Origin of the sequence: Lactobacillus sp. B4026, from assembly GCF_026535825.1 — a bacterium.
GTDB classification, from domain to species: Bacteria; Bacillota; Bacilli; order Lactobacillales; family Lactobacillaceae; genus Lactobacillus; species Lactobacillus panisapium.
On sequence record NZ_JAFNPD010000002.1, the window covers coordinates 57,672 to 115,342 of the forward strand.

52 protein-coding genes (1 of these 52 only partly in view) are annotated in these 57,671 nt (G+C 36.7%); 39 read left to right on the forward strand and 13 right to left on the reverse strand.

Features of this window, described 5'->3' with window-relative positions:
* The first annotated feature begins 7 nt into the window (after nucleotides 1-7).
* The 3 genes from smc to J3U69_RS02195 are packed head-to-tail and all read left to right on the forward strand — an operon-like array spanning nucleotide 8 to nucleotide 6,329.
* A complete protein-coding gene (smc, locus tag J3U69_RS02185; RefSeq protein WP_267412892.1) occupies nucleotides 8-3,571 on the forward strand; it encodes a chromosome segregation protein SMC in 3,564 nt (1,187 codons plus the stop codon).
* A 2-nt stretch (nucleotides 3,572-3,573) separates the two neighbouring features.
* Nucleotides 3,574-4,875 carry a signal recognition particle-docking protein FtsY gene (gene ftsY / locus J3U69_RS02190; RefSeq protein ID WP_267412893.1) on the forward strand — a complete coding sequence of 434 codons (1,302 nt, stop codon included), beginning with the start codon at nucleotides 3,574-3,576 and terminating at the stop codon, nucleotides 4,873-4,875.
* Between the two features lie 29 nt (nucleotides 4,876-4,904).
* Entirely contained in the window at nucleotides 4,905-6,329 is a 1,425-nt protein-coding gene (locus J3U69_RS02195) for a C69 family dipeptidase (protein ID WP_267385453.1), read from the forward strand.
* Nucleotides 6,330-6,620: 291 nt separating this feature from the next.
* Here the strand turns inward: J3U69_RS02195 and J3U69_RS02200 are convergent, their stop codons facing one another.
* Nucleotides 6,621-8,048, reverse strand: coding sequence for an APC family permease (locus J3U69_RS02200; RefSeq protein WP_267412895.1), 1,428 nt, complete (start codon nucleotides 8,046-8,048; stop codon nucleotides 6,621-6,623).
* A 345-nt stretch (nucleotides 8,049-8,393) separates the two neighbouring features.
* Between J3U69_RS02200 and ylxM the strand changes: the two genes are divergently transcribed.
* The 7 genes from ylxM (at nucleotide 8,394) to J3U69_RS02235 (ending at nucleotide 13,154) form a co-directional block, all read left to right on the forward strand.
* Entirely contained in the window at nucleotides 8,394-8,735 is a 342-nt protein-coding gene (gene ylxM, locus J3U69_RS02205) for a YlxM family DNA-binding protein (RefSeq protein ID WP_220219808.1), read from the forward strand.
* Nucleotides 8,736-8,738: 3 nt separating this feature from the next.
* A complete protein-coding gene (ffh, locus tag J3U69_RS02210; protein ID WP_220219807.1) occupies nucleotides 8,739-10,166 on the forward strand; it encodes a signal recognition particle protein in 1,428 nt (475 codons plus the stop codon).
* An 84-nt stretch (nucleotides 10,167-10,250) separates the two neighbouring features.
* Complete coding sequence (rpsP, locus tag J3U69_RS02215) at nucleotides 10,251-10,523, forward strand: 30S ribosomal protein S16 (RefSeq protein WP_103751780.1); 273 nt, start codon at nucleotides 10,251-10,253, stop codon at nucleotides 10,521-10,523.
* A gap of 72 nt (nucleotides 10,524-10,595) precedes the next feature.
* A complete protein-coding gene (gene rimM / locus J3U69_RS02220) occupies nucleotides 10,596-11,111 on the forward strand; it encodes a ribosome maturation factor RimM (RefSeq protein WP_103751779.1) in 516 nt (171 codons plus the stop codon).
* Nucleotides 11,101-11,826: a tRNA (guanosine(37)-N1)-methyltransferase TrmD gene (gene trmD, locus J3U69_RS02225; protein ID WP_267412897.1), complete on the forward strand. Its 726-nt coding sequence runs from the start codon at nucleotides 11,101-11,103 to the stop codon at nucleotides 11,824-11,826. Before rimM ends, trmD begins: the two co-directional genes overlap by 11 nt.
* Before the next feature lie 114 nt (nucleotides 11,827-11,940).
* Nucleotides 11,941-12,288 (forward strand): 50S ribosomal protein L19, encoded by a 348-nt coding sequence (rplS, locus tag J3U69_RS02230; protein ID WP_103751777.1) that lies wholly within the window; start codon nucleotides 11,941-11,943, stop codon nucleotides 12,286-12,288.
* A 98-nt stretch (nucleotides 12,289-12,386) separates the two neighbouring features.
* Nucleotides 12,387-13,154, forward strand: coding sequence for a nucleoside phosphorylase (locus tag J3U69_RS02235; RefSeq protein WP_267412898.1), 768 nt, complete (start codon nucleotides 12,387-12,389; stop codon nucleotides 13,152-13,154).
* 274 nt (nucleotides 13,155-13,428) lie between these two features.
* Here the strand turns inward: J3U69_RS02235 and J3U69_RS02240 are convergent, their stop codons facing one another.
* Complete coding sequence (locus J3U69_RS02240; RefSeq protein WP_267412899.1) at nucleotides 13,429-13,725, reverse strand: hypothetical protein; 297 nt, start codon at nucleotides 13,723-13,725, stop codon at nucleotides 13,429-13,431.
* A 62-nt stretch (nucleotides 13,726-13,787) separates the two neighbouring features.
* Here J3U69_RS02240 and J3U69_RS02245 point away from each other — a divergent pair, with 62 nt between their 5' ends.
* Nucleotides 13,788-14,147: a MerR family transcriptional regulator gene (locus J3U69_RS02245; RefSeq protein ID WP_267412900.1), complete on the forward strand. Its 360-nt coding sequence runs from the start codon at nucleotides 13,788-13,790 to the stop codon at nucleotides 14,145-14,147.
* A gap of 48 nt (nucleotides 14,148-14,195) precedes the next feature.
* Here J3U69_RS02245 and lexA read toward each other — a convergent pair whose 3' ends face one another.
* Nucleotides 14,196-14,819, reverse strand: a complete 624-nt coding sequence (lexA, locus tag J3U69_RS02250) for a transcriptional repressor LexA (RefSeq protein WP_103751773.1) — start codon at nucleotides 14,817-14,819, stop codon at nucleotides 14,196-14,198.
* Nucleotides 14,820-14,971: 152 nt separating this feature from the next.
* On the opposite strand from lexA, the gene J3U69_RS02255 reads away from it, so the two are divergent.
* The 5 genes from J3U69_RS02255 (at nucleotide 14,972) to J3U69_RS02275 (ending at nucleotide 20,659) form a co-directional block, all read left to right on the forward strand.
* Entirely contained in the window at nucleotides 14,972-15,220 is a 249-nt protein-coding gene (locus tag J3U69_RS02255) for a DUF896 domain-containing protein (RefSeq protein WP_103751772.1), read from the forward strand.
* A gap of 69 nt (nucleotides 15,221-15,289) precedes the next feature.
* Entirely contained in the window at nucleotides 15,290-15,505 is a 216-nt protein-coding gene (locus J3U69_RS02260) for a YneF family protein (protein WP_220219802.1), read from the forward strand.
* 73 nt (nucleotides 15,506-15,578) lie between these two features.
* Nucleotides 15,579-17,333: an ABC transporter ATP-binding protein gene (locus J3U69_RS02265; protein WP_220219801.1), complete on the forward strand. Its 1,755-nt coding sequence runs from the start codon at nucleotides 15,579-15,581 to the stop codon at nucleotides 17,331-17,333.
* Nucleotides 17,326-19,125, forward strand: a complete 1,800-nt coding sequence (locus J3U69_RS02270; protein WP_103751769.1) for an ABC transporter ATP-binding protein — start codon at nucleotides 17,326-17,328, stop codon at nucleotides 19,123-19,125. Before J3U69_RS02265 ends, J3U69_RS02270 begins: the two co-directional genes overlap by 8 nt.
* A gap of 133 nt (nucleotides 19,126-19,258) precedes the next feature.
* Complete coding sequence (locus J3U69_RS02275) at nucleotides 19,259-20,659, forward strand: FAD-binding oxidoreductase (protein ID WP_267412901.1); 1,401 nt, start codon at nucleotides 19,259-19,261, stop codon at nucleotides 20,657-20,659.
* 53 nt (nucleotides 20,660-20,712) lie between these two features.
* Here J3U69_RS02275 and J3U69_RS02280 read toward each other — a convergent pair whose 3' ends face one another.
* Both J3U69_RS02280 and J3U69_RS02285 read right to left on the reverse strand, forming a co-directional pair.
* Nucleotides 20,713-21,891: an SAM-dependent methyltransferase gene (locus J3U69_RS02280; RefSeq protein ID WP_267412902.1), complete on the reverse strand. Its 1,179-nt coding sequence runs from the start codon at nucleotides 21,889-21,891 to the stop codon at nucleotides 20,713-20,715.
* A gap of 83 nt (nucleotides 21,892-21,974) precedes the next feature.
* A complete protein-coding gene (locus J3U69_RS02285) occupies nucleotides 21,975-22,589 on the reverse strand; it encodes a lysophospholipid acyltransferase family protein (RefSeq protein ID WP_220219797.1) in 615 nt (204 codons plus the stop codon).
* Between the two features lie 58 nt (nucleotides 22,590-22,647).
* Here J3U69_RS02285 and J3U69_RS02290 point away from each other — a divergent pair, with 58 nt between their 5' ends.
* The 4 genes from J3U69_RS02290 (at nucleotide 22,648) to J3U69_RS02305 (ending at nucleotide 26,440) form a co-directional block, all read left to right on the forward strand.
* Complete coding sequence (locus J3U69_RS02290; RefSeq protein WP_220219796.1) at nucleotides 22,648-23,679, forward strand: GIY-YIG nuclease family protein; 1,032 nt, start codon at nucleotides 22,648-22,650, stop codon at nucleotides 23,677-23,679.
* Nucleotides 23,680-23,836: 157 nt separating this feature from the next.
* Entirely contained in the window at nucleotides 23,837-24,622 is a 786-nt protein-coding gene (gene rpsB, locus J3U69_RS02295; RefSeq protein ID WP_164715351.1) for a 30S ribosomal protein S2, read from the forward strand.
* Nucleotides 24,623-24,657: 35 nt separating this feature from the next.
* A complete protein-coding gene (gene tsf, locus J3U69_RS02300; protein WP_220219795.1) occupies nucleotides 24,658-25,533 on the forward strand; it encodes a translation elongation factor Ts in 876 nt (291 codons plus the stop codon).
* Nucleotides 25,534-25,813: 280 nt separating this feature from the next.
* On the forward strand, nucleotides 25,814-26,440 hold the full coding sequence (locus J3U69_RS02305) for a hypothetical protein (RefSeq protein WP_267412903.1): 627 nt from the start codon (nucleotides 25,814-25,816) through the stop codon (nucleotides 26,438-26,440).
* Between the two features lie 98 nt (nucleotides 26,441-26,538).
* Here J3U69_RS02305 and J3U69_RS02310 read toward each other — a convergent pair whose 3' ends face one another.
* Entirely contained in the window at nucleotides 26,539-27,642 is a 1,104-nt protein-coding gene (locus tag J3U69_RS02310; protein ID WP_267412904.1) for an acyltransferase family protein, read from the reverse strand.
* 105 nt (nucleotides 27,643-27,747) lie between these two features.
* On the reverse strand, nucleotides 27,748-28,620 hold the full coding sequence (locus tag J3U69_RS02315) for a LysR family transcriptional regulator (protein ID WP_220268084.1): 873 nt from the start codon (nucleotides 28,618-28,620) through the stop codon (nucleotides 27,748-27,750).
* Between the two features lie 109 nt (nucleotides 28,621-28,729).
* Between J3U69_RS02315 and J3U69_RS02320 the strand changes: the two genes are divergently transcribed.
* The 9 genes from J3U69_RS02320 to J3U69_RS02360 all read left to right on the forward strand — a co-directional run bounded on the left by J3U69_RS02320 (nucleotide 28,730) and on the right by J3U69_RS02360 (nucleotide 37,912).
* Nucleotides 28,730-29,647, forward strand: a complete 918-nt coding sequence (locus J3U69_RS02320; protein ID WP_267412905.1) for an acyltransferase domain-containing protein — start codon at nucleotides 28,730-28,732, stop codon at nucleotides 29,645-29,647.
* Nucleotides 29,640-31,280, forward strand: coding sequence for a malonate decarboxylase subunit alpha (mdcA, locus tag J3U69_RS02325; RefSeq protein ID WP_267393128.1), 1,641 nt, complete (start codon nucleotides 29,640-29,642; stop codon nucleotides 31,278-31,280). The genes J3U69_RS02320 and mdcA overlap by 8 nt, the downstream gene beginning before the upstream one ends.
* 16 nt (nucleotides 31,281-31,296) lie before the next feature.
* Nucleotides 31,297-31,590 carry a malonate decarboxylase acyl carrier protein gene (gene mdcC / locus J3U69_RS02330; RefSeq protein ID WP_267412906.1) on the forward strand — a complete coding sequence of 98 codons (294 nt, stop codon included), beginning with the start codon at nucleotides 31,297-31,299 and terminating at the stop codon, nucleotides 31,588-31,590.
* A complete protein-coding gene (mdcD, locus tag J3U69_RS02335) occupies nucleotides 31,580-33,247 on the forward strand; it encodes a biotin-independent malonate decarboxylase subunit beta (protein ID WP_267412907.1) in 1,668 nt (555 codons plus the stop codon). Before mdcC ends, mdcD begins: the two co-directional genes overlap by 11 nt.
* Entirely contained in the window at nucleotides 33,235-33,900 is a 666-nt protein-coding gene (locus J3U69_RS02340; protein ID WP_267412908.1) for a malonate decarboxylase holo-ACP synthase, read from the forward strand. The genes mdcD and J3U69_RS02340 overlap by 13 nt, the downstream gene beginning before the upstream one ends.
* Complete coding sequence (locus J3U69_RS02345; RefSeq protein WP_267412909.1) at nucleotides 33,897-34,697, forward strand: alpha/beta fold hydrolase; 801 nt, start codon at nucleotides 33,897-33,899, stop codon at nucleotides 34,695-34,697. Before J3U69_RS02340 ends, J3U69_RS02345 begins: the two co-directional genes overlap by 4 nt.
* A gap of 12 nt (nucleotides 34,698-34,709) precedes the next feature.
* Entirely contained in the window at nucleotides 34,710-35,546 is an 837-nt protein-coding gene (locus J3U69_RS02350) for an AraC family transcriptional regulator (protein ID WP_267412910.1), read from the forward strand.
* 90 nt (nucleotides 35,547-35,636) lie between these two features.
* Nucleotides 35,637-36,848 (forward strand): MFS transporter, encoded by a 1,212-nt coding sequence (locus tag J3U69_RS02355; RefSeq protein ID WP_267385481.1) that lies wholly within the window; start codon nucleotides 35,637-35,639, stop codon nucleotides 36,846-36,848.
* Between the two features lie 11 nt (nucleotides 36,849-36,859).
* Nucleotides 36,860-37,912 carry a PHB depolymerase family esterase gene (locus J3U69_RS02360; RefSeq protein WP_267412911.1) on the forward strand — a complete coding sequence of 351 codons (1,053 nt, stop codon included), beginning with the start codon at nucleotides 36,860-36,862 and terminating at the stop codon, nucleotides 37,910-37,912.
* An 86-nt stretch (nucleotides 37,913-37,998) separates the two neighbouring features.
* Here J3U69_RS02360 and J3U69_RS02365 read toward each other — a convergent pair whose 3' ends face one another.
* From J3U69_RS02365 to J3U69_RS02385, 5 genes are all read right to left on the reverse strand, one after another.
* Nucleotides 37,999-38,988 (reverse strand): PTS sugar transporter subunit IIC, encoded by a 990-nt coding sequence (locus J3U69_RS02365; protein ID WP_267413023.1) that lies wholly within the window; start codon nucleotides 38,986-38,988, stop codon nucleotides 37,999-38,001.
* A complete protein-coding gene (locus tag J3U69_RS02370; protein ID WP_267412912.1) occupies nucleotides 38,952-39,299 on the reverse strand; it encodes a hypothetical protein in 348 nt (115 codons plus the stop codon). The genes J3U69_RS02365 and J3U69_RS02370 overlap by 37 nt, the downstream gene beginning before the upstream one ends.
* Nucleotides 39,280-40,662, reverse strand: coding sequence for a glycoside hydrolase family 1 protein (locus tag J3U69_RS02375; protein WP_267412913.1), 1,383 nt, complete (start codon nucleotides 40,660-40,662; stop codon nucleotides 39,280-39,282). The genes J3U69_RS02370 and J3U69_RS02375 overlap by 20 nt, the downstream gene beginning before the upstream one ends.
* A gap of 103 nt (nucleotides 40,663-40,765) precedes the next feature.
* Nucleotides 40,766-42,007 carry an HTH domain-containing protein gene (locus J3U69_RS02380; RefSeq protein ID WP_267412914.1) on the reverse strand — a complete coding sequence of 414 codons (1,242 nt, stop codon included), beginning with the start codon at nucleotides 42,005-42,007 and terminating at the stop codon, nucleotides 40,766-40,768.
* Between the two features lie 15 nt (nucleotides 42,008-42,022).
* Complete coding sequence (locus J3U69_RS02385) at nucleotides 42,023-42,901, reverse strand: LysR family transcriptional regulator (protein WP_220232059.1); 879 nt, start codon at nucleotides 42,899-42,901, stop codon at nucleotides 42,023-42,025.
* Between the two features lie 120 nt (nucleotides 42,902-43,021).
* Between J3U69_RS02385 and J3U69_RS02390 the strand changes: the two genes are divergently transcribed.
* On the forward strand, nucleotides 43,022-44,557 hold the full coding sequence (locus J3U69_RS02390) for an FAD-dependent oxidoreductase (RefSeq protein ID WP_267412915.1): 1,536 nt from the start codon (nucleotides 43,022-43,024) through the stop codon (nucleotides 44,555-44,557).
* A gap of 333 nt (nucleotides 44,558-44,890) precedes the next feature.
* Entirely contained in the window at nucleotides 44,891-45,796 is a 906-nt protein-coding gene (locus tag J3U69_RS02395; protein WP_267412916.1) for an ROK family protein, read from the forward strand.
* A gap of 428 nt (nucleotides 45,797-46,224) precedes the next feature.
* Here the strand turns inward: J3U69_RS02395 and J3U69_RS02400 are convergent, their stop codons facing one another.
* Nucleotides 46,225-47,112 (reverse strand): LysR family transcriptional regulator, encoded by an 888-nt coding sequence (locus tag J3U69_RS02400; protein ID WP_220219779.1) that lies wholly within the window; start codon nucleotides 47,110-47,112, stop codon nucleotides 46,225-46,227.
* 108 nt (nucleotides 47,113-47,220) lie between these two features.
* Here J3U69_RS02400 and J3U69_RS02405 point away from each other — a divergent pair, with 108 nt between their 5' ends.
* From J3U69_RS02405 to J3U69_RS02440, 8 genes are all read left to right on the forward strand, one after another.
* The gene (locus tag J3U69_RS02405; protein ID WP_267412917.1) at nucleotides 47,221-48,678 is read left to right on the forward strand and encodes an FAD-dependent oxidoreductase; all 1,458 of its coding nucleotides are present in this window, start codon (nucleotides 47,221-47,223) and stop codon (nucleotides 48,676-48,678) included.
* Nucleotides 48,679-48,931: 253 nt separating this feature from the next.
* Nucleotides 48,932-49,657: a UMP kinase gene (gene pyrH, locus J3U69_RS02410; protein WP_220219777.1), complete on the forward strand. Its 726-nt coding sequence runs from the start codon at nucleotides 48,932-48,934 to the stop codon at nucleotides 49,655-49,657.
* Nucleotides 49,658-50,215, forward strand: a complete 558-nt coding sequence (gene frr / locus J3U69_RS02415) for a ribosome recycling factor (protein WP_220219776.1) — start codon at nucleotides 49,658-49,660, stop codon at nucleotides 50,213-50,215.
* Nucleotides 50,216-50,218: 3 nt separating this feature from the next.
* Nucleotides 50,219-50,953 (forward strand): isoprenyl transferase, encoded by a 735-nt coding sequence (locus J3U69_RS02420; protein WP_220219775.1) that lies wholly within the window; start codon nucleotides 50,219-50,221, stop codon nucleotides 50,951-50,953.
* Nucleotides 50,954-50,964: 11 nt separating this feature from the next.
* On the forward strand, nucleotides 50,965-51,762 hold the full coding sequence (locus J3U69_RS02425) for a phosphatidate cytidylyltransferase (protein ID WP_103751757.1): 798 nt from the start codon (nucleotides 50,965-50,967) through the stop codon (nucleotides 51,760-51,762).
* A gap of 9 nt (nucleotides 51,763-51,771) precedes the next feature.
* On the forward strand, nucleotides 51,772-53,028 hold the full coding sequence (gene rseP, locus J3U69_RS02430; protein WP_267412918.1) for an RIP metalloprotease RseP: 1,257 nt from the start codon (nucleotides 51,772-51,774) through the stop codon (nucleotides 53,026-53,028).
* 35 nt (nucleotides 53,029-53,063) lie between these two features.
* Nucleotides 53,064-54,764 (forward strand): proline--tRNA ligase, encoded by a 1,701-nt coding sequence (locus J3U69_RS02435; RefSeq protein ID WP_267412919.1) that lies wholly within the window; start codon nucleotides 53,064-53,066, stop codon nucleotides 54,762-54,764.
* 5 nt (nucleotides 54,765-54,769) lie between these two features.
* Nucleotides 54,770-57,671, forward strand: partial view of a PolC-type DNA polymerase III gene (locus J3U69_RS02440; RefSeq protein WP_267412920.1) — the 5' portion only. It continues 1,409 nt past the right edge of the window; 2,902 of the gene's 4,311 nt are visible here — the first part of the coding sequence; its start codon is at nucleotides 54,770-54,772; its stop codon lies off the right edge, out of view.

Genomic DNA, 57,671 nt, shown 5'->3' on the forward strand with positions numbered 1-57,671 from the left:
TGAGTACTTGCCGTTAACAGAACTTATTATTGATGGTTTTAAATCTTTTGCAGAAAAAACCAGAATTAAATTTGATACAGGAATTACCGGCATTGTTGGACCAAATGGTAGTGGTAAAAGTAATATTACGGAAGCTATTCGCTGGGTAATGGGTGAATCTAGTGCAAAATCACTCCGGGGTTCGAATATGAAAGATGTGATTTTTGCTGGAAGTGAATTTCGTAAGCCTGCTAGCCATGCCGAAGTGTCGATGATCTTTGATAATCATCAACGTGAACTTAATTTTGATGAAGATCAAGTTATCATCTCTAGGCGTATCTTACGTTCAGGCGACAATGAATATCTGATTAATAAACGTAATGTTAGACAAAAAGATATTCGAGCGCTTTTCTTAGATTCAGGGATTTCGCAAGATAGTTTAGCCATCATTTCTCAAGGTCGGGTTGATCAAATCTTGAATTCGCACCCTGAAGACCGCCGGGGATTATTTGAAGAGGCCGCGGGAATTTTACATTTTAAAAAGCAAAAAGAAGAAGCGAGAGTTCAACTTGAGCAAACAACTGATAACTTGGTTCGGATTAATGATTTAGTAAAAGAACTTGAACAGCGAATTGAACCTTTACATGAGCAAAGTTCCCTTGCAAAGGAATACCAATTTCAAAAAGATGGCTTGGATCAAGAGCTGAAAACACTTTTAGCCTTTGAAATTGAGGATTTGGATATTCAAAAAAAGTCCGTTCAAACTAAAGCTGATCAAAATCAAGTTCTTTTGTCAAAGCTTGATCGCGAAGTCAAAGAATCGCAAGCTGCAGTGGCTGCTAAAAGGGATGAATACAAAGAAATTAGCGGGCAGCGTGAGCAAATTCAAGAGGAATTGCTGGCTTTGACAAAGAAACTTTCCGAAATAAATACCAGTTTACAAGTAGCTGAGCAAAGTAAACAGTATAGTGAAGCTACTAAAAAAGAATATGAATCTGAATTAGTTGATTTAAAAAAGCAAGTGGTAGCCTTACAAAATGAATGTTCTGAATTAAGTGAAAATAAGCAAAGTTTAGCTGCTGAACAAAAGCTTTTGCAAGACCAACGGACAGAATTAACTAACCAATTAGATGAAAATCCGACTAAGTTATCACAAAAATTAGATGATTTAAGAAGCGATTATATCCAACTTTTGCAAGATCAGACTTCTAATAATAATGAAATTGTTTATTTGAAATCTGAACTAAAACGGACGGCTGAAAATGACGAATATCAAAATGATGATGTTGCTGCTCAATTGCAAAAAGCAACTTTAGAATTAGATAGATTGCGTGAAACTGGCAAACAACTGAAGGAAAAGCATCAAGCAGAAAAAGACCAGGTTAATGCATTAACAAGTCAGCAAGCGGAAAAACAGGAAAAATTAGCTGATTTGCGGCAAGTTGTCAATACCAATAGTCAGCGCTATAGTCAGATAAATGCTCGTTATGAAGCTTTAGAAAACATTCGTAAGCGGCACGAAGGATATTATTATGGGGTTAAAAATGTTCTTAATAATTTAACGAACTATCCTGGCGTGATCGGTGCGATTGGTGAGTTAATCTCCTTTTCAGCTAAATTTGAAGCTGCAATGGCCACTGCACTTGGAGGCGGTGTGCAAGATTTAGTTACTACCACGAAGACAAGTGCCCGTGATGCCATCAATCAACTGAAAAGTAGCCATTCTGGTCGAGCAACGTTCTTACCGCTTGATGGCTTACGAGAAAATTCCATCCCGCCTTCAACAGTTAAAATTATCGAATCTTATGATGGCGTTCAGGGAATTGCTAATCAGTTAGTAGAAAATGCCACAGATTATGATATTACGCCTGCTATCAATTATTTATTAGGCAGTACGATTATTGTCGATACAATTGACAATGCCATGAAAATCCGTCAGAGAATTGCTCGCTACCGAATTGTTACGTTAGATGGTGACGTCATTTCGCCTGGAGGCTCAATGACTGGGGGAACGCGAAACCAAAAAAATAATTCGCCACTGCAAACCGTAACTGAACTTAATCAGTTACAAAAAAGCCGGGTTCAATTAAAAAAGCAGTTAACTGAAGATCAAACTGCTTTTACCGCCTTAGCTGCTGAAAGTGATGTTTTAAACCAAAAAATTACCGAAGCTCAAAAAAAACAGCAGGATTATAGCCGTGAACTTGGTGAGGCAGTTCTTTCCTATCAAAACCAAGAAAAAGAAGTCAACCGCTTAAAGGCAGCTAATCAGTTATTTGAAGTCCGTAAAAAAGAACGCGATGAACAAGTTGTCGAGCTTAAGGAAAAGATTGCAAAAGCCGAGCAGCAAAAGGCTAGCTTTGTTACGCAAATTGAGCAACAAAAAGCGGCAATTAAAAATATCCAGGATCGAATCGAAAACTTTACCGCTCTAAATCAAAAGGTTCAGGAAAAATTAGCTGAACTTGATCCACAGATTGCAGTTTATACTAATAAACTAGAAAATCTGACCAAGCAACAGTCAGATAAAAAACGTGATTTAAATCAGCATGAAAAACAAATTACTGCTTTAACTAAAAAGTTAGCGACGCTCAATGAGAGTGGCCAACTTGACCAGCAAAAAAAGCAGCAAATGGACGAAGAGCAAAAAAATGGAGCGGTAAAAAAAGAGCAGTTGCAAACGCAGTTAAGTCAATTAAGTTCCCAATTAGGTAAGGCTGACGCTAAAATTACGCAGCTAGACCAAGTTGCTAGCCGGAACTATGATTTACGTAAAGATGCTGCGGCAGAACAAGAAAGCTTTTCCGTCAAAATTGCACAGTTAACTAGTCAAATCGATCAGCGCTTAGATCAACTAAGTAAAGATTATTCGTTGACATTTGAGGCAGCTTTAGCCCAAGCCGACTGTGAAAATGATGAAGAAACCCGTCAGCGACTGCAAAAAAGTGTCAAATTGCATAAAATGTCAATTGAAGATATTGGTCCGGTAAATATTAAGTCAATTGAAGAATATGAAGACGTTAAGAAGAGATATGATTTTCTGAACAACCAGCAAAATGATTTAATCAAGGGGCGCGATAATTTGCGGGAATCAATGGCAGAACTTGATCAAGAAGTTTCTACTAGGTTTAATGCCACGTTTAGCGCTGTATCTGAGAGTTTCACGCAATTATTCCCTGTAGTCTTCGGCGGAGGGAATGCGAAACTTGTTTTAACTAATCCAGATGATATGTTAACGACGGGTGTCGAAATTATTGCGCAACCGCCTGGTAAGAAATTGCAGCGACTAAGCCTACTTTCGGGAGGAGAAAGGGCACTGACTGCCATTACATTATTATTTGCTATGCTGAAATACAAACCAGTACCATTTTGCGTATTAGATGAAGTCGAGGCAGCACTTGATGATGCTAATGTAACGCGTTTTGCTAAGTTTTTAGAAGATTACGATATGCATACGCAATTCATTGTAATTACGCACAGGCGGGGCACGATGGAGCGTGCTGACCAATTATATGGCGTTGTGATGCAGGAGTCTGGTGTATCGCAGGTACTTTCCGTTTCATTAAAAGAACTAAAAAATGAGGTAAATTAACATTGGGTTTATTTGATAAAATAAAAAAATCATTGTTTGGCGACAATGAAGAAGAGGAAAAGAATAAAAAATCTGAAGAGGAATCCCAAGACAAAGAGGCTCAAGATGACGATCAGGCAGATAGCGATTCTGAAAAGCCGTCTGAATCTGAGCAAGAAGAGAAAAATAGTCAGCTAAATGAAAGTGATGCTGACAGTCAGTCCGACATTTCAGCAAAAAGTTCAACTGCAAATAAGGCAGAAGAGGAAAATGGACAAAAGCTGGTTGCGGTTGAAACTGAAAACCAGTCTCAGGACAACGATACCGCTTCAAGTGACGTAACGGCAAAGTCTGAAGCAGATGAAGCTGAAGAAGAAACTGATCAATCTGATAGCCAAACTGAGCTTTATGAAAAAGGGCTAGAAAAGACCAACCAAGGCTTTGGAGCACGTTTAAATAAATTTTTTGCTCAATTTAGAACAGTTGATGAAGATTTCTTTGACGATTTGGAAGAACTGTTAATAGAGTCAGATGTTGGTTACGAGACGGCTGAACAATTAACGACTGCACTAAGAGACGAAGCCAAATTGCAAAAAGCGAAGTCACGTGATGATTTGAAAAAAGTGATCGTTGAAAAATTAGTTGAACTTTACGATCAAAATGGGGATGCAGCTAATGAAAAATTGAGCTCTCACGATGACGGTAAAACAAATATTTATTTATTTGTCGGTGTAAATGGTGCTGGTAAAACAACAACGATTGGCAAATTGGCTAAGCGATTCAAAGATGAAGGAAAATCTGTTTTGTTAGCGGCAGCTGATACCTTTAGGGCTGGAGCAGTTGAACAATTAGTTGAATGGGGCAAACGAGTTGGTGTCCCGGTAGTTACTGGAAAAGAGCAGGCCGATCCAGCCTCTGTTGTCTTTGATGCAACAACAAAAGCAATTGCGGAACATGCTGATTACTTGTTGGTTGATACAGCCGGCCGTCTTCAAAACAAAAAGAATCTGATGAGTGAACTCGAAAAAATTGAGCGAACAATCAAAAAGCAGGCGCCGGATGAACCAACCGAAACTTTATTAGTTTTAGATGGATCAACTGGACAAAATGCATTATTGCAGGCCAAGGACTTTGATAAAACGACAAAATTGACTGGTTTGGTTTTAACCAAGTTAGACGGCTCTTCAAAGGGTGGTGTTGTTTTAGCAATTAGAAATGAAATGAAATTACCGGTAAAATTGGTTGGCTTAGGCGAAAAAGCTAGCGATTTAGCCGATTTTGACGCGGCTGATTATGCAGTTGGTCTTTTCCATGATTTGGTTTAAGATAAAGAAAAAACAAAAGGAGTTTATTAATGAAAGAATATAGCGCATGTACAACTATTTTGGTTGGGAAAAAAGCATCCGTTGACGGTTCAACGATGATTGCTCGAAATGACGATACTTTTCGACCAATTACCCCGCAAAAATTTATTATTCACCCAGAGGCAAAAGGCGAAAAGGGGCGGAAGATAAAATCATGGCTTAATAAGTTTGAAATGGATCTTCCAGAAGATGCACAACGTGTGCCTGCAGTACCTAATGTTGATTACAAGCACCGGGGTTATTACGATGAAAGTGGTATTAACCAAGATAATGTTGCAATGTCTTGTACAGAATCAACCTATGGTAATGAACGTGCTTTGGCCTATGATCCCTTGGTGAAGGATGGTTTAGATGAAGATTGTATGCAGTCGGTTGTTTTGCCATACATTCATTCGGCCAAAGACGGTGTCCAATTTTTAGGCAAATTAATTGCCAAATACGGATCACCTGCGGGCAACTCTGTTTTATTCGGTGACAAAGATGAAATTTGGTACATGGAAATTGTAACTGGTCATCATTGGGTTGCACAGCGTATCCCAGATGATGCATACGCTGTTGCGGCTAATCGGGTTTCAATTGAGCAGGTTGACTTCACTGATTCAGATAACTTCATGTGGAGTGACGGTATACGAGAATTTGTTGCTGATCACCACCTAAATGTTGACCATGAAGGTTGGAATTTCCGTCATATTTTTGGTACTTACAGTCAACAAGATCGTTATTACAACACTAATCGTGTATGGTATGGGCAAAAGTATTTTAATCCTGAAATTGAACAAGAACCAACTGATGGTGATTTGCCATTTATTCGCCGGGCTGCTAAGAAAATTACCCGTGAAGATATCGAATTTGTCTTAGGAAGCCATTATCAAAATACTCCGTTTGATCCTTTTGGTAAGGGAACAGAAGAAGAAAAGCACCGTTTCCGTCCAATTGGTTTAAATCGGACTCAAAATGCGCATATTTTACAAATTAGAAATGATGTTGCTGCTGATAAGGCAGCTATCATGTGGCTATGTATTGGTGGACCTACTTTTACGCCATTTGTACCATTCTTTGCAAATATGAGTGATACTGATCCATCATATAACAATACATCAATGGACTATAACATGAATGATGCATGGTGGTATTACAAGTCACTTGCTGCACTAGTTGAAAGCCATTATCCACAATTTGTTCAGTTGGATACTGATTATTTAAATGAGTTGAATCAATATTTCAGGCGTCGTGTACACGAAATAATTGATGGTGCTGGCGATAAGTCCGGTGCTGCCTTAACTGAATACTTAACAAAGGCGAACCAAGAAACCGTTGCTTATACTCGTAAGCGTTCAGAAAAATTATGGGCACAAATGATGATTGATTCCATTAACATGTCAAAATTAACTTTTAACATGGATGCTAATTTATAATCTTTAGAAGAAACTTGTATGACACAGATTGTGAAATACAAGTTTTTTACTCGGCAAATCAATCCGATTGGATTACGCCTAACATTGATAAACTTGTATGATCGTTATCTATGATCGTTATCAAAAACCTTTTTTATTGGTATCAGAAATTGCTGCATTTTGTCAGAAGATTCCTAAAAGCTTCTTTCTGGAAGAATAGGTCAAAAATGTGTGGTAAGTAAAAAACCTCCCGCTAATATTTCGACCGTCTACTTGACACGGTACGGATCATTTAGTTAGCGAGAGGCTTTTTTATTTTCTATTATTAATGTTGGAATGTCTGATACCGTAAAAGCAATAAATTAGTATCCCGATGATTGACCAGAAGAGCATATACTTTTTGGCTTGTAAATCTAATCCCCAGAAAACTGCGAAAGAACCTAAAAAGGCTAGGAACGGTAGGATGGGATAAAGAGGCATCTTAAATGCAGGATCCACAATATCATGACCTTCTCTAGGCCGCAGACGATAAATTCCAATTGAAACAAACATGAAGGCAATCAGAGTACCTGCGGAAACTAGTTGTGTTAAAAATGAAAAAGGAATAAAGGCAGAAATGATAATAGCCACGATTGCAACTGTCCAGAGTGAATTGGCAGGACGATGATCACTATTTAATTTTCCTAATTTTTTAGGTAACATCCCATCTCGGCCAAAAGAATACACTAAGCGTGAGCTGGCCATGCATAAACCAATTAATGCTGTAAACATCCCTAAAACGGCGACAGATTGAACGATTACAGCAATTACGCCATGTCCAGTATGCCGCAAAGCGTAGCCAACGGGCTCGGCTGAATTAAGGTATTGGTGATATGGTACCATTCCAACCAATACGAGGCTAACTGCAACAAATAAAACGACAGCAATTAATAATGAACCAATAATACCGCGTGGCATTGTTTTTTGCGGATTAACGGCTTCAGCTGAATTTGAAGCAATTGTGTCAAAGCCTAAAAAAGAAATATAAATCATTGATACACCAGCGTAGATACCTTGCCAACCACCGAAAGGACCATGGCTTGTTGCCCGGTATTGCGGCACAAAAGGTAGAAAATTGGCTTTTTTAATTGCAGTTAAACCAACCACAACAAACAAAATAATTGCCAAGACTTTAATTATCACTAAAAAGTTTTCTACTTTGGAGGCTTTTGAAACACCGAAGCTAACTAAAATAGCACACAAAAAAATAGCGATTAGGGCAACTAAATCTAAGACTCCGCCGTTAACTCCAAGAGGATTGACTAAAGCATTCGGCAGACGCCAACCTAGGGGAGAAATTAAGGCACGAAAGTTAGCTGATAATCCAGAAGCAACAAAAGCCATACCGATTAGGTATTCCGCTAATAAAGCCCAACCTGAGAACCAACCCCAAAATTCGCCAAAAATAACATTGATCCAGGAATAAACTGAACCTGCAAATGGCATCGCTGCTGCCATTTCAGCGTAGGCAAAGGCAACAAGTCCAGCGACGATTGAGGCAATCACACAGGAAATTGCTACAGCTGGGCCCGTATGTAAAGCTGCCACTTCACCTGGTAAAGTGAAAATCGACGTAGAGACAATGGTCCCAACACCAAGTGCTAAGAAATCCCGTACTTTTAATGTTCGAACTAAATGTCCGTCTTTTTCTTGATAAATACTAGGATTTTCTTTTCGATTCATTTTTTTCCATAAATTCACGTTAAAATCTCCTTATTATTTTTTCCGAAATCAGAGGACTTAAAATGATCCAAGTTCAGCTAATTGTTCAAGTAAAACTGCTAGTTGATAATCAAACTACTTTGGATCGCTTTAAAATTGATTTTAATATTACTTATCTATTATGATAGTTGTTTTTAAAAAAGTTAAGTCCTATCAAATAATTTTGTAATTATTCTACTATATTTCTATGTGAAATAAACATTCGTAATAATACAGGCATTAATATCAAAAAGCAAGTTTTGCAGTAGGAGATTTTCAGACAATATTAGCTTTCTCGATCGTCAATTACCCGTATTTTTGCTATACTGGTTCAAGGTGAAAGTAATGGATGAACTCGTAAAAAATGAAATATTAGGTGATTTATACGCCTATTACGGAAAATTGCTAACCAAAAATCAGCAAGACTATTTCGAAGACTACTATTATAATGATCTATCCTTGGGAGAAATCGCCCTTAATCATCAGGTATCAAGACAGGCAGTTTATGATAACCTTCGGCGCTGTCGCAAGCTTTTGACGAATTATGAAGAAAAATTGCATATGCAAAGAGATTATAATGACATTGAACAAAAACTAACTAAAATTTCTGTAACGATTAAAGAAAATCAACCAGCATGTGCGCTTAGTCAAATAGAACAATTATTAAGTAAAATGAGGGGAGAATGATTCATGGCTTTTGAAAATTTAAGTGAACGAATTCAAAAAGCGTTACGCAACCTAACTGGCAAAGGTAAAATTTCCGAAGAAGATATCAATACTGCTAGCCGAGAAATTAGATTGGCATTGTTAGAGGCCGATGTTAATTTTAAAGTTGTCAAAGACTTCATTAAAAAGATTAAGAAAGAGGCTCTGGGCAAAGAAGTTCAGGAAAGCCTGAATCCTGGTCAGCAAGTAATTAAGATCGTCAACGATGAACTGACCAAGATGATGGGTGAGAGTGCAGCCACTCTTAACAAGTCCAAGCATATTCCGACGATCATTATGATGGTTGGTCTTCAGGGTACTGGTAAGACGACTACGGTGGGTAAATTAGCTAAGCGGTTAATTGACAAGGATAAAGCTCGCCCATTGTTAATTGCCGGTGATATTTATCGTCCCGCCGCAATTGATCAACTTGAACAAATTGGTGAGCAGTTAAATGTTCCTGTTTATAGTGAACACGATGAAAAAAATGTTGCCAAAATAGTTGAAAACGGCTTAAAGCAGGCTGATGACAATAAAAATGATTATGTAATTATCGATACTGCTGGTCGACTAGAAATCGATGAACCATTAATGGAAGAGCTTGAGCAAGTTAAAAAGGTTGCGCAACCAGACAACATTTTGCTTGTCGTCGATGCCATGACTGGTCAAGCCGCTACGGATGTGGCTAAAGGTTTTGATAGTCGGCTAGATATTACTGGGGTAATTTTAACTAAACTTGATGGTGATACCCGTGGTGGTGCAGCTTTATCAATTCGAGCTGTCACTGGTAAGCCAATTATTTATACTGGTCAAGGTGAAAAGTTAAGTGATCTGGAACAATTCCACCCTGACCGGATGGCTTCAAGAATTTTAGGCATGGGAGACATGCTGACCTTAATTGAAAAGGCGCAGCAAGATTACGATGCCAAAAAGGCTGAAGAAGTTGCAGAGAAAATGAAGGAGAATACCTTCGATTTTAATGACTTCGTAGACCAGCTTGAACAAGTTGAAAAGATGGGTCCGCTTGATCAGTTAATTAAAATGATTCCAGGCATGGCCAATAACCCACAATTGAAGAACATGAACTTTGATAAGAAACAGATTGTTTACGTCAAAGCAATCATTTCTTCAATGACAGAAGCAGAACGGGAAAATCCCGAATTGCTTAACCCAAGTCGGCGCCGGCGAATTGCTGCAGGTTCTGGACGACCAATCGTTGAAGTTAACCGAATGATTAAGCAATTCAAACAAGCCCGTGATATGATGAGCAAGATTACAAAGGGTAATCTAAAGGGCATGGGCAATCTTCCTGGAATGGATTCACCAATGGGCAAGATTGCAATGCGCCGCATGGGTAAAAAGTTTAAGAAGAACAAGAAGAAGAGAATGAAAGTCAAGCGTTATCATTCTTAAAAAATATCTGTTAAGGAAAAACACTTTACACCTATTTTGAAAAGTGCTATATTATTATTCGTAAGTTTTTAGGAGGAATTTAATATGTCAGTTAAAATTCGTATGCGCCGCATGGGTGCCAAGAGAAAGCCTTTCTACAGAATAGTTGTAGCAGACTCAAGAATGCCTCGTGATGGTCGTTTTATCGAAGAAGTTGGTTACTACAACCCAGTTTCAGAACCAAAAGAATTGAAGCTTGATGAAGATAAAATCTTTGAATGGTTAAAGAAGGGTGCACAACCTTCAGACACTGTTCGGTCACTTCTTTCTGGTGCCGGCTTAATGAAGAAGCTGCATGAATCAAAATTTAACAAATAATTGATTTGTTTACTTTAAAAGTTTGAAGCAGTTTGCTTCAAACTTTTTTCTTTGTTGAATTTAGGAGAAGAAATGCAATATTACGATGTCGCACGCATACTGAACACACATGGTCTAAATGGGGAAGTTAAGGTAACAGTAATTACTGATTTTCCTGAAGAACGTTTTTCACCGGGGAGTGAACTTTCTTTAAAAGACAATCCTAATTTTGTCCTAACCGTTAAAAGCAGTCGACCATTTAAACAATTCTGGCTATTGCAGTTTGAAGAAGTTAGTACGATTGATGATGCCGAAAAATTAAAGGGAGAAACAATCGTAATTAGTCAGGAAAACCAACACGAATTACCTGCTGGCGCCTACTATTACCGCGATATTTTGGGTTGCCAAGTCTTGGATAACGAAACCAACCAAGACCTAGGCAAAATTACGGGTATTGAAACTCCTGGTGCAAACGATGTCTGGGAAATAACCGAAGACTCGGGCAATGAATATTTAATTCCATATATTGATGAGGTCGTTAAGCAAGTCGATATTGCCAATAAAAAAGTTTATGTTGAGTTATTGGAGGGCTTACGCGATGAAGATTAATGTTTTAACTCTTTTTCCTGATATGTTTACCCCATTAACAACTTCAATGTTAGGACGTGGACTGGAAGATGGAAAATGGGATCTTAACTTAGTAAATTTTCGAGATTTCACAAGCGATGTCCATCATCACGTTGATGACACGCCATACGGTGGTGGTGCAGGCATGGTTTTACAAATTATGCCAATTAAAAAGGCATTGGCTTCTCTAGCAAATAAGGGCAAAGTCATTATAACAGCTCCACAGGGTAAAACTTTTAACCAAAAGATGGCACAAAATTGGTCCCAAGAAGAAAATTTGACCTTTATTTGTGGTCACTATGAAGGTTTTGATCAGCGGATTTATGACTTAGCAGACGAGACTGTTTCGATTGGGGACTATGTTTTAACTGGTGGTGAGTTGCCAACAATGAGCATGATCGATGCTACTGTTCGTTTACTTCCAGGAATTTTAGGGAATGCTGCCTCACCAATTGAAGAAAGTTTTGCACATGGTTTGCTTGAATATCCGCAATATACCAGGCCAGAAGATTTTGAGGGGATGAAAGTTCCTGCAGTATTAACTTCTGGCAATCACCAAAAAATTGCTGAATGGCGAAAGAAAGAATCTTTGCGTGCTACTGCATTATATCGCCCGGATTTATTAGCAGATTACCACTTAAGTGATGAAGAAAAGAAATTGCTCGCAGAAATTAAGCATGAAGATGATGAAGCTTGATTTAATAACTTTATTTTGCTAAGATGATTGAGGTGCAAATTTTTTGCATTAATAGTTATGGGTGTTCCGCTGGCGCATAGGACGTTGATGAATGCCGCAGAAGGAGAAAAAATTATGGATCCATTAATTCAAGAATTGACTAAAGAACAATTACGTGATGATATTCCTGACTTCCGTGCTGGTGACACAGTTCGTGTTCACGTACGTGTTGTTGAAGGTAGTCATGAACGTATTCAGATGTTTGAAGGTGTCGTAATCAAGCGTAAGGGTGCAGGCATTGCTGCTACATACACTGTTCGTAAGATTGCTTCTGGTGTTGGTGTTGAACGTACCTTCCCAGTTAACGATCCTCGTGTAGCTAAAGTTGAAGTATTACGTCACGGTCGTGTTCGTCGTGCTAAGCTTTACTACTTACGTGAACGTCACGGTAAATCTGCAAGAATTGCGGAAAAACGTCGTTAATTCACTATTAAAAAAGAACCATCTCGCATTTAAGAGATGGTTCTTTTTTTGTGCTTTTTATGATAGCATTTTAATCAATATCTTAATTTGGAGGTAATTTGATGAGCAAGCCATTTTTATTAGATTTTGATTCAACTCCGCGTGCGGTTTTAGAACCAGATCATGAAAGAAATGAAACGCATTATCACTTTCATGCAAAATTGCTCTTTGCCTTTTTAACGCAAGAAGCAATTGATGACTTCTTAGCTCAGCATCCGCACCGAGTTCTGGGTCACTTCGATTGCTTTGGTAAAGTGACCTTAATTTATGAGGTGGAGATGCCAAAAGAAAAAATCACTTTGTGTCAGGCAATGCTTGGCGCTCCTGCTGCGGTTCAAATGTTAGACTGGCTCATTAGCTATGGTGTCAAGCAGATTTTGGCAATCGGTTCAGCAGGGACACTTGTTGATCTGCCAGAAAATTATTTTTTAGTTCCGACCAAAGCAATTCGTGATGAAGGAACATCTTTTCATTACATGGAGCCAGGCAACTTCGTTGATTTGCGTTCAGCTTTTTTAACTAAAACTGAAAATTTGATGGTGCAAAATGGTTTTAAAGTCAAAGAGGTAACGACTTGGACTACTGATGGTTTTTTCAGGGAAACTGCTAGAAAGGTCAAGCAATTTAAGAAACTTGGTGCTGCATGCGTTGAAATGGAATGTGCCGCAATGGCTGCTTGTGCACAATTTCGGCAAGCTGATTTTGCGCAAATTCTGTTTACTGCCGATTCACTTAATGATATTGAGGATCATCAAGAACGTGGCTGGGGTATAGATGCGCATGGTAAAGGACTGGAACTAGCAACAAGCATACTCGACCAACTCTAGTTTTGACTTTGTGAAAAGATATGCTGTGAAACCAAAGTGAAACATCTAAATAATTCACAATGTAAAATTAAAATGTTGTAATATCGGTATTTATTGCTAAAAATCGCCGTAAACTTTGTGAAGCTAAGAAGCATAGCTGATGTGGAAAGTCATCAGATTCTTTTTATGAAAGCGATTATACTTGACTTAACGTTAAAAATGGTAACAAATATATTGAAGTGGAATTAAATAGCAAACAGAAGATCTCTTTTGTAAATTAAATAATGCCATTATTTTAAAAACACCAGTTTAACCAACTTAAAGCAATAGTTATGGTCAGTCTGATAAACCAGTGAAGCCAATTGATTTTTCTGTTTAGGCAATAGCCATTAATTAACGCAATGAGTAAGATTGCAAATAAACAAATTGGCGCATATTTATGGTAACCAGTTAAGCAGGTCAGTATTAAGAAAACGCTTGCGATAACGTTTAAGCAGATTAACCAAACAGGAATTTTGTGAATGCTAGCTACGGCCGCAATTATCATTATTGTTCCGTAAATAATAGTCAATAAATTAGTTGAAATTTTCAATTTTCTTTCCTCCTAGCGCTAGTTAACTATAGGGGGTTGACCCAACGTCAAGGAGAATATACATGTATTTAAAAGAATTTATCACTAAAATGAATACTACTAAGGATACAGTTAGGTTTTATCTTGAATTAAGTTTATTAACGCCAATACGAAAGGGGAAAAATTATTGGTTTACTGATAATGAAGTAGAATCATTTCAGGAAATAAAAAACTTACAAGAATTGGGCTTTTCACTAAAAGAAATTTGCGCAATCAAAGAATTGAATGACCAGTCATGTGGTACAAAAAAGCAGCATGAGCAAAATCTTCGGCTAATCGAAGAAAAAATAGCAGAAAATGATGCTGCAATCAGAGAACTGCGTCACAGAAAAAAAGCTTTAGTGGCATTGAAAAAAGCACTAAAAAAACTGCTCATTAAGTAAATGAACAGTTATTAATTAAACGATCTAACAGACTAAAAACTTTTTAAGCTAATTAATATTATTACGGTAAAGACCAACAACTTTACCTAAGATATGAACACTATTAAGAATAATCGGTGCCATGTTATCATTTTCAGGTTGAAGACGATAATGATCTTTTTCCTTATAAAAACGTTTAACAGTTGCTTCGTTTTCATCTGTCATGGCAACAACAATTTCACCATTTGTTGCTGAGCTTTGTTTACGAACAATAACATTGTCACCATTTAAAATACCAGCATTAATCATACTTTCCCCGTGAACACGTAGCATGAACAGGTCACCAGCATCATTTTCTAAATCTGGTGGAAGAGGGAAGTAATCTTCGATATCTTCAACCGCCAAAATTGGCTGACCGGCAGTAACAACACCGACAACAGGTATTTCAGTTGGCTTAACGCCAATGGCTTTCTTACCTTCGTCTGTTATTTCCAATGCTCGCGGCTTGGTGGCATCCTTAACAATAAGGCCTTTGCGTTCCAACCGTGACAAATGACCGTGAACAGTCGAAGTCGAAGAAAGTTGAACTCCTTGGCAGATTTCTCGCACAGTTGGCGGAAATCCGCGCTTTTCAACTGTGTCATAGATATAACGTAAAATTTGTAATTGTTTTGAACTTTGTTTGTTAGTCATCTTTAGCTCCCATGATAGTCTATTTGCTGATAAACATATTCTAACAGAAATTAAGTCATAATACAAACAAGCGTTCTAAGAAATTAAACTTTTTTTCTTAGCTGAAATAGGGTAGACTCTTTTTATTAAGAAGTGCGAAAGAGGTGCAAAAAATGACAGAAGACAATGAAAAAAAGATGATTAATCGGATAAACGAACTATATCATAAGAAAGAAAAAGAAGGTTTGTCTGATGAAGAAGAAAAAGAACGTGAAAAACTTCATCAAGAATTTATCAAGAACTTTCGTGCCGGTTTTAAGCAAGATGTTGAAAACCTTGTCATAATTGATAAGAATGGCAAGGAAATTACTTCTGAAAAAGCAAAGAAAGCTCAGCGGAAGAAAGGTTTACGAAAAGACTAATTTACGTCTTTAAATTTACTTAAATTTTCGGTAAGATATATCTATTGGACAAATTGAGGTGATTATTTTATGAAATTAGGATTAGCGATTGTTTTAATTATTGTTGCATTATTAATTGGCCTTGTTGGCGGTTTTTATGGTGCAAGAGCATACATGAAGAAATACTTTAAAGATAATCCACCAATCAGTGAGGATATGATCGTTGCCATGATGTCACAAATGGGGCAAAAGCCTTCCGCTAAGAAGGTTAACCAGGTGATGAACATGATGAAGCATCAAAAATAGTCAATCTTACTGAATTGAAAATAAAGACGGAGGATTATTTCTCCGCCTTTTTATTTGGAAAGAAAGGTGAAAAATGGGTATATTTTTTAAGCTTGGATGGTTTTTTAAAAAGGAGAAAAAACGGTACCTAATTGGTGTGACCTTCTTGGCTTTAACGTCTGTAATTAATTTGGTTCCACCGCGAATATTAGGACTAATGGCTGATCAGCTCGATAAAGGACATATTTCTTGGCAAGAATATGGCTTGTTAATTTTGACAATCATTTTCGCGGCACTACTTTTATATGGCTTTCGTTACTTGTGGCGCAGGCAAATATGGGGTGGAGCGGCAGAACTAGAACTGCAGTTGCGCTCGAAATTATTTCGGCATTTTATGGAAATGGATCGCACTTTTTATCAACGCCACCGAACAGGTGATTTAATGGCGCACGCAACCAATGATGTTTCAGCTATTCAAGAAGTTGCTGGTGAAGGTGTTTTGACTTTGGTCGATTCTTTATTAATGAGTGTTTCAACCATGATCGCAATGATCATCTTTGTTGACTGGCGGTTGACGATAGTTGCTTTAATTCCCTTACCTTTCTTAGCTTGGGGAGCTTGGAAGTTGGGCGATCAATTATATGATGCCTTTGATGAATCACAGGCTGCTTTTTCCCGCCTCAATAATAAAACACAAGAATCTGTTTCAGGAATTAAGGTCCTAAAAACTTTTGGTCAGGGTAAAGAAGATACGCAAGCATTCAATGATATGATTGCTAATACGATCAAAATCAATAAACGTGTTTTCAAGTGGGACTCCTTGTTTGATCCACTAGGTACTTTACTAATCGGTTTAACTTACACAATTACAATTATCTATGGTGGGTTATTGGTTAGTAACCGGGCTCTTACAATTGGCCAATTAGTTTCTTTCATTGCGTATATTGGGAATATGGTTTGGCCGATGTTTGCAATTGGCTATCTATTTAATATTCTAGAACGTGGTAGCGCCAGTTACGACCGTGTAGAAAAGTTACTGGATGAAAAGCCTGCAATTACTGATCAAAATGCTGATCAAAGCATTCATGCTCAAGATATTGATGGCGACTTAAAATATGAAGTAAAATCCTTTGCTTATCCAGATGAACCACAAATTCCAGTTTTGCACAATATTGATTTCACTTTGAAAACAGGTCAGACTCTTGGCTTGGTCGGTAAAGTTGGTGCTGGTAAAACGACCATCATTCAACTTTTGCTACGCGAATTTGATCAATACGATGGCAAAATCACTTTAAACGGTCATGATATTCGGGAAATTCCTCTGAATGTTCTATTAAGACAAATTTCATACGTGCCGCAAAACAATTACCTCTTTTCTACTAGTATTCAAAAAAATATTGCTTTCTCTGATGCAAATTCCGATGAAAGTGCGGTCATTTCTGCTGCGAAAAAGAGTGATTTGCACAATGATATTCTACAGATGCCTGGCGGATATAATACGCTAATTGGCGAAAATGGCGTTTCCTTATCTGGTGGTCAAAAACAAAGAATGTCTATTGCTAGGGCGCTTTTAAAGCAAAGTAAAATTTTGGTGTTGGACGATGCGCTATCAGCAGTCGATGCCAGAACAGAAATGGCAATTTTGAAATCACTTCGGCAGGAGAGAAAAGGGAAAACGACCTTAATTGCAACTCACCGATTAACTTCCGTAATGGGAGCAGATTTGATTTTGGTATTAAAAGACGGACGAATTGTTGAACGAGGCACACATGATCAGTTATTAGCAGAAAATGGCTGGTACGCTGATATGTGGCAACGGCAAGAATTAGAAGAAAAGGTAGGTGAATAGCTTGGAAGAACAAAATAATTATGAATCGGTCTGGTCCAAAGAAATACCTGTCAAGGAACAAATTGGCATCTTCAAGCGACTACTTCGCTTTGTAATGCACTTTAAAAATGAAATGATTATTGCTGGTGTGGGTGCATTTCTTGTCAGCGTCATTAATATGCTGTTACCTTATGGTCTGCAGTATTTCTTGGATAATTATTTAGTCAAAGCCAATGTTACGACGCAAGTGATTTTATTTGCCGGTTTTTTATATGCTTTTGGCTCAGTAATTAAGGGTATTCTTCAATTTACCTACGAATACTTTTTTGCTCTTGGATCCGAAAAGTCATTGGAAGGCCTACGGTCGGCTTTGTACCAAAAACTCCATCAATTGGGAATGCGTTATTTTGACCAAACGCCAGCAGGCTCAATTGTGTCAAGAGTAACAAACGATACGATGACTTTGAGTAATTTTTTAACGGTCCTATCTAGTGTCGTTATCTCTTTCTTTTCGATTATTTCAGCGCTAGTAGCAATGTTTACAACTAATTTTTTAGCTGGACTAATCGTATTGGCTTTCTTGCCAATATTATTACTTATTATTTGGCAATATTCTAAAAGAAGTTCCAAACTCTATCGAAGTTACCGTGAGCGGTTAAGCCGGATAAACACTAATTTAAATGAATCAATTGAAGGTGTTTCTCTGATTCAGCAATTCAAGCAAGAAAAACGAATGACTGGCCATTTTGAAAGTGAAAACACGGCACTAATGAAAACCCGTTTTAACATGATCAATCTTAATTCGCTTTTACTTTCGCCGTTAACTAGTTTGCTTTATTCTCTGGCACTTGCTTTAACTTTAATGTACTTTGGCTTTCCACTACGCCAGACTTTTGTGCCTGCGGGTGTTGTGTACGCTTTTTCACAATATATCTCACAGTTTTTTAATCCGATTGCAAACATGATGGACCAGATGACCTTTTTCCAAGACGGAATAGTTGCTGGTAAGAGAATTTTTCGAATTTTAGATAATACTGATTATGAACCTAAGCAGCAAGAACAACCGGGATTAACAATCACACAAGGGAAAATCGAATTTAAGCACGTAAGCTTTTCCTACGATGGAAAAAACGAAATTTTACACGATATTTCCTTTACCGTTAATCCAGGAGAAACTCTTGGAATCGTAGGTCATACAGGTTCCGGTAAAAGTTCAATCATAAATGTTATGATGCGCTTTTATGAATTCTACCAAGGTGAAGTTTTAATTGACGGCGTCGATATTAAGAAGTACCCGAAAAAGGAATTACGGCAAAAATTAGGTCTAGTTTTACAAGAACCGTTCATGTTTTATGGTGATATTAATTCTAATATTAGGCTGTATAACCAAAACATTACCGATGACGAAATTAAGGCTGCCGCAAAAACTGTCCAGGCTGACAGTTTTATTGAAAAATTGCCTGGCAAATATCATGCTAAGGTTGGCGAGAATGGCAGCGAATTTAGTCAAGGGCAACGACAATTGATTTCTTTCGCACGAACTTTAGTAACTGATCCAAAAATTTTGGTTTTAGATGAAGCTACTGCAAATGTTGATACCGAGACAGAAACCTTGATTCAACAGGGATTGAAGAGCTTACGAAAAGGAAGAACGACTTTAGCGATTGCTCACCGTTTATCAACTATCGTCGATGCTGACCAGATTATTGTTCTAAATGATGGTAAGATTATTGAACGTGGTAACCACGAGGAACTGCTTTCCCAAAAGGGTTATTATTATAACTTATATACCCTTCAAAATAACCAAAATTAACTTTATGCACGAGTTCACAAAGAGCTCGTGTTTTTGTTTCCAATATAGTATTGACAGCGTTTACATAAAAGAGTAGATTATTTATGTCAGATATTAATTAAGTTTATGATTTAGGAATGGGAAGAAAAATATCATGGAATATCATAAAATAGACCAAACTGATCGGACAAACTTAAGTAAATTTATTTCCGATCCAGAACGTTTTATTAATCAACCTACAAAGCACTGGGATCACGATCAATTTCGAACAGTAACCGCTCTGCCGGACCTGGTTATTCAACCGGTTAATAATGAAGAAGTTATCCAAGTAGTTAAGTATGCGAATGAAAAGCACATTCCTTTGGTACCACGGGGTAATTCAACCGGCTTGATGGGAGCCAATTTATCTGTTGACGGCGGTATTTCTCTTGATATGGTTAAAATGAATAAGATCTTGGAATATGATCCAGATAGCTTAACAATGACCGTACAAGCAGGAATAAGATTAAAGGATATCGAAGAATATTTGGCCGATAAGCCATTTACTTATATGCCAGCACCTGCAATGCATTGGGCAACAATTGGTGGTAATGTGTCAACTAATGCTGGTGGGTTAAAGGCAATTAAGTACGGCGTAACCAGAGAACATATTCGTGAGTTAAAAGTGGTTTTAACGAATGGTAAATTATATAAGTTTGGTTCTAAAGCGGTAAAATCATCTTCCGGCTACTCTTTAAAAGACTTAATTATTGGAGCAGAAGGAACGCTTGGTGTGGTAACGGAAGTAACATTGAGACTATATCCTAAACCACATAAGACAATCAATGCTATCATTCCTTTCCCAACTTTAAATGATGCTATTAAATCAGTACCAGCAATTTTAGCTTCAGGAGTTGTACCAACAACTGTTGAATTTATGGGCAGAAAAGTAATTAAGTTATGGGAAAAATATGCTAATGATGAATTTCCAATCAAGAATGGTGATGGTTTTATCATTATGGGCCTAGACTCATTCACTGAGGGAGAATGGCGTGCAGAATTGGATCAAGCACTAGAAACTGTTAAAAAGTTTAAAGCTGAAGAAGCAATTGTTTTAAGTGCAGACTCTGAAGAAGCTAAAAAGATTTGGAAGTGTCGGGAAGAGCTATTGTTGGCAATTCAGAAATCAACGCCAAAAATGGATGAAATTGATGTTTGCGTACCAATTAATCATATTCCTGATGTGCTGGACCGAATTGAAGAGTTAGAAAAAGAGTTAAAGATCAGAATACCTAGTTTTGGTCATGCCGGCGACGGTAATTTGCACATCTATCTCTGCTCTGATGAAATGACACCAGAAGAATATGCTAAAACTAGTGATAAAGTCATTTCAGAACTATATAAGACGGCTAAGTCATTTGATGGCAATATGTCTGGTGAACACGGAATTGGTTATGCACGAGCAAATTACTACGAAGAGTTCTATGGTCATGATTATACAGAGCTATTGCGTGAGGTTAAAAAGTTATTTGATCCAAATGACATTGTTAATCCAGGAAAAATCTTTGAAATGTAAATTTTGGTAATAAAAAAAGAATGAGGTAACTCATTCTTTTTTTTTGGCGCTATTTATTGACCTAGCATATAATCGCGTGTCATTGGTAAGTTTTTACCTGAAGCACCTTTTGTTAGTAAATATTGGACAACATCAATGTTACCTGATTCAAAGGAGGCTGCACAGGCCTGTAAGTACAAGTCCCACATTCGGGTGAAGCGTTCACCCATTTTCTTTTCAATAACATCACGTTGCTTATTAAAATTATTGTCCCAAATTTCCAAAGTTCTTTGATAATGGCGTCTAAGCATTTCCATATCATCAATTTGCAAGCCACTTGCAACGATGTGATGAACGTTTTCTTCTAAGCCTGGGATATAACCACCTGGGAAAATGTAACGGTCAATCCATGCGTTACTTGCTCCACCTTGCTGACGAGTTATGCCGTGAATTAACGCAACACCATCCTTTTTAAGGTATTTGGCAACATCAGCGAAATATTGACCCAAGTTTTCTTTGCCAACATGCTCAAACATCCCAACAGATGTAATATAATTCCACTGCTCATTACCAAGTTCACGGTAATCTTCAAGCTTAACTTCAGCTACGTCTTGCAGGTTTTCATCATAAATCTTCTTTTGAACTAGCTTGTATTGTTCTTCACTGAGAGTAACACCAGTGACTTTTAAACCATATTCTTTAGCTGCGGTGAGCATTAAGGTTCCCCAACCACAACCGATATCTAGCAATGTTTTACCCTTTTCAGGATTCAGCTTTTCAAGAATATGCTTAATTTTGTCAATTTGTGCTTTTTCTAAGTCATCCTCATTGCCCTTTTTAAAATAGGCACATGAGTATGTCATGGTTGGATCTAACCAAAGACGGTAAAAATCGTTTCCGATATCGTAATGACTTTGAACGTCTTTTTCACTTTGTTCTTCAGTGTGTTTTTGGTGAGGCATAAATTTACGAAACTTGCTGGAACGCATAAAACTATCAGCACTTTCATAAGCACCAAAAATTAGCTTCTGCAAACTACCATTTATTTCGATTTTTTTGTCCATATATGCTTCTCCTAAAGCTAGGGAAGCATTGCGCGTTATATCACTAATTGGAATTTTTTCATTAAAAACAATTTCAATATTGGGAGTGCCATTGCCGTAAATTTCACTTTTGCCATCCCAATAAGTTACCTTAATTGGAAAAGGAAATGACTTGCTTAGCATCTTCTTATAAAACGACTTTTCTAACAATTTTAGAATTCCTCCATTCAATTACTGTTGTAATTTATTTTAACACTACAAAAAAAGACTGAACTCTTTCGAATTCAATCTTTTTATTTTGCGTGATAGTGAAAAGCAGGGTTTTGTTCCTGATCAATTTTTTTCCAAGCATCTTTTAGCTGATTATCTAAAAGATGTTCATTTTCGTGGGTTAACCTTATTTTCGGATCTACCCGAAATGGGTGCCCAAAACAAACTTCTAACGGTTCCCTTTTTAATAGCCCAGTAAAAGTTAACGGCCCCTGATAAACAACCGGAACAATTGGTTTACCAGATAATTTAGCAATGGCAATTGTCCCACTTTTAAGTTCAGCCGAATGACGTGTGCCGGATGGGAAAATAATCAGTGAGTAATTGCCTTTTCTTAATCCCTTTATTGGGGTTTTTAAAGCGGATGGGCCTGGATTTTTACGATCAACTGGAAATGCATGTGCGTGCTTTAATATAAAGCGCAAAATTGGATTTTTGAATAATTCAATTTTAGTCATAAACATAAATTCCTTAGGGCTAGCAGCTAATGCAAATAAAATCGGCTCCCACCAAGTACGGTGAGGTGCAGCCAAGATATAATTTCCCTCGGGAATACGATCTTGATGATTAACATGTAAATGCCCGTTTAACACCCACACAATGAAGCGGGCGATGGGCCGTATAATGTGATAAAACATATTTTCCTCCAATGATGTAAAATATTATAGCAAAGCTTTGCGAAGGGATAAAATATTTATGGTAAATTTGAGCAAAAATGAACGAATCGACTATATGTATAGCGATAATTTGAAAATTATTCAAGATAAAGATGCCTTTAGTTTTTCACTTGATACCTTATTATTGGCGGCTACGGCCAAAGATGCGATTAAAGATAGCTCTAAAGTTGCGGACTTATGTTCTGGTAATTGTGCTGCCAGCATTTATATGGCTTATTTTAACCGGGCAAAGTATGATGCAGTAGAAATTCAACCAGAAGCTGCTTCACAGGCTATGCGTTCTGTTCAATTGAATCAAATGGAAAATCGAATCCATGTTTTTCAAAAAAACGTTAAGGATGCTGCCCAGTTTTTGCGAAAAGATTCTTATGATGTGATTGTTATCAATCCACCTTATTTTAAAGTTGCCAAGGATCACAAGGTTAATCCTGATCCTAAAAAGGCAATTGCCCGCCATGAAATAATGATTACTTTGGAAGAAATTATTGCAGTTGCTAGTGGTTTATTAAAAATGAAGGGCAAGATGTACATGGTTCATCGACCTGAACGGTTAAATGAAATTGCCTATTTTTGTTTAAAACATGACCTAAGTATTAAATTCATTCAGCCTTATGTTTCTCATCGCGGCGAAGATACAAACTTAATTATAATTGAAGCTGTCAGGCACACTGCTAGTGATGGCTTAGTTTTAAAAGATGCTATTGAAGTCCACGATCACGATGGCTCATTTTTACCAGCGATTCAAAAAATCATTCGCGAAACACCAGAAGAAAAAGCCAAGCACGATCAACAAGCAAAATATTACTTTTATGTTTTATTGTGTAGCGATGGAAGTTTTTATGGCGGCTTTACTAACAATTTAACTAAAAGGCTTGAGGCTCATAATACGGGGAAGGGTGCAAAATATACTAAAAATAGGCGACCGGTCAAAATGATCTATCATGAAGAATTTAGTGATAAACGCTTAGCTTTAAAAAGAGAATATTGGTTTAAACACCATACACGCCAATGGAAAGAAAAATTTTTACATGAGCATGCTGTTAATTTTTAGACTTGATTCTTAGTCTTAAATTTAGTATGATTTTATCTGTGTGTTGTGTGAATACACAGTTAGAAAACATCAAGAGCGATCAACGTTTTGGTGCCAAACATTGGTGAAGCGTTGAAATGACCGCTTGAGAGGACTAAAACCATAGGAGGAATTTATTATGTCAGTAGTTTCAATGAAACAATTACTTGAAGCTGGTGTCCACTTCGGTCACCAAACTAGAAGATGGGACCCTAAGATGGCTCCATATATCTTCACTCAAAGAAACGGTATCTACATTATTGATTTGCAAAAAACTATCAAGATGTTGGATGACGCTTATGCTTTTGTTAGAGCCGTTGCTCAAGACGGTGGAGTTATCTTGTTTGTTGGTACAAAGAAGCAAGCACAAGATTCAATCGCTGAAGAAGCAACTCGTGCAGGTCAATACTACGTTAACCAACGTTGGTTAGGTGGTACTTTGACTAACTGGAAGACTATCCAAAGTAGAGTTCAAAGATTAAAAGATTTAAAGAAGATGTCAGAAGATGGTACCTTTGATGTATTACCAAAGAAGGAAGCTTCACTTTTGACTAAAGAAATGGACAAACTTGAAAGATTCTTAGGTGGTATCGAAGATATGCCTAGAATTCCTGATGTTATGTTCGTAGTTGACCCTAAGAAGGAAAAGATAGCTGTTCACGAAGCTAACATTTTAGGTATCCCTGTTGTTGCTATGGTTGACACTAATACTGATCCAGATCCAGTTGATGTTGTTATTCCTTCAAACGATGATGCAATCCGTGCCATTCGCTTAATTTCAGGTGCAATGGCTGATGCAGTAATCGAAGGAAAACAAGGCCAAGATGACAGCGATGCAAACGTTGAAGCTGAAATGGCTAAAGACGCTGCAGCTGATGACGCAGAACAAGCAGCTGAAACTGAAGAAAGTTCAGAAGAAGATTAATTTAATAATTAGCTTTTATTTGGAAGGATACATCAATGGCAAATATTACTGCTAAACAAGTTAAAGAGTTACGTGATCGTACTGGTGCCGGAATGATGGACTCCAAGAAGGCTTTGGTTGAAGCTAACGGAGACATTGAAAAGGCAATTGATATCTTAAGAGAAAATGGTGTTGCTAAAGCTGCTAAGAAGAGTGGTAGAATTGCTGCTGAAGGTTTAGCAGAATACGCTTTTGAAGGTAACACTGCTGCTCTTGTTGAAATCAACTCAGAAACTGATTTCGTTTCATCAAATGATAAGTTCATTAAGTTGGTTGATGATGTAACTAAGGCTATTCTTGCTGCAAAGCCAGCTAACGTTGAAGAAGCTTTAAAGGCACCAATGGGTGATTCAACTATTGGTGAAGAAATCACTAACTTAACTGCTGTTATTGGTGAAAAGATCACTTTAAGAAGATTTGATTTAATTAATAAGAACGATGATGAAGTTTTTGGTGCTTACAAGCATAACGGCGGTGCAATTGTTGCTGTTGTTACTTTAAAGGGTGATAGCGAAGAAGCAGCAAAGAACATTGCAATGCATGTTGCTGCAATTAACCCAGAATACCTTGATAAGGATTCTGTTCCAAAGGCTGACTTTGATCGCCAAAAGGCTGTTTTCACTAAGGAAACTGAGAATGAAGGCAAACCTGCCAACATTATTCCTAAGATTGTTGAAGGTCGTGTCAACAAATACTTAAGTGAAATTTGTTTAGTTGACCAACCTTACGTTAAGGATGGCGACATGACAGTAGCTGAATATGCTAAGTCAGAAGGCTGTGAAGTTGTTGCATACACTCGCTATGAAGTTGGCGAAGGTATCGAAAAGAAGCAAGAAGACTTTGCTGCTGAAGTTCAAGAACAAATGAAATAATTAAAATTATAATATAAGCAAAAAAGAATCTTATCAGTGATGATAAGATTCTTTTTTATTAGAAAAATAGGTAAAACAAAACTTACCAAAATAGATTAATAAAATATCGAAACTATAGCTTTTAGTTCGAAGTCTGGACTAAAAATAGTTAGGAAATTCTGATATCCTTCCTAACTGATTACGGAAAGCGCTTGCTAAATAAGCTTATTTCTGGTAGCATATACAATTGCACTGTCAATTAAATGGTAACAAACCATTTCATTCATGAAAGGAGATTATCATGAAAATAACCGATGAGCAATTTACTAAGAGAAAAGAATATGTTAAGGGAATGTTCTCATTAGGTGGCTTAAGTGAATGCGGTAAATCAGCAGCTGGACTTTATTTTGATAGTATTGGCATAAAGCGAATGAAAATCATTGCAATTGAAAAAGAGATGATGCTTGAACGAAACTATCAATTTAGCGGGCATCCAACGGAAAATGATTTCGAAAAGTTATATGCAAACAATCCTGAACAGATTTTTCGTGAATTCTTGTATCGTCTAATTGGTAAAATGCAGGAGGCAGGAACTCATTACGCTTCGATTGAAAGTTTGTATCGCTCAGAACTTGGGGCATACCTGAAAAAGGAACTAGGAGCAAAGATGCTTAATATTTATATTGAAGCTCCTCTTGAGGTTAGGGCGAAACGCGAATTTAAGAAACAAACTATCGATAATGGGGAAAACTATACCTTTGATGAAATAGTTGAACGAACCAAGAAAAAAGACCAGTTTAAGATAAAACATGGGGCATTAAGGGTTAAAGAAATTGCAGATATTATCGTTAATAATGACAAATTTGTTGAAAATGAGCAGCAGTATGAAAACATCATGGCCGGATTAGCTTCTATTGTCAAAAAGTAAAGTTTTCAAACTCAATTATTTATTACGTAATTTTAGCATATTATTAAAACATAAAAGGCTTGATTCAGTTGACTACCGAACCAAGCCTTTTTATCTAGTTAAATTATTTGTTTTATTTTCGTCCACCAAATATGCAGACAATAAGCTGACGTGAATGACAAAATCCATGTTAATATCCATGTGCCAAAGAAAGTTAAGAATGGGTGGTATGTTGCGTGGAATTGCATATTTAGTCCACGCCAGACCAGTTGATTCCAAAAGACATTTGATAAATAGGCACGATAGGCATAAGTAGCAAGAAAATGGAAAACTGTTAAAGCTGTTTCTGAATTTTTTCGTACTTGATATAAGCAAAGTGCAGCGATTAATGCAATAACCGCTAAGCAATAAAATGTCATTGATGGCTTATAATACGGTGCATTAGCAAAAAGAACGGGATGACCGAACTGATATAATTCAAAGTTGGTCCAAATGAAACAAGCAACAAAAGCAATTAAGATCAGCCACCAAAATTTTTGTAAAAAGTTATTAACTTGATTCCGCAATTGCCAGCAGAGGACACCAAAGACTCCGTAGATAAAAAACGAAATAAACACGCGATCAAGCAGATACCACGTTTTTTCATGCGCACCGTGAAATACCTCTGTGTCGTAAAACAAGAGCCAAGCTAAATATAAAACTAGGGTGATTAATGCTACAGCAATTCCTTTTTTTACGTTATTGCCGACAAAGCGACTGATTGCCCAGAAAAGTGGCATTAAGATGATAAATTGCAACATCATTGTGTTGTACCACAAATGTGGCGCAGCGTTACCATTAATAAAATGCCAACAAAAAGAACCAAAATTATGAAATTGATTAATCTGTTGGAGCCAAGGCATTCCTAGTAAATAAATCAAAGTCCACCAAATAGTTGGTACAAACAAGTTCGACCAACTTGAATGCAGATGCTTGCGGTAAGAAAAGTTTCCCGCTAAATCATTAGTTCTAATGGTGGTATATAAAATGCCAAAAATAAAGGCCGGAGCAGTATATTTGACTAAATTATACAGAATACCAAAAATGTCTTGTGTTCTTATAGGCTGACCACTTCCCATGATTAAGGACATGATTGGTTGAGACATCACTGCTGTACAAGCAAATACTTTTAAGTAGTCACCAATGTCAGCAATTTTATAGGTGGGATAAGGATATTTATCCATTTTAATTAAGACCTTTCTTAGAAGATTCGTGAGATCCCTAAGAAGTTCCAGTTTAATATATGCGCTTTTTGGTAAAAACGCAAGCCCATTTTTAGTAATTATATTCTAACTATTTTGTGCACCCGTTAGTACTGCAGCGATTTCGTTACTAAATAATCTTTGGTTATCAGTTAAATTTTGGTAGGGAGTATTTAGATAAATTGTTCTTTGCGGCGAATTGGGGAAAATTCTTGCACTGTCGATTAAATGAAAATTGGTAAAAAAGCTTCCCCAGGTAACTTTGGGAATAAAGCCCATGCCTAGACCTGCTGCAATCATTTCTCGCACCGTAGCTGGTTCATCAGATTGATATTTAAAATTGAGTTTTAATTCATTTTTAGCTAAAAACTGATTAATTGTTTGTTGCAATTCAGTTTCATCACTTTCGCCGACAAAAGTAAAATTCGGTAAATCTTTAACATCTAAATTATGTTTACCTTGCATAAAATTCTTTTGCCAGCCAATTACTATTTCTTCTTTTAATAACGGAATTGCGGTAAAATGGTCGATTTTATTGGAAGAGATAATAAAATCAAACTGCTTTAAATCCTTAGCGAAGGTTGTCCGTTGATGAATATTTAGACTGACGTTAGGCAGTAATTTTTGCATTTTAAGGGCAACAAGTGGGATGAGCGGTGAGCCAACAGTAAAAAGAACATTAATTTGGCTATTTTCTTGGTCTTTATTAGTTTGGACAGCCTTAATTCCACGGTTTAGTAAATTTAAGCTATCGGAAACATATGAATAAAAAATCTTTCCTTGTTGGTTAAGCTGAATTGTTCTTCCTTGCCGGTCAAACAATTTAACGCCTATTTCTTCTTCTAATTGCCTGATGGTTTTACTAATTGCTGATTCACTTACGTATGCCAGCTTAGCTGCTTCAGTCACTGAACCTATACTTGCAACACTAACAAAATATTTTAATCCGGTTAAATTCATTTTTTACACCAATTGATAACCTTTTAGTTAACTATTATTCCTATTATCTATTATAAATGGTTATCGATTAGGGTTAAACTGTTTTTGTGAGATCCAAAGAGGTGATAACTTGAAATACTTATGGTTATTTCCCGGTCAAGGGGGTCAAAAGGCCGGGATGCTTCAAAAGATTGACCCGACATTAAAAAGTAAGGTTGAAAGTTGGACAGGTGTGAAGCTTGTAGACAGTGAAAAGGGCTATCAAAATTCGCAACAAATTCAGCTTAGTATTTTGCTGTTGCAAGTTCAGCAAATTGATCAGCTCAAAGAAAAAGGCTGGCTGCCAGATATAGTAGCGGGACATTCACTTGGAGTTTTTGCCGCTGCCTATGCTGCCGGCGTTATTAATAAAGAGGATGTTTTTAAACTTGTAAGTTTGCGAGCAAGTCTAATGCAATCATCATTTCCAATAGGCTATGGCATGGGTGTCGTTGTAGGTCTATCTCGTCAAGAAGTTGGGAACTTGGTGCAACAAGTGAACACGAAAAAAGATCCGGTCTTTTTATCAAACCAAAATTCTGAATTGCAAAACACTTTGTCTGGCAAAATAACTGCTATTCAAGCTGTACTCAAATTAGCTAAAGAGAGCGGTGCAGCCAAGGCTAAACTTTTACAAGTTCCGAATCCTTCGCATTCACCATTGATGCAAAGCGTGGCGGATAAATTGACCAAACAGATTGGGAAGTTAGAGTTGCATTCTCCTACCTGTATTTATTTAGCAAATAATAATGGACATCCGGTTAAAAATATAGCTGAAATTAGCTATGATTTGGCCAATAATCTAACTCATCCCGTTTTTTGGGAAACAATGATCAATGTGGCTCTTGAATACAACCCACAAGTAAGCGTGGAATTTGCTCCAGGAACTGCTTTTACTAAATTATTAAATGCAAAAACGAATCAACTAGCTAATATAACTTTGGCAAATATGACGATTGATGACGCAGATTTTTTATTACATAAATGGAAAGGAAAAGATAATGACTGAAAGAAATTGGCACACCCATCGGGATGCTAAAAATGCACGCTTAGCAAAAGCGGCGACACTGCTCGAGGGGAAATTTGCTAAAACAGAGGATGTTGTTAAGGTCCTTGAGACACTAATTAAACCTGGAGACAAGGTTGTTTTGGAAGGCGATAATCAAAAGCAAGCTTCATTTTTGTCAGAAGCACTGACAAAAGTAGATGCGGAAAAAGTTCATGACTTACATATGATTATGTCAAGTATTTCTAGGCCAGAGCATTTAGACATTTTTGACTTAGGAATTGCTGCCAAAATGGATTTTTCTTACGCAGGTCCTCAGAGCACTCGCGTTTCGCAAATGATTTCTGATGGCACCATGGAAGTTGGCGACATTCACACATACTTGGAACTTTTTGGCCGTCTATTTATCGATTTAATTCCTAATGTTGTTTTAGTAGCCGCTGATAAAGTAGACCATGAAGGCAATTTATATACGGGCTTTAATACTGAAGAAACACCGACTATTGTCGAAGCAGCAGCTTTTCATGATGGCATTGTAATCGTTCAAGCTAACGAAATCGTTGATCAAGTACCAAGAGTTGATATTCCTGCCGGTTGGGTTGATGTGGTTATTCCCGCTGATCAGCCTTACCAGCTTGAGCCACTATTTACCCGTGACCCACAAGCAATTAGCGAACTGCAAATTTTAATGGGCATGATGGCAATTCGGGGAATATATGAAAAACACAATGTTCAAACTTTAAACCACGGTGTAGGTTTTAACACTTCCGCAATTGAACTTCTCTTACCAACTTATGGTGAGCAACTGGGCTTAAAAGGCAAAATTTGTCGTAACTGGGAACTAAATCCAACCCCAACCTTAATACCAGCAATCGAAAGCGGCTGGGTGGAATCAATTCACTCGTTTGGTGGTGAAGTAGGGATGGAAAAGTACATTATGGCGCGACCAGATATTTTCTTTGTAGGTAATGACGGAACAATGCGGTCGAATCGTGCCCTAGGCCAAGTTGCCGGACAATATGCTTGTGATATGTTTGTTGGTTCTACTTTACAAATCGATCAATGGGGTAATTCTTCAACAGTCACCAATGGTCGTTTATCTGGTTTCGGTGGTGCGCCTAACATGGGCTCTAATCCAACCGGTCGGCGTCATTCAACTCCTGCTTGGCAAAGCTTGAAGCCCGAAGATAACCCATTGGCAAAAGGGCAAAAGCTCGTTGTGCAGATGGTTGAAACATTTGGTTCTAATAAAAAGCCCGTTTTTGTTGATCACTTAGATGCTGAAAAGGTACGTAAAGAAGCTAAATTAGCTAACGTTCCAATTATGATTTATACCGAGGATACGACCCATATCGTGACTGAAGAAGGAATCGCATATCTGTATAAAACTGACAGTATGGAACAAAGAAAAGCTGCAATTGAAGCAGTAGCAGGTGTGACACCGGTTGGCTTGCGCTCAAAGCCAAAAGAGGTCCAAAAACTGCGCGATCAAGGGATCGTTGCTTTACCAGAAGATATTGGTGTTGCCCGCCGGGATGCAAAACGTTCATTACTGGCTGCTCAAACAATGGATGATATAGTGCAATGGTCACATGGCTTATACAATCCACCTGCCAAGTTTAGGTCATGGTCATAATAAGGAGGTTAACAAAATGGAAAAACTTAATTTTAGCTATCAAAACACTCAGCCAGTGACTAAATTTGTTCATGTTGGTGTCGTTGCCTCCGGAGATTTAGAAGTATTAATTTATCCTGATGTCAAAACTACATTAGAAATTGTGACTGGTAGTGACGGTTTCAAACAGGTTTGGCAAAATGTCCTTGACCGCTTTTTTGCAAGGTATCCTTTACAAGGCAAGTTTGTTATTCATGATTTTGGAGCCACACCGGGTGTCGTTAATTTACGATTAACACAGGCAATGGAGGCATTAAATAATGAAGAATAGTTTTGTAGAATTAAATGGTCGTCAACGGGCAAATGCTTTAATTGATAAAGGCACTGGTCGAGAATTAGTTGGACCAGAATATGATATGATTTCACCACATCTTGAGCCGCAAAAAATTGTTCCGGAAAGTGATGATGGTGTTGTTCTTGTCAAAGGTAAACTAAACGGTAAAAGGGTCGTAATTATTTCTATCGAAGGAAAGTTTCAAGGTGGTGGAATTGGTGAAGTATCTGGCGCCAAAATAGTTGCAGCTTTAGAAAAAACCTTAGATGATAACAAGCAAGGTATAAAGGAATACCCAATAATTATTCTTGATACTGGTGGTGTTCGTCTGCAAGAAGCTAATTACGGGTTATTGTCTATTTCTGAAATTCAAAATGCCATTATTGCCTTGAAACAATATGTTCCCGTAATTGGACTAGTACCGGGAAGGGTCGGCAGCTTTGGCGGAATGTCAATTACTAGTGCAATTATGTCATACTTAATCACAACTCCAAAAGCTAGAATTGCTTTAAATGGTCCCGAAGTTATCGAACAAGAAGCTGGTGTACGTGAATTTGATTCTAGTGATAAGGACTTAATTTGGAATACGCTTGGAACTCGTCAAAGAGTAGCTACAGGAATTGCAGATGAAGTTGACGAAGATGATATCACGACTATTAAGGAAGCTATTGATAGAGCAATCGAAGAAAAAAAGGATGCTCATCGGACTGAGCAATCTGATTTTTATCTATCTTTACTTGATCAAATTGATTTTGCTAAGCCCCTTACTACAAAGCAATATTGTTCTCTTTATGCTAAAAATCAGGCTAATAAGCATAATATAAACCAAGCGGTAGCTGGGGATAAGGCAACTACCAAGTCTCGTGGCCGCTTGTGGTTTGAAAAGCTAACTGGTTTACCGAATGCAAAATCAGATTATCCAACAGTTCTTCATGCGGAAAAAGATGGCAAAGAATTTATTGCGATTGTTCCTAATGAAAATAATCGCTTTCCTCGTGTACGTCACGGTGAGGTGGGGTTGCAAGAAGGATTTTTAGTTGCAAAAATCGTTAATCAAATTGTTGCTGAAGATCAAAATAAAGATGTTAAACGTCCGCTTATCTTAATCGTTGATGTTCCAAGCCAAGCTTATGGGTATAAGGAGGAATTGATAGGTATTCACATTAGTTTAGCTTCTGCGGTAGCCGCCTATGCAAAGGCTCGGCAGGCCGGTCATCCAGTTATTGCCTTTATTCCAGGGGATGCAGTTTCAGGCGGCTTTTTAGCCCACGGTTTGCAATCCAACAGAATGATTGCCTTAGCTGATGATTCAATTACCATTCAGGCAATGTCAAAAGCTTCGGCTGCTCGAATTACCCAAAGATCAATTCCAGAACTAGAAGAGGCTACGAAGCACGTTCCGGCAATGGCTTATGACATTAAAAATTATGCCAAATTGGGTGCTTTGTATAAATTAGTCCCTGATGTTTCTTCTTGGGACGCAAATGATGCGGCCGTTTCAGAAGTTGAGCAAATTATTAATGAGGCCATTATAAGTACCAAGAAGCACTCGACCGATTTACATTATAGGTATGAAAATCCAGTTGCCATTGCAAGTGGCCGGAAGGCAACTAATGAGATGCGTAAAGCTGTGTTTTACCAATGGAACGATTAACGGCAATATGGCCCAACGATTTACTGCAATTCACTAGTTTGCAAGATCTAGTTTTAACCGAGAATCCTTTACCTGACTGGGCAAAGGATTCTTTGTCTGAGACAAAAACAGTGGTGGTTAGACGGGGCTTAATCAACGATAATCTGATCCCAGTTGGAATAAGAGGTTACGAACGAAAGCAAAGGTTTGCTTGCTACTTAAATGTTGCAGCTATTAAAAAGCAATATCATCCCCAGTACTTTATTCAACATAAAAGATGGGAAAGGTTATCTGAAGATAGACAAAAACTTCCACCTTTTCAGGCATTACAAAAGATAGTCCCGCTATTAAGCAATTTTCAGTGGGGAATAGGAGGCTCGTTAGGATATGAAATGGCAACCGGTGTAAAAACGGTTAAAAACACGACGGAACATGTCAGTGACTTAGATTTGCTACTTTATCAAACTCCTACGTTAAACAGAAGTCAGGCCCAAGAACTTTTGCAAAAGCTGAATCAGTATCATGTGCACGCTGATGTACAAGTAGTCAAAGGTCAAAACGGTTTTTCATTAGAGGAATATGCTGCTAATCGTAGTAAAAAAACTTTGGTAAAAACCGTTGCGGGACCACTTCTAGTTGTCGATCCTTGGCAATTTTTACAGGAAAATAAATGAGTATTTTTAAAACAAGCGATAACGTGGAACTTAATTTTCATCTTTATGGCACCGGTAAGCCACTGATTCTAATAACCGGTTTTGGTGGCTATCAAGAAGTTTGGACAAAACAAGTTTCCTACCTTAGAAAAATGGGTTATAGCGTTTTAACTTATGATCACCGTAATATGGGTAAAAGCCAGCGTACAGCCAAAGGACAATCACTTGAAAGACTAACTAAGGATCTAATTGAGCTATTAAGTTTTCTAAAAATAACTCGGGCCACGTTTATTGGCCATTCAATGGGCGGGAGTATTATTTATAACTTGTTAAAAATTAAACCGCAAATTATTGATATAGCAGTTATTATCGATCAAAGCCCATATATGCTAAATACGAAGTCTTGGCACTATGGCTTTATGAATTTTACTTTGGAAAATTACCAAGACTTGACCCTATTAACTCCGCAGGTGCATGAAACGCTTCATGGCATCGATAGTTCTGTCATGACGGAATTATTACCAGCCAAAATTGCTTACCCATTTGATCGAAAAGCAAATTTGGACTTATTGCAAGAGCATGTTCAGCTAGACTGGCGGACAATAATTAAGTGTAGCAGCCAGAAGATGATTATCTTTGCGGCTGAAAAAAGTCCATATTATCCTTTTCAGTTCGCAAACTGGATGGCAGAACAAAATCCTCAAATTACCGCTGCCATTGTGCCAAATTGTGGTCACGATATAATGGCAGAAGTACCGCAACAATTTAATCAATTACTACGCCATTTTTTATTACTTAATCATTATCTACCACAGTAAAGGAAGATAAAGATGTTTCGTCATGAAATTATTGTTACTAAGGGAATCTTACCGTTTAAGATTATTATTCATAATTCTTCAGCACTTCAAATTACTAAACACTGGCACCGTGCCCTAGAAATTGATTTTACTATTCATGGTGAAGGCGATTACCTAACTTCGGGGCACAAAACGCACTTGAGTGACGGCGATTTCATAATTATTAATTCTGGTGAAGTTCATGGTGTCGAAAATATTGGTCCAGGTGATGCTCGTCGATCAATTACCATTCTTGTTCCATTTGAGTTCTTGAATGAATTGCTGCCTGAAATTAATCATTTGTATTTTATTTCTCAAATCACTGATCAGGAAATAATGCTAAAGGTAAAAACTGAGCTAACAAGGATTTATCAGCTTTGGACTAATCAACATGATCATGAAAATAAGATTGAAATATTAGGACATTTTTATCTTTTAATGGCGCTTCTTCTCAAAAATTTTGTTGTACCAAAAAAGAATATTATTTGCTTTAATGATGCCAGAAAGCAGGACAAGGTTAAAGATATCATTAATTTTTTAACCGCCAATTATCGAGATAGCTTAACCTTAGGCGAAGTTGCTGATCACTTTGGCCTTTCAAAGGCATATTTGGATCGCTTATTTAAAATCGAAGTACAAACAAGCTTGATTCATTACTTGCAGCTGATTCGTTTACAACATGCCTATGATTTACTAGTTAATACTGATTTGCCTGTTACCGTTATTGCCGACCAATGCGGTTTTGCCAATGTTCGAAGCCTGCAAAAAATATTTAAAGACGTCTATAGTGCAACACCTTCCACTTATCGGAAAAAGTTAAAAAGTCAATAATTTACCTATTTAATAAAAATAATTGCAATATTTAGTCAATATTCTTCTCTTATAATATCTTAGTAAGCGATTACATGGAAGGAGAGGAAAATGACTCAGAATATTAAGCAAAATAGTCCACTTTTAAAAGTAGGTATTTTATCAATTTCAACCTTGTTAACTGCAGCTAGTGCGGTTTCGGGCACTTTACCAATGATGACAAAGCACTTTACCCATGAAAGCGTAGCGAATGTGAAAGCATTAGTGACTATTCCTTCAATTGGGATGGTAATCTTTGTCCTTTTGTCAACGTTATTTATTAAATACTTGGGTAAAAGAAAAACCGTTTTGCTTGGCCTGTTTTGCGGTTTAATTGGGGGCGTTGCGCCATTTTTTAGCACCAACTTTCACCTGATTCAAATTGCACGTTTTGTATTAGGAGCAGGTAACGGTTTATATTCAACTTCAACGGCCAGTTTAATTGGAGATATTTGGAGTGGGGATGAGCAACGGACCTTACTTGGTTATCAGTCAGCAATTCAAACATTTGGTCAAAGCTTGGCGGTTTTTGTTGCGGGTTTACTACTTGAAATTAATTGGCAAGCAGCATATTTAGTTTACCTGCTGTTTATCCCAATCATTTTGTTATTTGCTTTAGGCTATAGCAAAGAGACTGAAGCACAAATTAAATCTCGGCAAAAAGAAGAACTAGTTAAAGCTAAATCCGAAAAGAAAACTACTAATGTGCCGATCTTAGCATTAGTAGCAATACTAATGTCATTTGTATATTTCAATGCAATTATGCCACAACAAACCGATACTCCGCTGGTAATTCAGCAACTAAATTTAGCACACCAAGAGTTTTTCTCAACTGCTTTAGCGTTAGCAGGACTTGCTGGCGCAGTTTTTACAGCTTTTTATGGCAAAATTTACCGGTTACTGGGACATTACACACCAGTATTTACGATGTTGTTAGGGGTTATTGGCTATTGGGGCGTGCTTCATTCGCCTAATATGCTGGTATTCACGATATCAATGATGGTAATTTCTGCCACAAATATTATTTTTCCGTATATTTATGGTGCGGTAATGGAAGATGTGCCAGCAACTTCCAAGGATTTCTTCTTATCTTTGGCAAAAGTATTTAACAATGGTGGAGCTTTTATTTCACCATACACGATGGCACTTACAGCATCCATTTTACATTTGTCGGGACCAATGAACATCATCAGAATTGCAATGTGGTATTTAGTATTTGTCGGAATTGTTTTTGTGATTTTGGCAATTATTAGAAACAATAGGTTAAGAAAAACAACAAAATAGGAGTTATGAGCATGAAATTAAATGTAGTGTATCAAGAAGAAGTTACTGATAATGGTTATTTCGTAACCAGCGCCAAGATTACGCCAAGTCAAATAACCAAAGATTTACAAAAACGAATTTCTTTTACAATAGAAGGTAAAGAATTACAAATAACTAAGATTGAGGAAGAGCAAAATCAGATAATCTATTATTTTAAATTGACCAAGGAATTGTTAGCCTTAAGTTTTGATCCGGCTAAGTTTATTAATCAGGTAGCTTTGCCACAAATAATGCTTCACGTTAACGGGATACAACCTGAAATTGAAGTTGCGTTCCAACCAGATCCATTTTTAGCAGATTTTAAGCAAAAAATTATTCAAACGGATACAATTCAATTAAGCTATTCAATTTATGCTTCTGGCACCAATCGGAAAAAGCGGCCGTTAGTATTGTTTTTACATGGTTCTGGCGAGCGTGGTTTTAACAATGGCATGCCACTACTGGCCAATGATGTGCCAAAGACCTTGCATGATTATGCTAAAACTAAAGAAGATGCTGTTATTTTAGTTCCGCAAGCTACTTGGGCACCAACTCTAAATGGGTGGTTTAGAAAAGATTTTCGCAAAGCACTGTTCATTTTACTTAAACAAATAGAATCTGAGTGCAACATTGACACGAAGCGCATTTATTTAACTGGCTTATCAAATGGTGCTTCGACAACTTGGTATATGGGCCTACATCATGCAGATCTTTTTGCCGCTCTAGTGCCTTGTTCCGGTTATGTATATGATGATGGCAAAAAAGGTTATGGTGATCAAGGAAAAGGACGGTATATGCTTGCAAGCCCTGAAGAAGGTAAGACTTTGTCACAATTACCAATTTGGGCCTTTCATGCCGAAGATGATCCAACTGTTGGGGTACTCGGAACTAAGAAAGCTGAAGAAGCCATTCACCAAGCAGGGGGCAATCAGCTGAAGGTCACTATTTATCCTAAGAACACTGTTAAGCCTAATCCGCATGCAAGTTGGGCGAGAGCTTTTAATACCCCAGAGTTATTACCATGGCTTTTTAAGCAACACAAATAAAAAAGAGTGAGTTATTTATCTTGTATTTGCTAAAATATTTGAATTTTAGTCTATTAGATAAATTTCACTCTTTTTTTGTAAGTCAATTAAGCATTTAATTCTTTTGCTAGGGCCTTCTTGTCAGCTATTTTTGCAAAAGGTAAATAGATTAAAGCTGTAATAAAAATCATTATTACTTGCATTATTGCAAAAGCTGGACCTGATTGTATTAGTCCGCTTATGATTACAGGTGTTTGTTCTGGTAGGGCAAAGCCGATTACTGGCCTAACTAAATGTAATAATTCGCAAGCATATGATCCCAAAAAACTAACAACTGGGGCAAGAATAAACGGAATGAACATAATTGGATTTAGTACAATTGGTAAGCCAAAGATGATTGGTTCGTCTGTATTAAATAGAACCGGAATAAGTGATAAACGACCCAACATTTTAAATTGCTTAGATTTTGCAAAGAAAGCTAAATAGATTACTAATCCTAATGCACAACCAGTACCGCCGATTTTACTTGTCATGTAGAAAAAACGCCAGGTAATTAAATTAGTAACTGTGTGACCGGCATTGAAAGCGGCTAAGTTTTGAAAGTCTAGTGCATAAAGTATTGGCATAACGATTGAATTAATAGCTAAAGAATGAATACCAAAGTAAAAAAACAAACTATTCAAAATTACCACAAGCAAAATTGCCCAAGGAGAAGTGCCAATTTTTTGAAGAGGTACCTGAAGTAATGAATAAATTGCAGTATTTAAGTCGCCGTATTGGGTTAGCGACATTAAATATTTAATAATGACGATGATAATGGTGATTAAAATAATTGGTATTAGTGATTTAAATGAAGTAGAAATGTTTTCGGGAACACCTTGCGGCATTTTAATCGTCCAATTGCTGTTAATTAACTTACAATAGATTGCACTAATGACAATCGCCAAAATTAATCCTAAAAACAAGCCTTTGACTCCGATGTTATCAAATGGCAGAAATTGAGTCGGAACAGCTTTGTTTTGTGGCCCTTTAACCATAAATGTTTTTAACGGTGACAGCATCAGTAGCGCCAACACAGACATAATTGCCGGTAAAATCGATCTAACTTCATTTTTCTCACTAAAAGCCTTTGCCGTAAAAAAGTAACATAAATAGCTAAAATCCCCATCGTAAGTTGATAAGGAATATTTAGAAAGGCATAAAGTCCACTGACTTTAAGGAATTTAGTAAAAGGAGTATAAGGAAAATTAACGATAATACTAGCAAATGATCCTAAAATTAAGAAGGGCAGGGTGGCAATCATTCCTTGTTGAATTGATTGCAAAACCTTATTTTGGGCCATTTTGGTTATAATATGACCGACTTTATGTTGCATAAAATTTTGAAATTCAATAACTGTTGTTTTCATTAGAATTGACTCCTTCCATCTGCTTTATAAGAGCTTGATAAAACATGAAACTCTTTTTGGGGATTCGGTCCATATTTTGATCAACATAGATTAAGCCATATCGCTTATTACTACCATTATGTCCACTAATCACATCGGTAAAGCTCCAAATGCAATAACCTAGCACAGGTATATTTTGTTTGATAGCATCTAACATTTGATTGATGTGAGCTTTTAAATAGTTAACTCTATCTTGATCATTTATGTTGCCGTTTACTAGATGATCTTGGTCACCAAAACCATTTTCAGTAATCAAAAGTGGCAAATGGTATTGAGAATAAATATTTTTTAAAGCGATTTTTAATCCTTTTGGATCAATACTCCAGCCCCATTTGGTTGTATCTAACCTAGGATCATTTTTGATCTCATAGAGCCCAAACTCTTTTTTGGGTACAGGATGACCTTCAATTTGACCGTATTTATTCTCGGGTGGCAAATATTGAACTATATTGCTTGAATAATAATTAATTCCAATAAAATCCGGGTGGTTTTGCTTAATTTCATCTAACTCATTTGCTTTAATGTCTAGATTAACATTTTTCCATTGCAAATAGTTTTTAAACTCTTGTGAATAAAAGCCTTTGCATTGTAAATCCAACAAATATTTTTGAGTTAAAAGATCAGCATACTGAGCTGCCTTTTTATCTGATAATTGGTTGCTTGCAGGATAATATGGTTGGTAAGAAAGAGCTGGTCCAATTTTTGCATCTGGAATCATTTCATGACACAATTTTATGGCTAATGCTGAGGCAACTGACATGTTGTGATTAGCTTGGTAGCATTCTTGCATATGCTTAGCAAAAGAATCTGATTTAATCCCTAATCTTGTTGGAATTTTTATAACGTGATCTTGCTCATTAATGGTTATCCAATACTTGACTTGATTTCCTAATTGTTCAAATAAATAGCGACAATATGATAAGTAATCATCTATACTTTTTTTCGATATCCAGCCGCCATATCTTTTTACTAGGGTAAGAGGATAATCAAAATGATAAATCGTAACTATTGGTTCTATTTTTGCTTCGCGTAACTGTTTAATTATTTTTTGGTAATAATTGATTCCTTCTATGTTAGGTTGACCAGAGCCTTCCGGAAAAATTCTTGGCCATGAAATTGAAAATCTAAAGGCCTTTAAACCGGCTTTTTTCATATATTCAATGTCTTCTGGAAAGCGATGGTAAAAATCAACGCCTTTTTTGAAAGATTCAATGTTGTTTGCTTGATCAAGCTCAATTACAGACGCTCCTTGACCAGCTTTTTGCCACATTCCTTCTGCTTGAAAAGAGGAACTAGAAGCTCCCCACAAGAAATCCTTATTCATGTTGTTTCCTCACTTTCTTGTAAGCAATTAATTTAACTATATTATTAAGGATAAAATGTTAATAAACAATAATAAAAAATTCCCCAAGTCGGGGAATTTTCTATTATTCTTGTTCGAGTAAGTAGTAAATCAGCTTTTGGCTGATTTTTGGTTCTAATTTAAAAAATTGGATATGATATTTTTCATCAAATAATGAAATGCGTTCTTTTTTTGCTAGAAAAATAATTTGCTCATTCTTAACGTGTAATAACTTATCTAAATCAAAAAGGTTATTAGAAAGTTTAATTTCAAGTTCGGGAAACAAAATAGTTAAAAACGCTAATTTATCGCCGTATTTGGTTAATTCGAAGATATTTGATTCATAAACAACAATTCTTTTTCGCAAAAATTTCGTTGGTATATGTCTTAAAAAGGAGATAAATTCTTTATCTTGTTCGGTATAGCTTAGAGTTATATTTGCTATTTTAGTCTTTTTAATATTTAAAGAGAAATAGCTTGGCTGAAATTGAACCAATTTTAGGTGATGACTGATATTGCCAAGCCCATTATAAATAGTGTCTTTGTATTGAGGAAATACTTTGACTAAAGATTGGTAGATTACTTTGTCACTCTCGCACAATTTAAGAGTTTTACTATTAACATAAAAGATTAGTTCTTGATAAAATTTTTGATACTGTTTGCTAGTACCATTTTCGAGCATAGTCATTAAAGCCAATATATAAAGGTCTTTATCTTCTAATTGTAAGTTATATTCGTTTTTGACTTTTTTATTTATTGTGGTAATTTTGCTAATAAATTTATCCTTTGAAAATTTTTCTTGGAAGATTAAATAGAGGTATTGGTTTTTAACTAACCTACTTATGCGCTTTGTTGATAATAATGCCAATACATAATTTTGCCATATTTGTTGACCAACAAGACTAATGCCTGAAGAATTTGTTTCAATTTTAAGATGATATTGGCAACAAAGCCTTTTTAAATCTTTGATTGAATTTTCAATTTCGTTTCTTCCAATGTGAAGCTTTGAAGATATATCCTGAATTTTAACTTTTGGTTGATTATATAATTGTAAATAGATTAAAAATGGCCTATCAGACGGGTAATTTGGATAGTGTAATTGATTATCCTTGATAAAAATGTGTCTTCTTACAAGTTCTGGATTACTTATGTAGAAAAATGGTCTGCGGTAACCAATTACCTTTCCCTGCAAAGACCGGTTTAACTCTGTAATATTATTTCTAATAGTTCTTGGTGTGACATCTAGTTGCTTTGCTAAATCACTGCTTCTCAATCCCTTTTTTTGATTAAGTAAAGCAATTAGAATTTGTCTTTTGATGTTTAGCATGATTATCTTTCCATTTTAAAACTGTGTTTTAAAATATTGGGCAAATAAAGAAATATCTCTATTTGAATTACCTTTTAAAGTTGCTATTCCATAGCTTAGTCGCACTGGATAATCAATAGTAATTGGCTTAATAAATTGATTTTCTTTACCGCAAATAAAGTCAGGACATAAAGTAATCCCTAGCTCAGCTTCGCACATAATATTTGCGGTATTCACATTATTAACATACGCGATGTCTTTGACTATCTTTTTTTTACGAATAAGTTCTTGTAACTTGAGTTGTTCAGGTGGACACCAATTATTATCTAGAAGAATCAAATTTTGCCCTTGAAAATCATTCAGTGAAAACTGTTTTTTCCCAGATAAATGATTATTTTTGGGCACCACAGCACAAAAATTTCCGTTTACAAGTTCAAGATAATTAATATTTTTGTTTTTCTCAACATCATCTTGGGTTGTTAAGACTAAATCACAGTCGCCATTGATTAATTGTCGTTTAAGCTGCGTATGATCGAAATTTTGGATAAAAAGCTTAATATTTGGATGTTGCCTTTGGAACTTGGGCAATGATCTAGGAATAAAGAATGACTCAAAAGGAGAATCAGTAATTCCAATAGTTAAAGTGGAACGTTGATTATTCTTTTCACGCACTATTTGGATTGTTTTATAGTAGGTGTTTAACAGAGGCTTGATATTTTCATAAAGCAATTGACCAGTTGGCAGAATTGCTACACCACTGCGAGATCTTTTAAATAGTTTAACGCCTATTTCATTTTCAACGGAATTAATAGCCTGAGAAACTGCTGGTTGTGAAATACTTTTACGATAAGCGGTTTTGCGAAAATTTAACGTTTCTGCTAAATCTACAAAAATAGCTAAGTGATCTAAATTCATATTGCTCCTGAAAAGAAAAACTTATCACTAATAAGATAATTGATAATCAAACATTCTTACCGATGCTATTATTATAGCTGAAAGCGCTATTAATATGAAGGAAGAATTGGAGGATATACAATGATTGAATATAAAAACGTTGATGGCTATGATTTACAAAATATTAAACCTAGTAAAGTTATTCAAACCGATGTTCTAGTGGTGGGAGCAGGTAATGCTGGGATGATGGCTGCTGCAGCTGCAAAGGAACATGGTGCCCAAGTCGTTTTGATTGAAAAAGAAAAAACAATTAATTTAATGCGTGTAGGCATTGCTAGTGTTAGTAGTAACGCGCAAAAGCGGGCAGGAACGGTTATTAATAAAACTGATTTAGTTGAGTCACTGGCTGCATTTGCTCAGCATAACGTTGATGAAAAACTGCTAAAAACATGGGCAGATAATAGTAGCGAAAGTGTTAATTGGCTTGAAGATAATATCTTAAAACCACATGGTGCTCATTTTAGATCAGAACCGGACGCTATGGTTACTAGTAAAGCGTATCAAGGTTTTCCAACTGAAAACGATCCGACTATCGATGATCAATCTTTTGTCTCATATGGTGATTGGTTTGTAGACTATCAGAAAAAACATGGTGTAGAAATAAGGTATCAAACAGCACTCGTTGGTTTGCATAAGTCTCAAGATGTTGTTTCTAGTGCTATTGTTAAAGATTTGAAGACTAATGAATTTTATGAAATTGTAGCTAAAAAAGGAATTATTTTAGCGACTGGTGGGTATTCAGCTAATAAGAGCTTACTTAGCAAATGGGATCCACTGGCTTTAAAGAAAAATACTTATAATGATTCTCCTCGTTCAAATGGTGCAGGGATTACAGCTGCCTTGAATGTTGGCGCAATCAAAGACGAAGAACCAGCAGAGAGTATTTTTGATCGTGGACTTGTGCCTGTCGGCACTAAGACAGAAGATATGTATTATCAAACGGCAACTTATGATAATTGGTTGTGGATTGGTTCATATCCTTTCTTAAAGGTTAATTTAAAAGGTGAGCGATTTTCCAATGAATCAGTACCTTACCAGTTTATTGTAAATGCGGCAAGCAAAGAACCAGGCTATTTATACGCTATGATCTGGGATGACCAATACGGGCAGGTACTTGAAAAAATGCATATGTTAGGTTGCGCACGCTATGGCTTTCCAGGTTATATGAAAGATAAAGAAGCTTTTATTGCTGATACGGAAAATTATGTTAACAAGGGATTAGTAGTTAAAGCTGATTCTGTTGAAGAACTAGCTGATAAATTGAACCTGCCACTTGCTGCAGTTAATAAATCGATTGCTGCTAATAATCAAGCAGTTATTGCCAACGAAGATTGTGAATTTGGGAAAGAATCTTATCGCATAACTCCAATTAAGAAACCGCCTTTTTATGGTTGTATACTAGGAGGTCGAATTCTTTGCACTCTGGATGGTTTAAGGGTCAACTCGAAAATGGAAGTACTTGATAAAAACCATGATCCTATTAAACATTTATATGCTGGAGGTAATGATTCAGGTGGCTTTTTCTGGGGGTCATATAATGATCGTGTTCCCGGACTAGCATCAAGTCATGCTCAAACGTTTGGCCGTTTAGCCGGAATAAACGCTGCAAAAAATTAAGCGCTAATTATAATTGATAGTGTTTCGCAAGATTAATTAGGATGACTGCTGGTACTAAACATTATCAAATTGGTTAAAAACTTTTCTTAAAACTGATTTCAAACTTATTGAAGTCAGTTTTTTTGCTTAGTCAGATATTCCCAAAGACAAAAAATATTTTTTAAAAATCTTACAAAGAAACAAATAAAATCTAATTTTATCAAAAAAGAAATTTTTTTAAGTTATAATTTTAAAAGGAAATTTCATCAGACATTGTTTCAAGATGATTCCATGTTAAATTTAAGTTTTGATAGTTATTTGGTTTTTGACTAAATTTTTTCTTGAAGGGTTAGTATGAAAAATTATTTAAGTATTGATATTGGCGGTACTGAAATCAAGTACGCACAAATTGATTTATCTGGTCATATAATTGAAAAAGGTAAAGTGAGCACGCCAGATGGCAAAGACAAGTTTCTGGCACAAATTGATCAAATCGTTCAAAAATATACCGGTTCAATTAAAGGCTTAGCTTTTTGTGCACCAGGTAAAATTGACAAAACGAAAATTAGGTTTGGTGGTGCTATTCCTTTTTTAGATGGAATAGATTTTGGTCAAATTTATGAAGCAGAAGATTTTCCTGTTGCCGTAATTAATGATGGTAAAGCAAGCATTTTAGCAGAAAATTGGTTAGGAAACTTAAAAGACGAAAAAAACTGTGCTGCGATTACCTTGGGTACCGGAGTAGGAAGCGGTATTATAGTCGACGGTCACCTTCTTCAAGGTACGCATAATCAAGCCGGAGAAATGAGCTTCATGATTGCTGATATTTCTAATCCTAAGGATATGCAGGGTAGTATCGGCAAGTTATGCTCGGCCGTTCGCTTTGTTGGCCAGGTAAATGAACAATTAGGTTATGAGGATGTAAGCGATGGTGTTCACGCTTTTGAAGCAATTAAAAACCATGTTCCCGAGGCAGTTGCTATTTTTGAACAGTATTGTTTGCAGATTGCTACTTTAATTCTTAACATGCAAACTGTGGTTGACGTTAATAAAATTGCCATTGGTGGTGGAATTAGTGCCCAAGCATGCTTGATTGATGGAATTAAGCATGCTTATGATCAACTAGTTAATGATGATAATTCGATTATCGGTCAAACTTTAACTAAACCGGAAATTGTTGCTGCTAAGTTTAGAAATGATTCTAATTTGTACGGCTCGCTATATAATTTACTGTTACAAACAGATCACGAAACTGTTTAAGATAAATGCGATCCGTAAAAATCGCTATCTGTTGCAAATGAAAAAAATTTATTAGATTTTAGAAAAGGACCAACTCCCAAAATTTAATTGGAGTTGGTCCTTTTCTTAGTCTAGATAATGATTAATTCAACCGCTATGCAAAAATGGTGTCAACTATTTGTTGCTTTTTACCATGTTTTGCTTTAGTTTAAACCTAAATTTTTGATAGTCATTTAAACATCAGCTTTCATCTGGATACTAGTGCAAAGCATATCTTTAGTCTGTTTAAATTGGAAGATAAGGAATGCTGTAGGTAATCACTACGATCAATAATGGATAATATGTAAGTCTTGTGACTATTGAATATAGTTTATGCTCTGAGAGAATCATGCCAAGATTACGTTTAATTAGATCGAGCTTAATTGAACCCAAGATGCAATGACAGGATTTTAACCTAAAAATTGTTTAATTAAGTTACACTTTTTGCTTTGCTTAGGATAAATAGACTGAATTTTAAATTTTTGACTGTTTTCATTTCCTTGCAAAGGTAGGTAGCTAATTTCTGATTCGGTATTAGAACCTAATTGAATTAGACCATCGGGATAATATGCATTAGCTTGATTAGCTGTAACTAAAGTTTGCATTTGCTCGATTGTTGAAACACGTGCAACTGGAATATTTTGATATGCTTCTGGCAAAGTTGCCAGGAAAGCATGCTTTAGATAATTAGTTTTTTCTGGACTATAGTAGAGCATCGGTTTATCTTTCAATGCTTTAATAGGAAAGGTGTTGTTCTGACTTAAGGGATTGAGTTTGCTGACGCCAATAACCATGGTGCTTTGAAATACGGTTTTGCTAGTTAGATTTTTTGTCAAAAATTCTTGTGAACCGTAGTCCAATATATAAGCCATATCTAGAATACCTAGAGATACATCAGAAATAAGGTGCTCAATACTTTCTTCAGTAATTTTAAATTTTATGTTCGGATACTTCTTACTGAAAGCATAGACTTGTTTTCGCATTAATGCTCCTTCAAATGGTGAAAAATAACCAATTTTAAATTCTTGGTGAACTGAAGTAGTTTGATGACGTAAAGAATTAATTTCAACAAAGTAGCTATGAAGCATTTCCTTAGTTTTTAAGAAGAATGCTTGTCCCTGATCAGTAACAATAATTTTGTTTTTGCCACGCTTAAAAAGTTCAAAGCCTAATTCTTCTTCCAATTTTTGCATTGATTGAGAAACAGATCTCTGGCTAACATATTTAGTCTTTGCAGTCTTTTGGAAACTGCCCGTTTCAACTACTGATATAAAAGTATTTAGTTGATCAAAATTCATTTTTACCCGAACCTCCATCTTCGCCTGACGCAAAATATTCTACCTGTCATTCTACGCAGATAGAAGCTAGGATTAAAGCATAAATTATTTATTTGGAGGAAAAGTCTAATGAGTTTAACAAAGTTATCAACTTATGATGTAGTCGTTGTTGGTTCGGGTGCTGCAGGTCAGGCTGCTGCCTTAACCGCCGTTGAACATGGCAATCAAGTTTTAATGCTCGAAAAAGGACGTCATACAGGTGGGTCGGCTAATTATAGCGAGGGTTTATTTGCAGTTGATTCATATTTACAGAAAAAGCAAGGAATTGACGTTTCAACAATTGATGTTTTGCAAGAAGAAGTCGAATATTCAAAGTATAAAGCTGATTCAAGAATTTGGCGCAAATATTTAGATGCTAGTGCAGAAAATGTCCAATGGCTCCATGATGAAGGTGTTAAGTATGAAGGCGTTCAAGCAATGGGAGCAGGAGAGGCTACTTGGCATATTTATGAAGGCTTTGGGGACGCAGTGATGCATAAAGCGTTACAACCTAAATTTGAAAAATTAGGTGGCGAATTGTTGACTTCGGTTTCTGCAATTGATTTGGAAATTTGTCGCGGGGGTAAGAAAAAAATAACTCTTAAAAGCGAGGCTGATGGTCAAACTGAGACAGTTACTGCTAAGGTGGTTATTCTAGCTGCTGGTGGTTATCTGAACAATTCAGAAATGATGGCTCATGATACTGACTATGATTTGACGAGATTAGTTACCGTTTCTTCTGGTAAAGGTACTGGTGATGGTTTACGCTTAGGTTGGCAAGTAGGCGGACAAAAAGCAGGAATGGGCATGGCAATGCTATTTGGTGGCTATTTAAAAGACCCTGAAGAACCATCTTTTAAAATGATGAACAGTCAGATGAACGTTGCTGCTGGGCAGCAGCCACTACTTTGGGTTAATGAAAACGGCGAGCGTTTTGTTGATGAATCAGTAATTTATAATTTCTCTTATGCTGGAAATGCTTTGTATAGTCAAAATAGTGTATATAGTATTTTAGATCAAAAAAATATTACCGAGATGATTGAAAAAGGGAATTTTATGGGCTTAGGCGTCTATGTTAAACGTGGGCAAAAAATGACTCATTTACAAGATGAAATTGATCAAGCTCTTATTGATAACAAACCATTTATTTTTAAAGCCGACACTATTGAAAATTTAGCAAAAGAAATGAATCTTCCTCAAGAAAAGTTGACAAAGACGATTGGACAATACAACCAGTTTGTTGAAAATGGTGAGGATCAATTCTTTGGTAAGGATCCCCAATATCTAAGGTCGGTAGAAAAAGGACCGTTTTATGGTTTCAAATTGAGTGTTGGTGCTTTTTGTACAATGGGCGGTTTAAAGGTGACCCCTGATAATGAGCTTGAAGATAAACACGGTAAACCAATTTCTGGTATCTATGCAACTGGTAATGATGCAGCAGGATTAACAGGTGACACCTATGGCCCTAACATGCCGGGTACTTGTGCTGGTTATGCCTTTTATTCCGGCAGAAATGCTGCTCAACATGCACAAAGATATTTACAATAAAAAATAGAAAAATGCTTTATTAGGATAAATTAATAATCTTAATGAAGCATTTTTTTATAAAAATTTAGAATTGAAACAGAAATGTGCTGTTACTTTTTATCTACAGTAAAAGTAAAAAAAAAATATAGGTGGTAATGTAGAAAAATTTAGCGAAATTTACTTTTTTAAAATAAAATTATTCTCTTTTGTTTTGTTGCCCCACATTTGCGTATTTAATATGTTAGAATAATTTAAGTTAATAGAGGAGGTTGTCATGACTCAAGTTAAATATCAACGTGTCGTTTTGAAAATTTCTGGAGAAGCATTGGCCGGTAACAACGGAACAGGGATAGATCCGACAGTTATCAGTCATTTAGCTGAAGAAATCAAATCAGTGCACGATTTAGGAGTTCAAATTGGAATCGTCTGCGGTGGCGGTAATATGTGGCGTGGTGAGACTGGTGAAAAACTTGGCATGGAACGCTCACAAGCAGATTATATGGGCATGCTAGCAACTATCATGAATGGTTTAGCTCTTCAGGATGGTCTGGAACATGTCGGTGTCCCAACTAGATTGCAAACTTCAATCGAAATGAGACAAATTGCTGAACCTTATATAAGAAGAAAAGCAATTCGTCATTTAGAAAAAGGACGCGTTGTTATCATGGGCGGAGGTACTGGTAATCCTTACTTCTCTACTGATACTACTGCAGCTCTACGCGCAGCGGAAATTAATGCCGATGTTATTTTGATGGCCAAAAATGGTGTTGACGGGGTTTACTCCGCCGATCCAAAATTAGACCCAACGGCAAAGAAGTTTAGCGAACTGACTCAACTCGACGTTATTTCAAAAGATTTAAAAGTTATGGATCGGACCGCTAGCTCGCTTTCAATGGATACCAATATTCCGCTAATTGTATTTAACGTAAATACTGAAGGTAACATTAAGAAAGTTGTTATGGGCGAGCATATTGGAACAGTAATTGAAGGAGGCAAATAAATGAATAACGAAACAATTAAAAAAGCAAAACAAAACATGGACAAATCAATCACTGTTTTTGAGAAAAACTTGGGTACTATCCGTGCTGGTGTTGCTAATGCCGCATTGCTAGATGGAGTTAAAGTTGATTATTATGGTGCACCAACTCCTTTAACCCAGATGTCTAGTGTCACTATTCCTGAACCACGTGTTTTATTAATTACGCCATATGATCAAAACAGTGTGGATGATATTGAACATGCTTTACTAGCATCCAATTTAGGATTAACCCCAGCAAACGATGGTAAAGTTATCAGATTGGTAATTCCTCAATTGACTGGTGAAAGAAGACAAGAGATTGCTAAAGAAGTCAATAAAATGGCTGAAGAGGGTAAAATTGCGATTAGAAATGTCCGCCGTGATGCTATGAATACCCTTAAAAAGCAACAAAAAGACGATGAAATTACCGAAGACGAACAACGTAATTTAGAAAAAGAAGTTCAAAAGGTAACTGATCAAGCAACCAAGAAAATTGATGAACTGGCTGAGCAAAAACGTAAAGAAATTACTCAAGGCTAACATATGGCAGTAAAAAAGAATCAATTAAATCATCTTGCCATTATCATGGATGGTAATGGCCGCTGGGCTACTAAGCAGGGTAAGCCTCGTGTAGCAGGTCATTATGAAGGTATGAACAATGTTGAACGGATTACTTTAGCAGCAGATGAATTGGGAATTAAAGTTTTATCACTTTATGCTTTTTCGACAGAAAACTGGGCTCGTCCTAAAGAAGAAGTCGCATACTTAATGAATCTGCCTGTCCGTTTTTTTGACAAGTTTATGCCTACCTTGATGGAGCATAACGTTAAGGTCAATATCATGGGCTTTTTGGACAAATTGCCACGTAAAACTTATGATGTTGTTCAGCGTGCAATGGCTGAAACGGCAGATAATACTGGACTAATTTTGAACTTTGCTTTTAATTACGGTTCAAGAAGTGAAATTACTTCAGCTGTTAAAGAGATTGGAACGCTAATTGAAACAGGAGCGATTAATAGTGATCAAATTGATGAAGAAATGATTTCTCAACGTTTGATGACTGCTAGTTTTGGAGAATTTAGTGATCCAGACTTATTAATACGAACTTCTGGTGAACAGCGTATTTCCAACTTTATGTTATGGCAGCTGGCTTATTCTGAACTTGCATTTAGTCAGAAGAATTGGCCTGATTTTACTAAAGAAGATTTAGAAAAAATTGTCATTGATTTTCAGAACCGTCATCGCCGTTTTGGCAAACTAGATGAATCGGATAGTTAGGTAATTTTGATATGAAACAACGGATAATCACAGCAGTTATTGCTTTAATTTTATTTATTCCAATCGTTATTGCGGGTGGATTGTGGATGGACTGGCTGACCGTGGCCTTTGCTGCAGTCGGCATCAGTGAAATCTTTTTAATGAAAAAACAGATACTGGTTTCTGTTAACTTTTTGTTGGCACTGCTTGCAACAATTACTTGGGCGGTTCCAGATAGCTTTATTAAGTCAATGCCATTCCATTGGACTAAATATGGAATTTATTTTGCCTTAATCATGATGATGCTAACTTGGACAGTTTTGTCAAAAAACAAGACAACTTTTGACGATGTTTCAGTTTACACGTTAGGTTCACTATATATTGGTACCGGTTTTCACTATATGGCAAGTATTAGAAATAGCAGCAATGGGTTAGCACTTTTATGCTATGTCTTTGTTGTAGTATGGCTAACAGATACTGGTGCCTATATGATAGGAAGGCAAATTGGTAAACATAAGTTGTGGCCTGTAATTAGTCCTAATAAAACCTGGGAGGGTTCAATTGGCGGAACTATTTGTGCTGTAATATGTGCCGCAATTTACGTTTACTTTGTTAATGTTAATTATCCATTCTGGCAAATGGTTATCTTTGCCTTTGTATTATCCATTGTAGGTCAAATGGGCGACCTAGTTGAATCTGCTTATAAGCGGTATTATGGCGTTAAAGATTCAGGTAAAATTCTGCCGGGACATGGTGGTATTTTAGACCGGTTTGATAGTATGCTATTTGTTTTACCCGTCTTTGCTGCTTTATTAGGAATCGTGCATTAGGAGAATTCCATGAAGGGAATACTAATCTTTTTAGTTGTATTTGGTCTTTTGGTTTTTGTCCATGAATTCGGGCACTTTATCGTCGCAAAAAAATGCGGTATTCTAGTGCGCGAATTTTCTATTGGTATGGGACCAAAATTGTTCCAAGTTCGTCGAAATCCTACAACTTATACTATTCGTTGGTTACCACTTGGTGGTTATGTTCGTTTAGCCAGTAAAGACGATGAAACTGAGCTTAAACCTGGAATGACTGTAATTTTGCAGACTAATGAGCAAAATGAAGTCGTTCGGATTGATGCTTCTGGATCAGACATTCCGATTGAGGGCTTGCCGCTTCAAATAACAGAAGTTGATTTAGTGGATCAACTCGTTATTAAAGGCTATGAAAATGGTGAAGAGGATAAATTAGTTTCTTATCAGGTTAATCACGATGCAACTGTTATTGATCAATCCAATACGGAATTAATCATTGCTCCTCGTGACACCCAATTTCAAGAAGCTAATGTTTGGCAAAAGCTTGCAACTAATGTTGCGGGTCCCCTAATGAATATTATCTTGGGATTCGTTGTCTTTCTAATTTGGACCTTTACTATTCCCGGTCCGGCAACAACTACGATTGGAGCTGTTGAAGCTAATTCACCAGCTGAACAAGCAGCGGTTGAACCTGGATCAAAATTTGTTTCAATTAATGGTCATAAAACAACTACTTTTAATGAAATTTCTAATCAAATAAATGCCAGTAAAGGCAAAGCTTTAAGTATTGTTTTAACAAGTCATGGTAAAACTAAGACGGTCTCTGTTAAGCCCAAAACGGTAAAAGTACAAGGCCAAAAAGTTTATCAAATTGGTATCAAAGCCAAAAGTGATGACCGTGTCCTTGCAAAGGCTAAGCGTGGTTGGGATACAGCTGTATCAACAACCGGAATGATTTTTAATGCACTTGGTGGCTTGATTAGGCACTTTAGCTTAAATAAGCTGGCTGGACCTGTAGGTATTTATTCACAAACTTCACAGGTATCACAAATGGGCTTTACCTACTTATTAGCATTCTTGGCAATGATTTCAATAAATCTAGGAATTGTGAACTTAGTGCCAATTCCTGGCCTTGATGGGGGAAAGCTTTTGCTTAATCTCATTGAGATTTTCCGTGGCAAACCGATATCGGAAGATCATGAAGCAATAGTTGAATTAATTGGTTTTGGCCTTTTATTACTATTAATAATCGCAGTTACCGGTAATGATATTTACCGCTACTTTATAAAATAAAATCTAGAAATTTATTTCTTGGGAGAGAATTGTTAATGCGTCAATCTAAATTATTTATGCCTACGTCAAAAGAAGCACCAGCAGATGCTGTTGCTGAAAGTCATAAGCTGATGCTTCGTGGCGGATATGTCCGTCAAGTAACGGCTGGTGTTTATGCTTATTTACCATTAGGCTATCGTGTCTTAAAAAAGGCCGAAAGAATAATGGAAGAAGAAATGGCTAAAATTAATGTGCCAGAAATGGCAATGCCTGAACTTTTACCTGCAACTTTGTGGGAAGATTCTGGTAGATGGCAAAAATATGGTCCAGAAATGTTCAGGTTAAAAGACCGTCACGGTCGTCAGAGCCTGCTAGGACCAACTCATGAAGAAACATTTACAGAAATTGTTGCCAAAAATCTTAAGAGCTACAAGCAAATGCCAATTGCTCTTTACCAAATTCAAACTAAATTTCGGGATGAAAATCGCCCAAGATTTGGTTTATTACGGACCAGAGAATTTATTATGCTTGATGCATATAGCTTTGCAGCAACTAGAGAACAACTTGATCAACAATTTGATGATGAAAAAAAGGCGTTTGAAGCAATTTTTCGGCGCTGCGGTGTAAAAGTAACTCCAGTAATTGCAGACTCAGGAACAATGGGTGGCAAAAACTCAACTGAATTTCAAGCACCTGCTGCAATTGGTGAAGATACTATTGCAACCAATGAAACAGGAACATATTCTGCTAATTTGGAAATGGCAGTCAGCGAAGATACTTTTAAACCAGAGCCTGAAGATGAAGCTGAATTAACAGAAGTTGCTACACCTGGACAAGAAACAATTGCTGATTTAGCTGAATTTTTAGCTGTTCCTAAGACTAAAATTGTTAAAAGCGTTTTATACATTGTAAATGAACAAGAAAAAGTATTGGTTCTTATTCGCGGTGATAAACAAATTAATGAAGTCAAGTTAACTCATGCTCTTGATGCAGATTCTGTTCGTGTTGCTTCTGACGATGAATTAAAAGAAATCACAGGAGTTGGCAAGGGAAGTGTAGGACCAGTTGCTTCTGATTGGGCAGATAAAGTGATTGCCGATAAGACAGTTGAAGGTCTGATTAACGTCATTGTTGGTGCAGGCAAAGAGGGCTATCGGTATAAGAATGCTAACCTTGACCGCGACTTTAAAGTAAATGAATTTGCTGACCTTCGGGTTGCGAACGAGGGCGAACCTGATCCAGTTGATCACTTACCATTAAAATTTACGACTTCAATTGAAGTAGGACACATTTTTAAGTTGGGAACGTACTACACCGAAAAAATGGGTGCAGATTTCTTAGATCAAAATGGTAAGACACAACCCGTAATCATGGGTTCCTATGGCATTGGTGTAACCAGAGTTTTGTCTGCTGTTATTGAACAACATCTTACTAAATTTGGCATTGCTTGGCCAAAGGAAATTGCTCCATTTGATTTGCACATTGTTCAAATGAAAATGAAGGATGAAGAACAAACCGAGTTAGCTGAAAAACTTGAGAAAATATTTAGTTCTAATTATGATGTATTATATGATGATCGTAACGAACGGGCTGGTGTTAAATTTGCTGATGCAGATTTAGTTGGAGCCCCAATTAGAATTACTATCGGTAAAAAGGCTAGTGAAGGTATTGTGGAAGTTAAGCGACCAACAGATGATAAGGCTAGCGAAATTTCGGTTGCTGAACTTGCCGATTTTGTAAATAAAGAGTTAGGATAATTTTCGTGACTAATAAAAACGAACTTTTCTTACGACTTTTACAACAAATTAATTTTCCAAATCAATTTTCAGATAATGATTTGTTGCAAAAAGGCGAAATTGAGAACGTGGATGTTTACGCTAAAGAACATAGGTGGGATATTCACGTTCTTTTTACTACACCCCTTAAATTTGAAACATATGACGCATTAAATAAGGCGATAAATGCTACTTTTTCATCTTTTGTTAAAACCCGTCTATTTGTGCGTACGAAAGATGGATTAGACGACTACCTTACGGACTATTGGCATTTTGTTGTGCAAAATTCGCAAGTTTTACAACCGGTTGCTCGCGAATTTATTTCTAGCCATAAACCCAAAAAAGAGGATGGTCGTTGGATTATTCCAGTCGATAATTTAGTTGTTGATGGTCTGATTGAGCAAAAGATGTTGGACCAGCTTGCTGAAGAAATGCGTGACTATGGCTTTTTTAACCTTAAATTTGTGACTGAAATAGATGAAGCAAATTCACAGAGTAACTTGGCCAGCTTACAGCAGTTGCAAGAACAACATGAGCAAATTATGCAGGAAGCATACAATGCTGCACCGCCTAAAGAAAAACCGAAGCAGCAAAATAATTATCCGACTAGGAAAACACGCTATGGCAGCCGACAACTTGACGAGAGTTTACCAATCACTCAAATAAAAGAGGTAATTGACGGAACGCGTAATGTTGTAATTGAAGGTAACATTTTCAATATTGAAAGTCGCGAATTAAAGACAGGTACCGTGATTTTTACCGGTGAAATTACTGACTATTCAGATTCAATTTCTTTCAAGAAATTTATTTCTGACAAAGAACAAATGAATAGCATCTCAGAGTTAAAACCTGGCACCTGGGCAAAAATGCAGGGATCAGCTTCAGAAGATCAATGGAGTCATGATGTGGTTTTCAATGTTGCCAGCTTTGAAGCAGTAGAACATGTTGGCCGGCAAGAAAAATACGATGGTGAAGAAAAGCGGGTAGAATTGCATCTTCATACTAATATGAGTCAGCTTGATGCAACTAATACTGCTTCGGATTTTGTTGCCGCAGCTAAAAAATTTGGTCAAAAGGCAATTGCAATTACTGATCACGCAGATGTCCAAGCCTTCCCTGAAGCATATAATGCTGGTAAGAAAAATGGTGTCAAAATTGTTTATGGTCTGGAAGCCAACATGATTGATGATCATGCTTTGTTAGTACTAAATCCAGCTCCTATGACTTACGAAAACCGGGAATTTGTGATTTTTGACGTTGAAACAACTGGTTTGTCTTCTGTTTATGACACCATTATTGAAATTGGTGCTGTCAAAATGAAGGACGGTGAAGTCCTTGAGCGTTTTGACAAATTTATTAATCCGCATCATCCATTAAGTGAACAAACTATTAATTTAACTTCGATTACTGATGAAATGGTCACGGCTGCCGATGATGAAGCTGTTGTTATTAAGCAGTTTCAAGATTTTTATGGCGATCGTCCGTTATGTGGTCATAATGTTCAGTTTGATGTCGGCTTTGTTAATGCCGCTTTACGACGTGCGGACTTAGCAGAAATTACGCAACCAGTTGTTGATACACTTGAAGTTTCGAGGCTGCTTCACCCAGAACAAACGCGTCATACGTTAGATTCTCTTGCAAAGAAATATAATGTTGTTCTTGAACATCACCACCGTGCTAATCAAGATGCCGAGGCAACGGGTTACTTAATGTTTAAGCTTTTAGAAGCTTTTACTAAAAAGTATGGTGAGGATGATCTTGGTAAAATGAATGATTATGCTGTCCGCGGACAAGTCTTTCAGAGGGCGCGACCGCAACATATGACCGTTTTAGCTAAAACCCAAGCAGGTTTAAAAAATATGTATCGTTTGGTATCAATAGCCAGTACCAAATACTTTTACCGCATTCCACGTACACCTAAATCAGATTTAGTTAAAAATCATGAGGGGTTACTATATGGTTCCGGTTGCTCTGAAGGCGAAGTCTTTGTTGCAATGATGCAGAAAGGGTATGACGAAGCACGGAAAAAAGCTAAATTTTATGATTACCTTGAAGTGCAGCCACCAGCAAATTATTCGCAGTTAATTGAGGATCATTTAATCGCCGACCAAGCAGAATTGGAAGAAATTCTAACCAATATCTATAAGTTGGGGCATGAACTGGATAAACCAGTTGTTGCAACCGGCGATGCTCATTATTTGGAAGAACATGATGCTATTTACCGGACAATTTTAATTTCTGCTCAGCGTAGTAATCCTGAACGAAACAAGAAACAAGCCGATTTGCATTTTTATACAACGCAAGAAATGCTTGATGCGTTTAGCTTTTTAGGTGAAGAGGCTGCAAAAGAGATTGTAATTATTAATCCAAACAAAATTGCTGAATCCGTTGAAGAAATTGCGCCGATTAAGGATGGACTGTATCCACCTCATATTGAAAATTCCGACGAGGAAATGAAACGGCTAACCTACGATAAAGCGTATGAACTCTATGGCAAGCCACTTCCAAAAATTGTTCAAGATCGTTTGGATATGGAATTAAATTCGATTATATCTAACGGCTATGCCGTTATTTACTTGATTTCTCAACGACTAGTAGCTAAGTCAAATAAAGATGGCTATTTAGTTGGTTCGCGGGGATCGGTTGGATCTAGTCTAGTTGCAACAATGTCTGGTATTACTGAAGTTAATCCTTTGGCGCCGCATTATCGTTGTCCAGAGTGCCAGTATTCAGAGTTTTTTGAAAATGGTGAATATGGGTCTGGTTATGACTTGCCCGACAAAAAATGTCCTAAATGTGGTGCCGAGCTCGTTAAAGATGGTCAAGATATTCCGTTTGCTACTTTCCTAGGCTTTCACGGCGATAAGGTCCCAGATATCGATTTGAATT

Excerpts from the sequence above, each read along its gene's own strand:
- J3U69_RS02195 (WP_267385453.1), top strand. The coding sequence starts at position 4,905 with ATGAAAGAATATAGCGCATGTACAACTATTTTGGTTGGGAAAAAAGCA.
- ylxM (WP_220219808.1), top strand. The coding sequence starts at position 8,394 with ATGGATGAACTCGTAAAAAATGAAATATTAGGTGATTTATACGCCTAT.
- ffh (WP_220219807.1), top strand. The coding sequence starts at position 8,739 with ATGGCTTTTGAAAATTTAAGTGAACGAATTCAAAAAGCGTTACGCAAC.
- rpsP (WP_103751780.1), top strand. The coding sequence starts at position 10,251 with ATGTCAGTTAAAATTCGTATGCGCCGCATGGGTGCCAAGAGAAAGCCT.
- rimM (WP_103751779.1), top strand. The coding sequence starts at position 10,596 with ATGCAATATTACGATGTCGCACGCATACTGAACACACATGGTCTAAAT.
- trmD (WP_267412897.1), top strand. The coding sequence starts at position 11,101 with ATGAAGATTAATGTTTTAACTCTTTTTCCTGATATGTTTACCCCATTA.
- rplS (WP_103751777.1), top strand. The coding sequence starts at position 11,941 with ATGGATCCATTAATTCAAGAATTGACTAAAGAACAATTACGTGATGAT.
- J3U69_RS02245 (WP_267412900.1), top strand. The coding sequence starts at position 13,788 with ATGTATTTAAAAGAATTTATCACTAAAATGAATACTACTAAGGATACA.
- lexA (WP_103751773.1), bottom strand. The coding sequence starts at position 14,819 with ATGACTAACAAACAAAGTTCAAAACAATTACAAATTTTACGTTATATC.
- J3U69_RS02255 (WP_103751772.1), top strand. The coding sequence starts at position 14,972 with ATGACAGAAGACAATGAAAAAAAGATGATTAATCGGATAAACGAACTA.
- J3U69_RS02260 (WP_220219802.1), top strand. The coding sequence starts at position 15,290 with ATGAAATTAGGATTAGCGATTGTTTTAATTATTGTTGCATTATTAATT.
- J3U69_RS02265 (WP_220219801.1), top strand. The coding sequence starts at position 15,579 with ATGGGTATATTTTTTAAGCTTGGATGGTTTTTTAAAAAGGAGAAAAAA.
- J3U69_RS02275 (WP_267412901.1), top strand. The coding sequence starts at position 19,259 with ATGGAATATCATAAAATAGACCAAACTGATCGGACAAACTTAAGTAAA.
- J3U69_RS02285 (WP_220219797.1), bottom strand. The coding sequence starts at position 22,589 with ATGTTTTATCACATTATACGGCCCATCGCCCGCTTCATTGTGTGGGTG.
- J3U69_RS02290 (WP_220219796.1), top strand. The coding sequence starts at position 22,648 with ATGGTAAATTTGAGCAAAAATGAACGAATCGACTATATGTATAGCGAT.
- rpsB (WP_164715351.1), top strand. The coding sequence starts at position 23,837 with ATGTCAGTAGTTTCAATGAAACAATTACTTGAAGCTGGTGTCCACTTC.
- tsf (WP_220219795.1), top strand. The coding sequence starts at position 24,658 with ATGGCAAATATTACTGCTAAACAAGTTAAAGAGTTACGTGATCGTACT.
- J3U69_RS02305 (WP_267412903.1), top strand. The coding sequence starts at position 25,814 with ATGAAAATAACCGATGAGCAATTTACTAAGAGAAAAGAATATGTTAAG.
- J3U69_RS02310 (WP_267412904.1), bottom strand. The coding sequence starts at position 27,642 with ATGGATAAATATCCTTATCCCACCTATAAAATTGCTGACATTGGTGAC.
- J3U69_RS02315 (WP_220268084.1), bottom strand. The coding sequence starts at position 28,620 with ATGAATTTAACCGGATTAAAATATTTTGTTAGTGTTGCAAGTATAGGT.
- mdcA (WP_267393128.1), top strand. The coding sequence starts at position 29,640 with ATGACTGAAAGAAATTGGCACACCCATCGGGATGCTAAAAATGCACGC.
- mdcC (WP_267412906.1), top strand. The coding sequence starts at position 31,297 with ATGGAAAAACTTAATTTTAGCTATCAAAACACTCAGCCAGTGACTAAA.
- mdcD (WP_267412907.1), top strand. The coding sequence starts at position 31,580 with ATGAAGAATAGTTTTGTAGAATTAAATGGTCGTCAACGGGCAAATGCT.
- J3U69_RS02340 (WP_267412908.1), top strand. The coding sequence starts at position 33,235 with ATGGAACGATTAACGGCAATATGGCCCAACGATTTACTGCAATTCACT.
- J3U69_RS02345 (WP_267412909.1), top strand. The coding sequence starts at position 33,897 with ATGAGTATTTTTAAAACAAGCGATAACGTGGAACTTAATTTTCATCTT.
- J3U69_RS02350 (WP_267412910.1), top strand. The coding sequence starts at position 34,710 with ATGTTTCGTCATGAAATTATTGTTACTAAGGGAATCTTACCGTTTAAG.
- J3U69_RS02355 (WP_267385481.1), top strand. The coding sequence starts at position 35,637 with ATGACTCAGAATATTAAGCAAAATAGTCCACTTTTAAAAGTAGGTATT.
- J3U69_RS02360 (WP_267412911.1), top strand. The coding sequence starts at position 36,860 with ATGAAATTAAATGTAGTGTATCAAGAAGAAGTTACTGATAATGGTTAT.
- J3U69_RS02370 (WP_267412912.1), bottom strand. The coding sequence starts at position 39,299 with ATGAAAACAACAGTTATTGAATTTCAAAATTTTATGCAACATAAAGTC.
- J3U69_RS02375 (WP_267412913.1), bottom strand. The coding sequence starts at position 40,662 with ATGAATAAGGATTTCTTGTGGGGAGCTTCTAGTTCCTCTTTTCAAGCA.
- J3U69_RS02380 (WP_267412914.1), bottom strand. The coding sequence starts at position 42,007 with ATGCTAAACATCAAAAGACAAATTCTAATTGCTTTACTTAATCAAAAA.
- J3U69_RS02385 (WP_220232059.1), bottom strand. The coding sequence starts at position 42,901 with ATGAATTTAGATCACTTAGCTATTTTTGTAGATTTAGCAGAAACGTTA.
- J3U69_RS02390 (WP_267412915.1), top strand. The coding sequence starts at position 43,022 with ATGATTGAATATAAAAACGTTGATGGCTATGATTTACAAAATATTAAA.
- J3U69_RS02395 (WP_267412916.1), top strand. The coding sequence starts at position 44,891 with ATGAAAAATTATTTAAGTATTGATATTGGCGGTACTGAAATCAAGTAC.
- J3U69_RS02400 (WP_220219779.1), bottom strand. The coding sequence starts at position 47,112 with ATGAATTTTGATCAACTAAATACTTTTATATCAGTAGTTGAAACGGGC.
- J3U69_RS02405 (WP_267412917.1), top strand. The coding sequence starts at position 47,221 with ATGAGTTTAACAAAGTTATCAACTTATGATGTAGTCGTTGTTGGTTCG.
- pyrH (WP_220219777.1), top strand. The coding sequence starts at position 48,932 with ATGACTCAAGTTAAATATCAACGTGTCGTTTTGAAAATTTCTGGAGAA.
- frr (WP_220219776.1), top strand. The coding sequence starts at position 49,658 with ATGAATAACGAAACAATTAAAAAAGCAAAACAAAACATGGACAAATCA.
- J3U69_RS02420 (WP_220219775.1), top strand. The coding sequence starts at position 50,219 with ATGGCAGTAAAAAAGAATCAATTAAATCATCTTGCCATTATCATGGAT.
- J3U69_RS02425 (WP_103751757.1), top strand. The coding sequence starts at position 50,965 with ATGAAACAACGGATAATCACAGCAGTTATTGCTTTAATTTTATTTATT.
- rseP (WP_267412918.1), top strand. The coding sequence starts at position 51,772 with ATGAAGGGAATACTAATCTTTTTAGTTGTATTTGGTCTTTTGGTTTTT.
- J3U69_RS02435 (WP_267412919.1), top strand. The coding sequence starts at position 53,064 with ATGCGTCAATCTAAATTATTTATGCCTACGTCAAAAGAAGCACCAGCA.